This is a genomic window from Rhodococcus sp. 5A-K4, assembly GCF_046097995.1.
GTDB classification, from domain to species: Bacteria; Actinomycetota; Actinomycetes; order Mycobacteriales; family Mycobacteriaceae; genus Rhodococcus_F; species Rhodococcus_F erythropolis.
Map to the genome: position 1 here is coordinate 1 of NZ_JBJURM010000035.1, position 56,379 is coordinate 56,379.

The 56,379-nt window shown below is 63.0% G+C and carries 53 protein-coding genes, 4 pseudogenes and 1 other annotated feature (1 of these 58 only partly in view); of the genes and pseudogenes, 26 read left to right on the forward strand and 31 right to left on the reverse strand.

Annotated elements, in window-relative coordinates; all coding sequences use genetic code 11:
- Positions 1–733: 733 nt before the first annotated feature.
- Positions 734–1,138: a hypothetical protein gene (locus ACKAMS_RS29615; protein WP_128638070.1), complete on the forward strand. Its 405-nt coding sequence runs from the start codon at positions 734–736 to the stop codon at positions 1,136–1,138.
- A 53-nt stretch (positions 1,139–1,191) separates the two neighbouring features.
- Here ACKAMS_RS29615 and ACKAMS_RS29620 read toward each other — a convergent pair whose 3' ends face one another.
- Positions 1,192–2,445, reverse strand: a complete 1,254-nt coding sequence (locus ACKAMS_RS29620; protein ID WP_042926010.1) for a CdaR family transcriptional regulator — start codon at positions 2,443–2,445, stop codon at positions 1,192–1,194.
- A gap of 430 nt (positions 2,446–2,875) precedes the next feature.
- On the opposite strand from ACKAMS_RS29620, the gene ACKAMS_RS29625 reads away from it, so the two are divergent.
- From ACKAMS_RS29625 to ACKAMS_RS29660, 8 genes are all read left to right on the forward strand, one after another.
- Positions 2,876–4,627 (forward strand): FAD-dependent oxidoreductase, encoded by a 1,752-nt coding sequence (locus ACKAMS_RS29625; protein ID WP_042926008.1) that lies wholly within the window; start codon positions 2,876–2,878, stop codon positions 4,625–4,627.
- A 226-nt stretch (positions 4,628–4,853) separates the two neighbouring features.
- The gene (locus tag ACKAMS_RS29630; protein ID WP_042926005.1) at positions 4,854–5,174 is read left to right on the forward strand and encodes a 2Fe-2S iron-sulfur cluster-binding protein; all 321 of its coding nucleotides are present in this window, start codon (positions 4,854–4,856) and stop codon (positions 5,172–5,174) included.
- Positions 5,175–5,198: 24 nt separating this feature from the next.
- Entirely contained in the window at positions 5,199–6,587 is a 1,389-nt protein-coding gene (locus ACKAMS_RS29635; protein ID WP_408989960.1) for a cytochrome P450, read from the forward strand.
- A complete protein-coding gene (locus ACKAMS_RS29640) occupies positions 6,584–7,792 on the forward strand; it encodes an NAD(P)/FAD-dependent oxidoreductase (protein ID WP_042926002.1) in 1,209 nt (402 codons plus the stop codon). The genes ACKAMS_RS29635 and ACKAMS_RS29640 overlap by 4 nt, the downstream gene beginning before the upstream one ends.
- A 69-nt stretch (positions 7,793–7,861) precedes the next feature.
- Positions 7,862–8,602, forward strand: coding sequence for a transglutaminase family protein (locus tag ACKAMS_RS29645; RefSeq protein WP_054186661.1), 741 nt, complete (start codon positions 7,862–7,864; stop codon positions 8,600–8,602).
- Positions 8,603–8,997: 395 nt separating this feature from the next.
- The gene (locus ACKAMS_RS29650; RefSeq protein ID WP_054186658.1) at positions 8,998–9,834 is read left to right on the forward strand and encodes an SDR family oxidoreductase; all 837 of its coding nucleotides are present in this window, start codon (positions 8,998–9,000) and stop codon (positions 9,832–9,834) included.
- 46 nt (positions 9,835–9,880) lie between these two features.
- On the forward strand, positions 9,881–10,945 hold the full coding sequence (locus ACKAMS_RS29655) for a BtrH N-terminal domain-containing protein (protein ID WP_042926000.1): 1,065 nt from the start codon (positions 9,881–9,883) through the stop codon (positions 10,943–10,945).
- 446 nt (positions 10,946–11,391) lie between these two features.
- Positions 11,392–11,946, forward strand: coding sequence for a PaaI family thioesterase (locus ACKAMS_RS29660; protein WP_042925998.1), 555 nt, complete (start codon positions 11,392–11,394; stop codon positions 11,944–11,946).
- A 16-nt stretch (positions 11,947–11,962) separates the two neighbouring features.
- On the opposite strand, the gene ACKAMS_RS29665 is transcribed toward ACKAMS_RS29660, so the two are convergent.
- Entirely contained in the window at positions 11,963–13,438 is a 1,476-nt protein-coding gene (locus ACKAMS_RS29665) for an MFS transporter (RefSeq protein ID WP_372510032.1), read from the reverse strand.
- A 203-nt stretch (positions 13,439–13,641) separates the two neighbouring features.
- Between ACKAMS_RS29665 and ACKAMS_RS29670 the strand changes: the two genes are divergently transcribed.
- Positions 13,642–14,346 carry a TetR/AcrR family transcriptional regulator gene (locus ACKAMS_RS29670; protein WP_042925992.1) on the forward strand — a complete coding sequence of 235 codons (705 nt, stop codon included), beginning with the start codon at positions 13,642–13,644 and terminating at the stop codon, positions 14,344–14,346.
- Positions 14,347–14,680: 334 nt separating this feature from the next.
- Here the strand turns inward: ACKAMS_RS29670 and ACKAMS_RS29675 are convergent, their stop codons facing one another.
- From ACKAMS_RS29675 to ACKAMS_RS29685, 3 genes are read right to left on the reverse strand one after another with little or no spacing between them, the layout of a single operon-like run.
- Positions 14,681–15,316 (reverse strand): class I SAM-dependent methyltransferase, encoded by a 636-nt coding sequence (locus ACKAMS_RS29675; RefSeq protein ID WP_042925990.1) that lies wholly within the window; start codon positions 15,314–15,316, stop codon positions 14,681–14,683.
- Positions 15,317–15,319: 3 nt separating this feature from the next.
- The gene (locus ACKAMS_RS29680) at positions 15,320–15,751 is read right to left on the reverse strand and encodes a DUF5313 family protein (protein WP_042925988.1); all 432 of its coding nucleotides are present in this window, start codon (positions 15,749–15,751) and stop codon (positions 15,320–15,322) included.
- Positions 15,748–15,993, reverse strand: a complete 246-nt coding sequence (locus ACKAMS_RS29685; RefSeq protein WP_042926020.1) for a DUF2892 domain-containing protein — start codon at positions 15,991–15,993, stop codon at positions 15,748–15,750. The genes ACKAMS_RS29680 and ACKAMS_RS29685 overlap by 4 nt, the downstream gene beginning before the upstream one ends.
- 134 nt (positions 15,994–16,127) lie before the next feature.
- Between ACKAMS_RS29685 and ACKAMS_RS29690 the strand changes: the two genes are divergently transcribed.
- Together ACKAMS_RS29690 and ACKAMS_RS29695 are read left to right on the forward strand one after the other, a co-directional pair.
- Positions 16,128–18,308, forward strand: coding sequence for an MMPL family transporter (locus ACKAMS_RS29690; protein ID WP_054186659.1), 2,181 nt, complete (start codon positions 16,128–16,130; stop codon positions 18,306–18,308).
- Between the two features lie 115 nt (positions 18,309–18,423).
- On the forward strand, positions 18,424–18,687 hold the full coding sequence (locus ACKAMS_RS29695; RefSeq protein ID WP_042925979.1) for a metal-sensitive transcriptional regulator: 264 nt from the start codon (positions 18,424–18,426) through the stop codon (positions 18,685–18,687).
- Between the two features lie 93 nt (positions 18,688–18,780).
- Here the strand turns inward: ACKAMS_RS29695 and ACKAMS_RS29700 are convergent, their stop codons facing one another.
- The gene (locus ACKAMS_RS29700; RefSeq protein ID WP_042925977.1) at positions 18,781–19,317 is read right to left on the reverse strand and encodes a hypothetical protein; all 537 of its coding nucleotides are present in this window, start codon (positions 19,315–19,317) and stop codon (positions 18,781–18,783) included.
- A complete protein-coding gene (locus ACKAMS_RS29705; RefSeq protein ID WP_054186660.1) occupies positions 19,314–20,519 on the reverse strand; it encodes an FAD/NAD(P)-binding oxidoreductase in 1,206 nt (401 codons plus the stop codon). The genes ACKAMS_RS29700 and ACKAMS_RS29705 overlap by 4 nt, the downstream gene beginning before the upstream one ends.
- A gap of 578 nt (positions 20,520–21,097) precedes the next feature.
- Between ACKAMS_RS29705 and ACKAMS_RS29710 the strand changes: the two genes are divergently transcribed.
- From ACKAMS_RS29710 to ACKAMS_RS29735, 6 genes and pseudogenes are all read left to right on the forward strand, one after another.
- On the forward strand, positions 21,098–22,492 hold the full coding sequence (locus ACKAMS_RS29710; RefSeq protein ID WP_042925976.1) for an MBL fold metallo-hydrolase: 1,395 nt from the start codon (positions 21,098–21,100) through the stop codon (positions 22,490–22,492).
- Between the two features lie 27 nt (positions 22,493–22,519).
- Positions 22,520–23,752, forward strand: coding sequence for a GntR family transcriptional regulator (locus tag ACKAMS_RS29715; RefSeq protein ID WP_231915860.1), 1,233 nt, complete (start codon positions 22,520–22,522; stop codon positions 23,750–23,752).
- 28 nt (positions 23,753–23,780) lie between these two features.
- Entirely contained in the window at positions 23,781–24,119 is a 339-nt protein-coding gene (locus ACKAMS_RS29720) for a rhodanese-like domain-containing protein (protein WP_042925975.1), read from the forward strand.
- A gap of 1 nt (position 24,120) precedes the next feature.
- Entirely contained in the window at positions 24,121–24,963 is an 843-nt protein-coding gene (locus ACKAMS_RS29725) for a sulfite exporter TauE/SafE family protein (protein WP_042925974.1), read from the forward strand.
- 79 nt (positions 24,964–25,042) lie between these two features.
- Positions 25,043–26,816: pseudogene (ctaD, locus tag ACKAMS_RS29730) on the forward strand (cytochrome c oxidase subunit I).
- A complete protein-coding gene (locus ACKAMS_RS29735) occupies positions 26,813–27,286 on the forward strand; it encodes a hypothetical protein (protein WP_058228376.1) in 474 nt (157 codons plus the stop codon). Before ctaD ends, ACKAMS_RS29735 begins: the two are co-directional and overlap by 4 nt.
- A gap of 633 nt (positions 27,287–27,919) precedes the next feature.
- Here ACKAMS_RS29735 and ACKAMS_RS29740 read toward each other — a convergent pair.
- Complete coding sequence (locus tag ACKAMS_RS29740; RefSeq protein WP_074447159.1) at positions 27,920–28,795, reverse strand: sigma-70 family RNA polymerase sigma factor; 876 nt, start codon at positions 28,793–28,795, stop codon at positions 27,920–27,922.
- Positions 28,796–28,828: 33 nt separating this feature from the next.
- Between ACKAMS_RS29740 and ACKAMS_RS29745 the strand changes: the two genes are divergently transcribed.
- Entirely contained in the window at positions 28,829–29,044 is a 216-nt protein-coding gene (locus ACKAMS_RS29745; protein WP_006898201.1) for a YgaP-like transmembrane domain, read from the forward strand.
- A 22-nt stretch (positions 29,045–29,066) separates the two neighbouring features.
- Here ACKAMS_RS29745 and ACKAMS_RS29750 read toward each other — a convergent pair whose 3' ends face one another.
- From ACKAMS_RS29750 to ACKAMS_RS29760, 3 genes are all read right to left on the reverse strand, one after another.
- The gene (locus ACKAMS_RS29750) at positions 29,067–30,185 is read right to left on the reverse strand and encodes a hypothetical protein (RefSeq protein ID WP_231917489.1); all 1,119 of its coding nucleotides are present in this window, start codon (positions 30,183–30,185) and stop codon (positions 29,067–29,069) included.
- Between the two features lie 53 nt (positions 30,186–30,238).
- Entirely contained in the window at positions 30,239–30,646 is a 408-nt protein-coding gene (locus tag ACKAMS_RS29755) for a DUF302 domain-containing protein (protein ID WP_042925972.1), read from the reverse strand.
- A gap of 75 nt (positions 30,647–30,721) precedes the next feature.
- Entirely contained in the window at positions 30,722–31,234 is a 513-nt protein-coding gene (locus ACKAMS_RS29760) for a hypothetical protein (RefSeq protein WP_042925971.1), read from the reverse strand.
- Positions 31,235–31,340: 106 nt separating this feature from the next.
- On the opposite strand from ACKAMS_RS29760, the gene ACKAMS_RS29765 reads away from it, so the two are divergent.
- Both ACKAMS_RS29765 and ACKAMS_RS29770 read left to right on the forward strand, forming a co-directional pair.
- Positions 31,341–32,069, forward strand: a complete 729-nt coding sequence (locus tag ACKAMS_RS29765; RefSeq protein ID WP_042925970.1) for a thioredoxin domain-containing protein — start codon at positions 31,341–31,343, stop codon at positions 32,067–32,069.
- An 11-nt stretch (positions 32,070–32,080) separates the two neighbouring features.
- Positions 32,081–32,953, forward strand: a complete 873-nt coding sequence (locus tag ACKAMS_RS29770; protein ID WP_042925969.1) for a cytochrome c biogenesis CcdA family protein — start codon at positions 32,081–32,083, stop codon at positions 32,951–32,953.
- Positions 32,954–32,990: 37 nt separating this feature from the next.
- On the opposite strand, the gene ACKAMS_RS29775 is transcribed toward ACKAMS_RS29770, so the two are convergent.
- From ACKAMS_RS29775 to ACKAMS_RS29790, 4 genes are read right to left on the reverse strand one after another with little or no spacing between them, the layout of a single operon-like run.
- A complete protein-coding gene (locus tag ACKAMS_RS29775; protein WP_042925967.1) occupies positions 32,991–33,338 on the reverse strand; it encodes a DsrE family protein in 348 nt (115 codons plus the stop codon).
- Positions 33,335–33,568 carry a hypothetical protein gene (locus tag ACKAMS_RS29780; RefSeq protein ID WP_306670234.1) on the reverse strand — a complete coding sequence of 78 codons (234 nt, stop codon included), beginning with the start codon at positions 33,566–33,568 and terminating at the stop codon, positions 33,335–33,337. Before ACKAMS_RS29780 ends, ACKAMS_RS29775 begins: the two co-directional genes overlap by 4 nt.
- On the reverse strand, positions 33,543–34,025 hold the full coding sequence (locus ACKAMS_RS29785; protein WP_306670235.1) for a bifunctional 2-polyprenyl-6-hydroxyphenol methylase/3-demethylubiquinol 3-O-methyltransferase UbiG: 483 nt from the start codon (positions 34,023–34,025) through the stop codon (positions 33,543–33,545). Before ACKAMS_RS29785 ends, ACKAMS_RS29780 begins: the two co-directional genes overlap by 26 nt.
- Positions 34,026–34,068: 43 nt before the next feature.
- Entirely contained in the window at positions 34,069–34,695 is a 627-nt protein-coding gene (locus ACKAMS_RS29790; protein ID WP_042926436.1) for a peroxiredoxin, read from the reverse strand.
- Positions 34,696–34,753: 58 nt separating this feature from the next.
- Here ACKAMS_RS29790 and ACKAMS_RS29795 point away from each other — a divergent pair, with 58 nt between their 5' ends.
- The gene (locus tag ACKAMS_RS29795; RefSeq protein WP_167349920.1) at positions 34,754–35,431 is read left to right on the forward strand and encodes a GntR family transcriptional regulator; all 678 of its coding nucleotides are present in this window, start codon (positions 34,754–34,756) and stop codon (positions 35,429–35,431) included.
- A 269-nt stretch (positions 35,432–35,700) separates the two neighbouring features.
- On the opposite strand, the pseudogene ACKAMS_RS29800 reads toward ACKAMS_RS29795, so the two are convergent.
- The 4 genes and pseudogenes from ACKAMS_RS29800 to ACKAMS_RS29815 all read right to left on the reverse strand — a co-directional run.
- Positions 35,701–36,015, reverse strand: a pseudogene (locus ACKAMS_RS29800) (integrase core domain-containing protein); the annotation flags it as partial.
- Between the two features lie 4 nt (positions 36,016–36,019).
- Positions 36,020–37,417 carry an IS30 family transposase gene (locus ACKAMS_RS29805; RefSeq protein WP_051649791.1) on the reverse strand — a complete coding sequence of 466 codons (1,398 nt, stop codon included), beginning with the start codon at positions 37,415–37,417 and terminating at the stop codon, positions 36,020–36,022.
- Positions 37,417–38,408: pseudogene (locus ACKAMS_RS29810) on the reverse strand (IS3 family transposase); the annotation flags it as partial. The pseudogene ACKAMS_RS29810 and the gene ACKAMS_RS29805, both read right to left, overlap by 1 nt.
- Positions 37,993–38,121 (reverse strand) — a sequence feature (AL1L pseudoknot). Its footprint overlaps the pseudogene before it by 129 nt.
- 627 nt (positions 38,409–39,035) lie before the next feature.
- The gene (locus ACKAMS_RS29815) at positions 39,036–39,722 is read right to left on the reverse strand and encodes a TetR/AcrR family transcriptional regulator (protein ID WP_042926433.1); all 687 of its coding nucleotides are present in this window, start codon (positions 39,720–39,722) and stop codon (positions 39,036–39,038) included.
- Between the two features lie 128 nt (positions 39,723–39,850).
- Between ACKAMS_RS29815 and ACKAMS_RS29820 the strand changes: the two are divergent.
- Positions 39,851–40,126 (forward strand): annotated as a pseudogene (locus tag ACKAMS_RS29820) (MFS transporter); the annotation flags it as partial.
- A 268-nt stretch (positions 40,127–40,394) separates the two neighbouring features.
- On the opposite strand, the gene ACKAMS_RS29825 reads toward ACKAMS_RS29820, so the two are convergent.
- The 11 genes from ACKAMS_RS29825 to ACKAMS_RS29875 all read right to left on the reverse strand — a co-directional run bounded on the left by ACKAMS_RS29825 (position 40,395) and on the right by ACKAMS_RS29875 (position 52,778).
- Complete coding sequence (locus ACKAMS_RS29825; RefSeq protein WP_003942419.1) at positions 40,395–41,609, reverse strand: cytochrome P450; 1,215 nt, start codon at positions 41,607–41,609, stop codon at positions 40,395–40,397.
- Complete coding sequence (locus tag ACKAMS_RS29830) at positions 41,606–42,139, reverse strand: PaaI family thioesterase (RefSeq protein WP_003942418.1); 534 nt, start codon at positions 42,137–42,139, stop codon at positions 41,606–41,608. The genes ACKAMS_RS29825 and ACKAMS_RS29830 overlap by 4 nt, the downstream gene beginning before the upstream one ends.
- 273 nt (positions 42,140–42,412) lie before the next feature.
- Positions 42,413–44,044 (reverse strand): fatty acid--CoA ligase, encoded by a 1,632-nt coding sequence (locus ACKAMS_RS29835; protein WP_003942422.1) that lies wholly within the window; start codon positions 44,042–44,044, stop codon positions 42,413–42,415.
- 83 nt (positions 44,045–44,127) lie between these two features.
- Positions 44,128–45,195, reverse strand: coding sequence for a BtrH N-terminal domain-containing protein (locus tag ACKAMS_RS29840; protein ID WP_003942427.1), 1,068 nt, complete (start codon positions 45,193–45,195; stop codon positions 44,128–44,130).
- Between the two features lie 38 nt (positions 45,196–45,233).
- Positions 45,234–46,070: an SDR family oxidoreductase gene (locus ACKAMS_RS29845; RefSeq protein ID WP_003942425.1), complete on the reverse strand. Its 837-nt coding sequence runs from the start codon at positions 46,068–46,070 to the stop codon at positions 45,234–45,236.
- Entirely contained in the window at positions 46,067–47,596 is a 1,530-nt protein-coding gene (locus ACKAMS_RS29850; protein WP_003942430.1) for an aldehyde dehydrogenase family protein, read from the reverse strand. The genes ACKAMS_RS29845 and ACKAMS_RS29850 overlap by 4 nt, the downstream gene beginning before the upstream one ends.
- Positions 47,593–48,318: a transglutaminase family protein gene (locus tag ACKAMS_RS29855; RefSeq protein WP_003942420.1), complete on the reverse strand. Its 726-nt coding sequence runs from the start codon at positions 48,316–48,318 to the stop codon at positions 47,593–47,595. Before ACKAMS_RS29855 ends, ACKAMS_RS29850 begins: the two co-directional genes overlap by 4 nt.
- Complete coding sequence (locus tag ACKAMS_RS29860; protein ID WP_019750067.1) at positions 48,315–49,778, reverse strand: cytochrome P450; 1,464 nt, start codon at positions 49,776–49,778, stop codon at positions 48,315–48,317. Before ACKAMS_RS29860 ends, ACKAMS_RS29855 begins: the two co-directional genes overlap by 4 nt.
- A 67-nt stretch (positions 49,779–49,845) precedes the next feature.
- A complete protein-coding gene (locus ACKAMS_RS29865) occupies positions 49,846–51,048 on the reverse strand; it encodes an NAD(P)/FAD-dependent oxidoreductase (protein ID WP_003942429.1) in 1,203 nt (400 codons plus the stop codon).
- Complete coding sequence (locus ACKAMS_RS29870) at positions 51,045–52,433, reverse strand: cytochrome P450 (protein ID WP_003942426.1); 1,389 nt, start codon at positions 52,431–52,433, stop codon at positions 51,045–51,047. Before ACKAMS_RS29870 ends, ACKAMS_RS29865 begins: the two co-directional genes overlap by 4 nt.
- A gap of 24 nt (positions 52,434–52,457) precedes the next feature.
- Entirely contained in the window at positions 52,458–52,778 is a 321-nt protein-coding gene (locus tag ACKAMS_RS29875) for a 2Fe-2S iron-sulfur cluster-binding protein (protein WP_003942421.1), read from the reverse strand.
- Between the two features lie 127 nt (positions 52,779–52,905).
- On the opposite strand from ACKAMS_RS29875, the gene ACKAMS_RS29880 reads away from it, so the two are divergent.
- Positions 52,906–53,907 carry an AraC family transcriptional regulator gene (locus ACKAMS_RS29880; RefSeq protein WP_003942428.1) on the forward strand — a complete coding sequence of 334 codons (1,002 nt, stop codon included), beginning with the start codon at positions 52,906–52,908 and terminating at the stop codon, positions 53,905–53,907.
- Between the two features lie 289 nt (positions 53,908–54,196).
- Here ACKAMS_RS29880 and ACKAMS_RS29885 read toward each other — a convergent pair whose 3' ends face one another.
- Positions 54,197–54,421 (reverse strand): hypothetical protein, encoded by a 225-nt coding sequence (locus ACKAMS_RS29885; RefSeq protein ID WP_230544131.1) that lies wholly within the window; start codon positions 54,419–54,421, stop codon positions 54,197–54,199.
- A 188-nt stretch (positions 54,422–54,609) separates the two neighbouring features.
- Between ACKAMS_RS29885 and ACKAMS_RS29890 the strand changes: the two genes are divergently transcribed.
- Together ACKAMS_RS29890 and ACKAMS_RS29895 are read left to right on the forward strand one after the other, a co-directional pair.
- Positions 54,610–56,133: an MFS transporter gene (locus ACKAMS_RS29890; RefSeq protein ID WP_019750069.1), complete on the forward strand. Its 1,524-nt coding sequence runs from the start codon at positions 54,610–54,612 to the stop codon at positions 56,131–56,133.
- A gap of 13 nt (positions 56,134–56,146) precedes the next feature.
- Positions 56,147–56,379 carry the start of a universal stress protein gene (locus ACKAMS_RS29895; RefSeq protein WP_003946090.1) on the forward strand. Its footprint extends 364 nt past the window's final position, so the window shows 233 of its 597 coding nt (coding positions 1–233); it begins with the start codon at positions 56,147–56,149; its stop codon lies off the right edge, out of view.

Genomic DNA, 56,379 nt, shown 5'->3' on the forward strand with positions numbered 1-56,379 from the left:
AAGCGAAACGGAGGTCGCCTGAAACACCCTCATCCACAGGTCTTGACAATATCTCCGCGCAGTGTGGACGGAACTCATGAATAGAAGTCTAGGCGCGTTCGGACATTGGTGGTGGGGGATGATGTCGCTGTCGCCAGCGCGTCGATGCTGCCAGCGATGCGACCAGTGGCGTTATCGGCGGGCGAACGAACCAGGCGCAGCGGTGAGCCGAACACCTACGAAGAACTCATCTGTTCTTTCGGTAGGTTTCCCGAGCGGCGTGCAGCGAACGCAGAGCATGCAACTCGGCACAACTGCCGGCGTGTGGCGTCAGAAAAGCTCTCCATTGCAGAGGTCGGCTACGCACACCCCTCGTCTGCGTAGCTCGACCTACATCTGGCTGGTTTTCACGTCGCGAATATTTCGGCGTTCGATCAGACTCGCGCACCCATGGTAAGTCAACGGAATCCACGCGGGTGCCAACATTAACAGTAGGAGCGGTGTCAATGTGAAGAATACAAAATCCAGCACGATACCTCGATTTCCACTGCATTCATGGAGGCCTGAAGAAGCCGTCGTCGTGGTGTCGATCGTACTGGATCGGCACCGTTCTGTGATATGTCCAAGTTGGCCAAAGTCGCAAGGAGTCCTTGTTCTTTATGCACAACTCATCCTTCCCTCTTTGACACATGAGGAATGGCTATCGTACAACTAGGTCGTATCGAGTTCGCTCCCGTATTTAAAGGAATCAACCTTGAATCGAGCATTGGACCGTCTCGCAGTTCGTGGTCGGGTGCTGGTCACACCCTGCCAGGGGGAGCCCGAACTGTGGGACTACGAATCCGATCCACCCTACGAGACGGTTGCTCAGCGAGCTGCGCGTCATAAAACTGCAGCGGACTCTTGCATGAAATGTCATATACTGACCGACTGCGAGCAGTATCTTGCTACTGATCCTTCGCCAGCCGGAGTGTGGGCCGGTCGAATCTTGGAGACGTCCGAAGGATCTGTCGAATCAAATGCGGCGAACATTGCGACAAGTGAAGGAATCGAGGGCAAAGAAATGGATATCAATGACCGAATCAAGTCGCTTTCACCGAATGCGGCATTCGATATTCTGATAGCAACAATCGTGAATCAGCATGGCAATGGAGTCTGACGAACGTGGCGCTGGAAACCTGGAAGGTTTGAGCCGGGTCGCAGCCACCCTGCTCAAACCGTCAACCGTGCGTCTACTGAGCCGAGCGGTATGGGTAATTTGAGTACTGTGCTGGGTGTCCACCACGCGGCATCCAGCGCAATCCTGAGGTTCATGAGGATGCCGGCATCGTCCAGCTTGCAACCGCACTCTTTCGCTGCTTGTCGGATGCGGTATTTGACCGTGTTGCGATGGATCGTCATGTCGTGAGCGGTCGCGGTAACGCTACAGTTGTTTGCCAGGTAGACTCGCAAGGTCTCGCGGAGCCAGCGGTTCCGCGCACTGTCCAGAAGCAAGCCTCCGAGTGAGTCTTCCGCTAGAGCCCTTAGGCTTTCCGGATCTTCGAGCAGAAGAGTGATGGCTGCAACTTCCTCGAAAGTTACCACCGGACTGATATCGACCTTGCCGTCCGAAACCACGCGGGCCGCGCGCTCTGCCTGCCTGGCTGTCTTCCGAAAACCATTTTCACCACTCTGCACGGTTCCAATTGCTGCTCGAATTCGGCCGTACTTCTGAAGAACGTCTGTAACGCTTTCAAGGCAAATCCTTCCGGCGTGAATTATCGGAAACCAAACCAGGGATCGGGCATCGCCTTTACTGTTGACTTGCGGTCGACCGATCGTACCGAGTCTGACGTTAACGGTATCTACGAGCTGGTGCCAGGACTTGCTCGGGAATGGTTCCCGGTCATTCGTCCAAAACTCAATGGCAATAGGGTTTCCTGTGAGATTGTAATATGAATCGATTTTGTATGCGTCCAAAGGATCTGTGCATGATGGCGACATTGCGCGTTCGAGTTCCGTGTTTACAGAACTATTTTCTTCACGTATCTTCGATTTCTCCGCTTCGTATTCTGAACATGCGTCCTGACACACGCGGTCTATGAAGACGGCAGACCTGCTGACCAGATGCGCAAGTTGATTCGCGGCCAACGTGTGCGTAGCTCGCGAGAGCGAGAACAGGACATGCTCAAGAAATCTCGATTGGCCCAGGTGATAAGCGCGGGCGAGCGCCGTCAGCGGGACATGCGTGTGTGCGAGAACGCGAGCATGGCACAGGGCGGCATGCGGAGCTCGCAAGTTGTCGTGCTCAGTCCTGTCGGCCAGGAAGTCGATAGCCGCATTGATGTTGGCTTTCACACTGGTGTGTAGAAGTCCGGTTGCGTCTGCATTGCCGTTCATTTCATGGATTGATGCACTTATGAATGAAGAGATATTCTCGGTCAACTCTGCCTTCCTGTCCTCCATCTCGTCCACAAGTGTTTCCATCAAATGAGTCGATATCATTTTAGTGTCATACCTACCCTGGTAGTTCAATTCTGGAGCGGCACGCCATTTCGGTGACGATCGCTGCGGATCTAGCTTGTCGATCTCGGGGCTTGCCCCGCCGCCTGTGCACCTCGGCTTCTCGTCAGAGCCCTCCTTGCTGGCTTCTGACGCACCGGCTCCTTTCGGTTCGGCTCGCCGGTGACGGAAGCGTCAGCGGCTTGTGGTTGATGAGCTGCATCACTAGTATCTGTACACGCAGGCTGCATCTGTCAATTAATTGGACAAAAAGTCATCGTCTGTATAGTAGTGTGCCCGGGTAGGCAGGCGGTCGGCTTTGGTCTCACCGTCGAGGGGGCGCACTCTTGCGCTGGGGTCCAGGCCCCTGGGGCGAGGAGCAGTTATCCGGTTTGAAGAACCAGAAGGAGACGCCATGGCGACGCCACCGAGCAGTTCAATCGATTACGACGTTCTGATCGTCGGTTCGGGCTTCGGCGGAAGTGTCACCGCGCTGAGGCTGGTGGAGAAGGGGTACCGCGTCGGGATCCTGGAAGCCGGGCAACGCTTCGAGGACAAGGACTTCGCGAAGAACAGTTGGGATCTCAAGCGTTTCCTGTGGGCACCGAAACTCGGTCTGTACGGCATCCAGCGCGTACACCTGCTGCGCGATTGCCTCATCCTCGCCGGTGCCGGAGTGGGCGGTGGATCGCTGAACTACGCGAACACCCTCTACAAGCCGCAGACACCGTTCTTCGAGGACAAGCAGTGGGCGCACATCACCGACTGGAGCAGTGAGCTCTCGCCGTTCTACGACCAGGCCACCCGCATGCTGGGCGTGGTGCGCAATCCGCACATGACCCCTGCCGACGAGGTGATGAAGTCGGTCGCCGAGGACATGGGCGTCGCCGACACTTTCATTCAGACACCGGTGGGCGTGTTTTTCGGTGACGAGCCCGGCAAGACCGTCCCGGACCCGTACTTCGGCGGCGCAGGCCCCGAGCGCACCGGTTGCATCGAATGTGGTGAGTGCATGACCGGTTGCCGCCACGGAGCCAAGAACACCCTGCTCAAGAACTACCTCGGTCTCGCCGAGCGCGCAGGAGCCGAGATCGTGCCGATGACGACGGTGTCCGGCCTGCGCCCCCGATCCGACGGCACCTGGGATGTCGACACCGAGCGCACCGGCGCTCGGCTCCGCAAGGGCAAGAAGACCTACAGCGCGGCCAATGTCGTTCTGGCAGCCGGTACCTGGGGCACTCAGAACCTGCTGCACAAGATGAAAGACACCGGCGCGCTGCCCAAGCTGTCGGACACACTCGGCGAACTGACGCGTACCAACTCCGAGTCGATCGTCGGAGCGGCCAAATACGAGGTGGACCCGTCGATGAATCTCACGCGTGGCGTTGCCATCACGTCCTCGTTCCACCCCAGCCCCAACACGCACATCGAGCCGTGCCGCTACGGCAAGGGTTCGAACGCGATGGGCATGCTGCAGACCCTGATGACCGACGGCGGAGGAAAGATTCCGCGTTGGCTCAAATTCGTGTTCGCGATGATCGCGCATCCGATTCAGTTCGTCCGCGTCGTCAACGTCCGGCACTGGAGCGAGCGCACCATCATCGCGCTGGTGATGCAGAACCTGGACAACTCGATCACCACGTTCACCAAGCGTGGGCCGTTCGGCCGCACGATCTCCAGCAGGCAGGGCCACGGGGAGCCGAATCCGACGTGGATCCCCGAAGGCAACGACGCCACCCGGCGGATCGCCAAGAAGATCGGCGGCCTCGCGGCCGGTACCTGGGGAGAGCTGTTCAACATTCCGCTCACCGCCCACTTCCTCGGCGGCTGCGCCATCGCCTCGGATTCGGCGCACGGCGTCATCGATCCGTACCACCGCGTCCACGGCTACCCGACGCTGAGCGTGGTGGACGGGGCGGCCGTGTCGGCAAACCTCGGGGTCAATCCGTCGCTGACCATCAGTGCGCAGGCCGAGCGGTCCGCCGCACTGTGGCCGAACAAGGGCGAGCTGGATCTTCGTCCGGCACAGGGGCTTCCGTATCAGCGGCTCGATCCCATCGCCCCCAACTCGCCCGTTGTTCCGGTGGACGCTCCGGGTGGACTGAGATTGCCTATCGTCGAGATCCGAAATGGCCATCTGGTCGCCGGTGAGACGGCTTCGCGGTGAAAGAAGTACTTGGTGAGCGCGCATTTCGAAACAGGAGCCCAGTCGCTCGATGCCTTCGTGCGGAGCGCAGAGTTGTCGCACTCCACATCTGGAGTGGACTCAGGTCGGATCTCTGGGGCGAACCGTCTGACCCGAATTCACAAGTTTTTGACTCTACGTAACATGGCCGCCATTCACGTTTGCGGCGACACTGTTATCAATCGCGGAAGAAAATTGAGGAGTTGACATGGCAGTTGTAACTTTCGTCGCCCACGATGGTGAGAAGCACGAGGCGGGCTTGGTCGAAGGTCGATCGTTGATGCAGATTGCAACCGACAATGCTGTGCCGGGGATCGATGGAGACTGTGGGGGCGAAACGGCCTGTGGCACCTGCCATGTGATCGTCGACCCGCAGTGGTCAGGAGAGGTGGGTCTGTCCGGTGCCAACGAGGAGGAGATGCTGGCGATGAACCCCGAGCGTGAACCCACGTCTCGGTTGTCGTGCCAGATGGTGGCCTCGGAAGCGTGGGATGGCCTGATCGTTCGAACACCTGAATTCCAATTGTGATGTGTGAAAGGCAGGCACGACAGCATGAAAGTTTCTGAGTCGATCACCGACAAGGTCCAGTCGACCATCCCTATAGGGCTGCAGATCCAGGGCGCTCATCTGTACGACAAGACCCGACGGTGGGTGACTGGCACGAATGGCAAGAAGATTTTCGTCGAAAGTCCCATTCCACCGGTCGAGGATGTCGAGCTCGCCGACATCGACCTCAGTAACCCCTTTCTTTACAGACAAGGGCGGTGGCAGTCGTACTTCGAGCGCGTGCGGAACGAGGCACCGGTTCATTACCAACCCAACAGTCCGTTCGGCCCGTTCTGGTCGGTCACGAGCCATGCCGATATCGTGGCCGTCGACAAGAATCACGCTGTGTTCTCGGCCGAACCGTTCATCGTCATCGGCGTCCCGCCCCGGTTTCTCGATATCGAGATGTTCATCGCGATGGACCCGCCACGCCACGACAAGCAGCGCGCTGCCGTCCAGGGGGTTGTCGCACCGAAAAACCTCCGGGAGATGGAGGGACTGATCCGATCGCGGGTACGGGAGGTGCTGGACGACCTCCCCTTGAACGAGCCGTTCGACTGGGTGCAGAATGTCTCGATCGAGTTGACAGCTCGGATGCTCGCAACTCTTCTGGATTTCCCTTACGAACAACGCCGCACACTCGTCTACTGGTCCGATTTGGCAACCTCGATGGAGCAAGCCAACGGTGGGCCCTCGGACAACGACGAGGTGTTCGAGGGCATGCGTGACATGGCCCGTGGCCTCAGCGCTCTCTGGCATGACAAAGCAGCCAGGAGGTCTGCAGGGGAAGAGTCCGGTTTCGATCTGATCACCATGTTGCAGAGCAACGAGGACACCAAGGATCTGATCGATCGTCCGATGGAATTTCTGGGCAACCTCGTCCTGCTGATCGTCGGTGGGAACGACACGACGCGAAACTCGATGAGCGGTGGCGTTCTTGCGTTGAACCAATTCCCCGACCAGTTCGAGAAATTGAAGGCCAATCCCGATTTGATCCCCAACATGAACTCGGAAATCATCCGATGGCAAACACCCTTGGCGTACATGCGCCGAATCGCCAAAGCCGACACCGTTCTGAACGGACAATTCATCCGCAAGGGTGACAAATTGGTGATGTGGTACGCCTCGGGTAACCGCGACGAACGCGTTTTCGAGAATCCTGATGATTTCATCATCGATCGTGCCAATGCGCGCAATCACATCGCGTTCGGATTCGGTGTACACCGGTGTATGGGCAATCGGCTGGCCGAAATGCAGCTGCGGATTCTGTGGGAGGAGTTGCTTCCCCGCTTCGAGAACATCGAGGTCGTCGGCGACCCCGAGTACGTTCAGTCGAATTTCGTGCGGGGCATCAGCAAGATGATGGTGCGCCTGACGCCTACTTCCAGCGCATGACATCGCAACGGGCGATCATCGTCGGCGCAAGCCATGCTGGGGCACAACTGGCAGCTAGTTTGCGCCAAGAAGGTTGGACAGGCGAGATCGTCCTCATCGGTAACGAGTCTGCCACTCCCTATCAACGCCCCCCGCTGTCGAAGGCATACCTGGCGGGCAAATGCGTACTCGACGATATCGCCATTCGCAGCACGGACTTCTACTCCAAGCAAGGTATTCAGCTCCTGAACGCGCAGGTGGAGGCCATCGTTCGGTCGGAAGGCAACGTCGTTCTCGACACCGGGGAGAAGCTGGCCTACGACAAGCTCGCGCTGTGCACGGGAGCCCGCCCTCGTCGGCTCACCGTTCCCGGGGCCGATCTCCACGGGGTCTACTACCTACGTACCGCAGCGGACGTCGAGAGGATCCGTATGGCCACCGGCCCTGGCCGGCGGGTGGTGATCGTCGGAGGCGGCTACATCGGACTCGAGACAGCGGCATCGCTGCGCGCACTGGGCGTGCAGGTCACAGTTCTCGAGGCAACTGGGCGTGTGCTCGAGCGGGTCACTGCTCCCGAGGTATCGACGTTCTTCGAGCGGATACATCGCGAGCAGGGAGTCGACATCAGAACGAACGCGATGGTCGAAGGCCTGTCCGGTGACCGTGAGGTTCGCGAAGTCAGTTTGGCCAGCGGGGAATCGATCCCCGCAGATCTGGTCATCGTCGGTGTCGGCGTCGAGCCGAACACCGACCTCGCCGCCGATGCGGGTCTTGTCATCGACAACGGCATCGTGATCGACGATCACACTCGGACCAACGACCCCGACATCATGGCGGCGGGGGACTGCGCGAGCCACGACATGGCCCGTTACGGCCGTCGACTACGGTTGGAGTCCGTCTCGAGCGCAGGAGAGCAGGCCAAAGTCGCTGCCTCGACCGCCTGCGGGAAGTCCAGAAAAATCGAAGCGTTGCCGTGGTTCTGGTCAGATCAGTATCACTTCAAGCTGCAGATCGCCGGCCTCAACACCGGATACGACGAAGTGGTTCTCAGCGGTGACCCCACCCGTGACAGTGATTTCAGTTGCTTCTATCTCCAGGCCGGTGAGCTCATTGCCGCCGACTGCATAGGTCGCCCGCGCGAGTTCATGTACAGCAAACGGGTGATCGCCCAGCGACTCTCCGTCCAACGCGAAGACCTGATGCTCGGCGGACTCGCGCGCAACTGACCGATCCTTCGGTCGTTGTGCACACAACAGCAACCGGTTTGCTCAGAAAAGGGAACATCAGCGATGACCATGACAGACCGCCCGCCCGGGGCACATACGACGCAGCCACCACACGCGTATCTGGGAGCAACGGACTTCCTCGACATCGAGCACGAATCCGTGCGGGCGTTCACCGCCGCGGCAATCGGGGATGCGAGCAGCGACCGTGACAAGGCCAGACGCCTCTTCGCCGCCGTCCGCGACCGGATCTGGTACGACCCGTACACCGTGTCGGACGATCCTGCCCACTATCGAGCGAGCTTCGTCCTCGAGACCGGGCGCGCTTATTGCGTCCCGAAGGCGGTGCTGTTGACCGCAGTGTGCCGGGCGGCGGGTATCCCGGCACTGCTCGGTTTCGCCGACGTCCGAAATCACCTGCAGACCGAGACGTTGCGCGCGCTGATGGGCGGCACCGACCTGTTCGTCTACCACGGCTACAGTCGCCTCTACATCGAGGGCCGGTGGTTGAAGGCCACGCCGGCATTCAATGTCGAGTTGTGCGCTCGTTTCGGCGTGCCGCCAGTGGAATTCGACGGCGATCGCGATGCTCTCATGCATGCCTTCACCGCAGACGGAGCTCAGCACATGGAGTATGTCCGCGAGCGAGGAGTCTTCGATGACCTACCCTTGAACGCGATCTTGACGGTGCTTCGGCACGCCTACGGCCCCACGATCTTCACGGGCGCTCACCCACTCGATGATGTTTTCACCGGCCGCACCCGGCCGGGCGAAACTCCCGGGGATCGAAACTCGCCGCGGGAGTCTCGATGAACACAAGCGGTGAGAACATACGCGCCGAACCCCGTATCGCGGCCGACTGCCGATCGGTCGGAGTTCTCTCCGCGAACAATCGCGATCGTGAACACTCGGACCGCCTCGGACACCTTCGAATCGGGTGAGCCGACACCTGCTGGCAGAGCTGTGCCACATGACTGTCTCGTCGCCGCGGCCGTGTTGAGGCCGGGCACCGGAAGTTGCACCGAACAGACGAGACCCGTTCTGCCGCTGGGGTTGCGGCTGCGGGCGATGAACGACCGATCCGAACGCCTCCCCGGGCACGAGACGACGCGCGATACCCATATCCCTCTCCTGTGTGCGCAACCGCTACCGCGAGAGCGGCCCGAACGGCGTCTACCGATGTCTCTTATCTATGCAAGGAGCGCAGCATGATGAACAACGCACCTCACACCCCCGCCAGGACCGTGGCGATCACAGGTGGAGCTCGCGGCATCGGCTATCAGACAGCGAAGGAGTTGATTCGACGAGGCCACCGGGTCGCCATCGGCGACATCGACGAGGCACGTGCGAAGGAGGCCGCCGCCGAACTCGGGGTGAAGGTCGTCACCCGACTCGACGTCACCGAACCTGACTCGTTCACAACGTTTCTGGACCTGGTCGAACGTGAACTCGGACCCCTCGACATCCTGATCAACAACGCGGGCATCATGCCTACCGGCCACGCCCACGAAGAGGACGATGCAGTAACCCGGCGTCAAGTCGAGATCAATGTCCTGGGGGTCATCTTCGGGACCAAACTGGCTCTTCAGCGCATGCTGCCGCGCCGCACCGGACACATCATCAACACTGCGTCATTGGCCGGCGAGCTCGCGGTACCTGGTTTGGCGACCTACTGCGCTACCAAGTTCGCAGTCATCGGATTCACAGAGGCCGCACGACTGGAGTATCGCAAGTCAGGGGTTCGACTGTCCACAGTCCGCCCGACGTTCACCAACACCGAACTCGTCGCCGGAACCGCCGGCGCAAAGGGATTACGCAACGCCGAGCCGGAGGAGATCGCCCGCGCGACAGCAGATCTGATCGAGAATCCACGCCCCTTCGTCCGCGTCACCCGTCTCGCAGGCGCAATGGTCGCGGCGGTGAAATTCGTCCCCCGGCGTCTGGTGACCGGACTGGGTGCGGCCCTGAACACAGATTCGGTGTTCCTCGCGGACGTCGACATGGCTGCTCGCCGAACGTATCTCGACAGAATCCGGAACAGCTGAGGATGCCGACATGCGCGCTCGACCATCCACCCGAAAGGCAGCCACAGTGACCCGCACGACTCTGATCGAGAACTATCCCCACCGGATGGGAGGGCACTGCGGGTCAGGTGCAATGCGAGACCTTCTCCAGTGGCACGGTCTGGGATGGGACGGACCACCCGACGAGGGGTTGGTGTTCGCACTGGGTGGTGATCTCGGTTTGTCCTACCTGCGATCGGACGACCTGGTCCCACCGATGTACCTGGTCGGCCGCGGTGCCGACTTCGAGATCGTCTTGCCGCGCAGGCTCGGCGGACAAGTCGAGGTTCTCACGACCGACGATCCCGCTGAGGGATGGTCATGGGTTCGCGACGACATCGATGCGGGACGACCCAGTCTGGTCTGGGCCGATATCGCTGAACTGCCCTACTTACGGGTGAAACTGCAGATGAGTCGCCACGACATCGTGGTGATCGGCTACGACGAGATCGGGGGGACTGCCTCGGTCGTCGACAACGATCGGGCCGATGTGCAGGAGATCCCGCTCGACGCGCTCGCTCGGGCGCGATCTTCCACCTCGTTCCCGCAACCGACACGTCACTGCACGTACCGAATCACATGGCCGCAGACACTGCCGCCCGTGTCGACTGCCGCGGCCGCGGCCTTTGCCCGATCCGCCGCCAGCATGCGCGCCCCATCGACACCGGGAATAGCCGACCACGTACCAGCGGCCGGTGCCGAAGGATTGGCCGCGGTCGACCAGCTGGCAACCGACGTGAAGAGCTGGGTCGACCTTCCGCCCGATGACCTCGAGACGCTGCTGTTCAGTCTCGGTATCTTCATCGAAAAGGCCGGAACCGGAGGCGGGCTCTTTCGTCGGCTTCTCGCCGACGGCTGTACCGAGATTGCACGTCTGACCGGTGATCCCGCTACCGCAGACCTCGCGGCGGCCGCCGATCACTGCGCCCAGGCCTGGACCGAAACTGCCCGCGCCGGAACACAACGCGGTCTCGATGTGCGAACACGCGCAGCTGCGGTGGCCGTGTCGGCTGCCAAACTGCCTGCACTCGAGCTGATCCTGGTGGAGTCCCTGGAGTCTGCTTCACGCTCGCTGGCCGCCACCACGACATGATGCCCATCGGCGTTCGACGGCGCGCGGTGCACGGCGCATCGCACTGTGCTGCAGCCGCTCGTGCCGGATCGCCCCAGGCGTGCGGAAACACCGAACGACCGAGGAGTTGCCGGACGGAACAGTCGGACGCCTCTCGGTGGACGCTGCATCGATGCCGTGTCGTTGCTCGGCAACAGACCCTGATCCCTGCCCCACGCCGACAACAATTCAGCCCGCCGACGGAAGCCCTCGATGTTTCGCGGTCACCATTTTCGGCTCGACGGCCGCGTCGTGTGCGCTATCGGGCCGGGCGGTGCGTTGAGTGAGAAGACTCCCGCTCGTGGTAATCATGGCGGGGGCGAGTGCGCCGACCGGTCGGACGAACGCCCGACCGGATGCTGCGGTGCAGGCCGAGCGCGCGAAGACGCGACAGACTCGGCACGGTTTCACGACAGAGAGGTCCGACCATGAAAAGAATTCCAGACGAGGTCAGCGGGTCGGCCGGCCCCGCTGTCGAGAACTGGGCGCGCTCGTTCTGGAGCACGACTTCCGAGTCGCCTGATCTACCGCCCCACCACCCCGACTGTCTTGGTTGTGGGCCGCAGAACCCGCACGGCCACGCCCTGTCGGTCCAGCGTGACGAGAACGGCGTGGTGGCTCACCATGTGTTCGATCAACGTCATGTCGGGGCACCCGGGATAGCACACGGAGGCGCGGTGGCGACCGTTCTCGACGATCTGTTCGGCTTCCTGCTCTACACAGTGGGTGAGCTCGCCGTGACGCGGCGTCTCGAGCTCGACTACCTGGCGCCGGTTCTGCTCGGCACTCCATACGTATTGCGTGCTGCCGTTCGGTCTCGTGATGGGCGCAAACTGGATCTCACGGCCACGATGGACGATGCGCAGGGCCGCTCGGTAGCCACCGCTACTGCCCTGTTCGTGGTGGTCGAGGTCGAACACTTCATGCAGTCCCAAGCCCGAGCCCAACTCCGGGCCACGGACACGAATCACACCGAAGAATAGACACCCTGGCCGACCTTCACCGACGTCCATCACCCGCGGTGGCTGTCGTACGGCTGCGTCTACCTGGCGCAAAGACGGCGAGGACGAGTGCCCCAGCGGCGGTCAGCGCCGCCAACGCCAGTGTCGCCTGACCACTTCCGTGTACGAATGCGGCTCTGGCGAACTCGGCCAGCGGCTGACCAGCTGGTCCTGCGCGGTCGGCGACCTGTAACGCGGCGGCCAGAGAATCGGCCACCGGACCACGGGCAGGCTCGGGTAGCTGGGGCAGAGCCGGCTGAATGTGCTGAACGTAACCGGCCGCGAGCACGCTACCGGCTACCGCAATCCCAATCGCGGCACCGATTTCGCGAGCTGCGTCGTTGACCGCGGCAGCCACCCCGTGCTTGGCCTCAGGAGTGTCCGAGACGATGGCGAAAGTCGCAGGGGCGGTACACAACCCCAAACCCGCACTCATGATGAGCAAGGGCCACAGCAGGTCAGGGTAAGTCGCCGCGACGGTCAGTCTGCTCACCATCACCAGTCCCGCCGCGATGGTGAGCAGACCTACAGTGGTCATCACCCGCAGGCCAACAATGTTCGACAGCCAGGGTGCAATCACCGAGATCACGATGAGCGGCACGACCATAGGGGTCAACGCCAACGCGGCGGTGAGCGGTCCATAACCGAGAATCAACTGCAGATACTGCACCAACAGCAAGAACACCCCGAAGGTCACCAGAAATTGGATACAGACCGACAGTGCGCCGGCACCGAAGCCACGGCGGGCGAACAACCGGACATCGAGTAGGGGTGCCGAGGAACGTAGTTCTACGACGACGAACACCACAACTGCGAACAAGCCCACCGCAGTGCTGATGGCGACGAGCGAATCCGACCAGCCACGGGCCGGAACCTCGATCACAGCGAAGACGATCGCCCCGACCGCGACAACTACGGTCACCGCGCCCACCCAATCGACCGGTGGATGCTCCTGCTGGCGGGACTCCGCGATACTGCATGCCAACCCGGCCAGAACCGCTCCGGCGACGGTCAACCCGACGAACACCGAGGTCCACGACCACTGTTCGAGCAGCACACCAGCCCCGAGGATGCCCAGGACCGCCCCGGATCCAGCAACCCCGGCCCACACACCTACAGCGCGACCGCGATGCGCCGGTGGAAATCCCGCGGTCAGTATCGACAGCGTCGAGGGCATGACCAGCGCCGCACCCGCCCCAGCCAACGCGCGAGCAGCGATCAGCCACGCCGGGTCGGCGAGAAACAAGGGCAAGGCCGACGCGAAAGCGAACAACGCCAACCCCGCCACGAGCACCCCGCGGCGACCGTACCGGTCACCGATCGCACCGGCAGGCAGAACGAAGCACGCCAAAACCAGCGTATAACCGTCGACTATCCAGGTCAGTTGAGCTTGCGTCGCCCCTGTCGCGACCGCGATCTGTGGCAACGCTGAATACAATGCCGCCATTGCGGCCACCACTAACGCGACTGCCATGCACGACACAATCAACATCCACCACTGGGCACCGCTCCATCGAGCGACGCTGGCAGAGTCGGATCTACGTTCGTTCAACGGCCAGCCTCCCAGTTCGAGACTGATCGTCTCGGTACGAGACTATTAGTATCATAACTTTGCGGGTGTGACAGAATGGTCATGCGAGGACATGTCTTGTCAGTCAAATGGAGCGGAGCCCGTTCATGGTCGACCCTCTCGTTGCGGCCGAGGGCCCGGCCGACCCCCGGCTGGCGCGCTCACGTAACCGGTTACTCGAAGCGGCGGGCCAGCTGCTGGCCACCGGCGGTGTCGAGGCGGTCACCGTGGAGGCGGTCACCCGCATGTCGAAGGTTGCGCGTGCCACGCTGTACCGCCACTTCGGAAGTACCACTGACCTGCTTGCTGCAACCTTCGAGCGACTACTACCCCCAGTCGACACCGATATCGATACCGGTCCGCTACGCGAACGTCTGATTTCGTTGCTCACCACCCAAGCCGACCTCATCGAACAAGCTCCGGTGCAGATGACCACGCTGGCCTGGCTGGCAATGGGACCCGTCAACAGCGGCGACGCCAGCCGGCGCGATCTCGATCCTGGCGCGGTGGTCTCGCTTCGGGCCCGTGTCATAGAGCAATACCGCAGGTCCCTGGATCAGATCCTGACGGCCCCTGACGCCCGCGCTGTGCTCGGCGAGATCGACACCACCTTCGCCCTCATTCAGCTCCTCGGACCGATAGTGTTCGCTCGCCTCACAGGACTGCGCCACATCCACGCCGACGACTGCATCCAAATCGTCGACAACTTTCTCGCCGCCCATGCCGCAAGTGTCCGATCGAGCACTTCGCGCGACAACAGCCGTCCATGGCCGGCCGCGACGCTAGACCCGCAGCTCACCGACGGCCAATAAAACTTGATGCGAAATTTCACCATCAATGCGCTATCCAGTCAGGGATCGCAGCGCTCACTGGATACGGCCGGACGTGTGCTCGAGAACTCGGAGTTGCACTGCAGTGCACTTCTGACATCGTGCAGCCGTCTTCTGAAACTGACAGTCGTTCCAGTGTCTCGGCGTCGTCGCGAAGTACCGGTGTGCTGATCTCGTTGGCCCTACTTCCTGGGTCGCTCGCCGTGGGCGCGCGACAAGCGTGGGTGGACTGTAAAAAACGACTTCTCGAGTTCGTCGAGACCGATGTACCGGGGCGTGGCCGGCAATTCGTGCCGCGGCCATCGTAATTGCCCGTTCAGGACACCTTTCGGGCGTGAAGACGCTCGACGAGACCGAGAGTGAACCGGTCGATGTCCTCGATGGAGAAGCTCTCGTCACCGGCGATCGCGAGCGAGGGCCGGCGCAGAAAGTGCTCGCCACCGACCGGGACGCTCACCAGTTCCAGAAGGCGTTGGATCCATCGAACCGGCCGGATCGACGAGGCGACGTGATCGGCGAGGAGCAACGTTCCACCTGGACGCAGCACTCGCGACATTTCCGCGAGCGCGATGTCCGTGGCGGGGATGGCGCAGAGCGAGAACGTGCACACCACGGTGTCGAAAGATGCATCGGGAAAATCCAGAGCGTGAGCGTCCCCGAGAGCTAGGCGAGCGTCGGGTCTGACGCCGGCGGCCCGAGTATGCGCCTGCGCGAGCATGTCCGGGCTCAACTCGATTCCGGTCAACGACGTCCCTGCCGGGTAGTGCTCGAGATTGAGTCCAGTTCCCACTGCGACCTCGAGAACCTGGCCTCGGGCGCGACTGCAGATCCAGGACCTGGTGTCGCGGAAGAGGACTCGGTCGAGAAAGGTCATGTGCTTGTCGTAACCGGCCGCTTGCTTGTCCCAGAATCGCTGCCACCGGGCGAGACGGTGCGTTGGATCGACGACCATCGCTCAGTGCTCCCGGCCGGGAGCGATGGGTGCCGCGGCGGTGCGTGAGGCCCCGGACTCGGGGTGCGCCGCGAGATAACGCTTCTTGACCAGTTCCGATTCCTGCGCTTTGCGGGGGTTCGTCAGATCGTGCGGCAGCATGTGCCGCACGAGGCGGCGTTGCCGATTCTCTTCCATGTACGAGGCGGTGAAGAACACCGAGAGCAGGACCGCGAGAAGCACCATGGCACCACGCAACCACAGCTCACCCGGAAAGAACATGAACACGGCGTAGATGGGAAGAAACGGAACCTGGCCGCGAATGAGGTGCCGAACGACGGCGTGATCACCCGTCAGATCGTGGGCCACCCAGTCCGTCATGGTCGAGGGAAGAGGACGACCGAAGGCGTAGCCGACCCACTGCCACGGCGTAGGGCGGGTCCTGTAGCGGTTCACCGGGCCGGGGTCATTGTGCTCTGGCGCATCCCCAGTCGCCGCATTGCCAAGCTGGCCGGGCACCATCCGACTGCAGAATACAGCAGCAGATTGCCACCGACGAATGCTGTCAGGGCATGCCAGCGGCGGTTGTGAAGGGAACCGGCGGCGAGGCTGGCGAGGATCATGGTGCCCGCCAGTGCGGGGACTGCGCGTTCGATACTCGGTCCGCCGGGGCCGGTGAGGGTGTCGGTGCATGACATGAGTTCGGTCCTCGATTCTGTGAGTGTGGTGCGGCACCACATGTATACCCCAGGGGGTAGGTGTCAACATTCAGCATACCCCCTGGGGTACCATGCTAGGGTTCCTCCATCTTCCCGACCAGTAAGGACATGATGTGAGTTCTACGGACGTTCGAACCGACGAGAGTTCTGCAGACAGCTCGCCGCCAGGGATCACCGGCGGGCCGTTGGCGCGCTTCGGTGCGCGCATGGCCGGCAATTTCAAGTGGGTGGTGACGGCGTGGCTCGTGGTCATCATCGGATTGGGAGCATTTGCCCCGTCGGTGTTCGGCTCTCTCGCCGGTGCCGGCTGGCAATCCAACGGATCGGAGTCGGTCCAGGTTCGGGAACTTGCCCAGGAGCATTTCGGTGGGAACTCCTCGGCCGCGATACAGGTGGTCGTGCACTCGGACACCGAGCAGGTGACCGATCCTGCTGTGGCAGCTGTCATTTCCGAGGTCACCGACATTCTGGCCGCCGACTCGCGAATTTCCGAGGTCATCGCCCCGCAACCGGGGATGTCGATCAGCCCGGACGGGCACACCGGAATCCTCATCGGTGGAGCGAACGGGACGACCGACGAGATGGTGAAGGCGGTCGACGATCTCAAAGGCGAGTTGACCGCGGCCTCCACGGATTCGATAGAGGTCTACCCGACGGGAGCCTCCGCGCTGTGGAGTGACTTCAACAAGGCCAACCACGACGCGATGATCAAGGCCGAAATCATCTCCTGGCCGGTCACGTTGGCGATTATGGTGCTCGCATTCGGTTCGCTCGTCGCTGCGGGCCTGCCTCTGCTGTTGACGCTGGCCGGTCTGGTTGCATCCGCGGGTGGTCTGGTTCTGCTGAACGAGATCACGCCGATCTCGGTGTGGGCCATGAACTTTGCGATGATGTTCGCGCTGGCGCTCGGTATCGACTACGCGCTGTTCCTCGTCGTGCGATTCCGGGATGCCCTGCGGAAGACGATCGACGCCGGACGAATCGACTCACGACGCGCGGTGGCCGAAACCATGGATACGGCAGGCAAAGCCGTCCTGCTGTCGGGACTGACAGTGTTGATCAGTTTGTCGGCCGTACTCCTGGTACCTGCACCTGCTGTGCGCACGATGGCGGTGGGCATCATGCTCGCGGTGGTGTTCGTGCTCGCTGCCACACTCACCCTGCTTCCCGCAGTTCTGGGCAAGCTCGGACCGAAGGTCAATGCCGGGTCCCTCCCGTACGCGAAGCGACAGGTGCATCGCTCGCCGAAGTTCGCGTCCTGGGGTCAGTTGTTGCACAAGCATCCGTGGCCGTTCGCCATCGGTTCGCTGTTGATTCTGGTGGCGCTGTCGATTCCGGCGCTGGGTCTGAAGGTCGCCATGCCGTCCATTTCGGTTGTGCCCGAGGATGCTCCGGTCCGGCAGGGCTACGAATTGGTGCAGGCGCAGATGGGTGAGGGTGCACCAGGCATGCTGCAGATCATCGCCCCCACGGCGGAGGCGGAGCAGACCGCGCAGATCGCAGCGAGCGTGGCCGGCGTATCGATGGTGACGCCGCCGATGCCCGCCATGGACGGATCCGACTTCGTCATGCTGCAGGCGATCCCGAACGTGGACCCGTCGGACCCCGCACTCGAGACCACGCTCGACGCCTTGCGCGCCGAGCTGCCCGAGGGTGCGATCGTCGGCGGTGCACCGGCGGAGAACCTGGATCTGCAGTCTGCGTTGAACGAGTATCTGCCGATCGTGGTGTCGGTGATCCTCGTGCTCGGATTCCTGTTGCTGCTGATTGCGCTGCAGGCACCGCTGATCGCCCTGCTCGGCACGGTGGTCAGCCTGCTGTCCACCGGAGCGGCCTTCGGTGTGGCCAAGCTGATCTTCCAAGACGGTCACGGCTCGTCGCTGCTCGGATTCACCCCGCAGGGCTTCCTGAACGGCTGGGGACCGGTGTTCTTCTTCGCGATGATCTTCGCAATTGCGATGGACTACACGGTGTTTCTGCTGTCGAGCGTCAAGGAACACTACGAGAACACCGGTGATCCACACGGTTCTCAGGTCGACGGAATGGCGCACTCGGGACGGGTTATCTTCGCGGCGGCCGCGGTGATGATCGCGGTGTTCTTCTCGTTCGCGCTCGCCGAACCACTGCCACCCAAGGAGATGGGCATCATTCTGGGTGTCGCCGTACTGTTGGACGCCATTCTCATCCGCTTGGTTCTGCTGCCGGTTCTCCTGCGCCTGACCGGCCACGCCGCATGGTGGTCACCCACGTGGCTACGAGCAGTACTGCCCAAGATCGGCTTCTCGCACAGCTGAGTGTCACCGATCTCGAGCAACACAGTGGTGGCCGAGGCCGTTCGGCTTCGGCCACCACGACCACCCTTACCCCTAGGGGTAAACTGGAGTTTCATCGAACGAAGGACTGAACGACATGACCGGTGACACCGAAAGCATCGCATTGGTATTGAACCGTTTGCGGCGTGCGCAGGGTCAGCTCGCAGGAGTGATCTCGATGATCGAGAGCGGCCGGGACTGCAAGGACGTCGTCACGCAACTGGCCGCGGTATCGAAGGCTCTCGACCGGGCAGGCTTCAAGATCGTCGCCACCGGACTCCGTGAGTGCATCACCGGAGCGGAAACAGGGGAGAAGATGACCGAGGCCGAGCTCGAGAAGCTCTTTCTCGCCCTCGCCTGACAACGGTCCGATCACCCCCGCATCGATGCACGGGGGTGATCGGAGCGAGGCAGGGTAGCCGGTTCGAGGTGGGGTGATCGGGCCCGCGACGTGTCAGCCCCTGTGCGCTGGACCGGGCTGCTCGTCCGGGCGGGTGAACACCACACGTGCCCAGAGAACAGTGGAGAGCAACGCGGCCACCGCACCCAGATACAGGCCTGTCGATGGGCCTGCGAACGTCTGCGTCGGTGCCAGTGACTGACGCGCCCAGATCGCAAGCACACCGAAGACTGTGGTGACGCCATTGCCCGCCAATGCCAGAGCGGCCCATCGAAACCGCCGAACCAGACGCGCGATCGAGGCCACCGCAGCGGTGAACGTGACGCTGAATGCGGTGAACAGCGTCGCCAAAACCCCGGCTGATTCCGCGTCGGCGTGTGCGGTGCGTAGAAGAACGTCGTATCCATGGGCGCCGCCGGTGTGTGGAAGCACCACGCCGAGCACGGCCGCCGACACCAGAACGAGCAGATACGGCGTGATCCGGGTGACCACGACCTCCGGTATCACGCGGCGTTCTATGGCCTCGAACACCGACCGGTAGTGGCTCAGGTCGCCCTCGCGGTCGTAACTGTGCGGCGGTCGACCGTTCACGCTCGGCCGGTGAGAATGGCATTCCAATACAACGCCGGCAGTCCGCGTCTCTTGAGGAACCACATGTCGCGGCGTTCGCGGGTGGTGTCGATCAGCGGTATCGAGGGGGCCGGCTGCATCGTGTAGTCGAACTCGGCCAGAAGCATCGTCTTGCGAGAGGTGGTCAAGGGGCAGGAGGCGTACCCGCCGTACTGTGCGGTCAGTGGACGGCCGGCGATGCTCGCCTGCAGGTTCTCGGCGACCACGGGTGCTTGCTTGCGGATGGCGGCACCGGTCTTGGAGTTCGGTGACGATCCGGCGTCACCGAGGGCGAAGACGTTGTCGAATCGACTGTGCCGCAGTGTGTTCTTGTCGATCTGGACGTATCCGGCTGGATTCTCGGGGTCCGCTATGGGGCTGGCCTTGATCCAGTCCGGTGCGGATTGGCGCGGTACGACGTGGAGCAGGTCGTAGGGTAGCTCGTCGGTGGTACCTGCGCTGTTATCAGTGATCGTCACCGATCGGCCGTCCGGGTCGACGGCGGTGACTTCGCTGTTCTTGCGCACCTCGATGCCGTAGCGCGCCACGACTCGTTCGAGCTCCTCGGCGAACACCGGTACCCCGAACATTCCGGGTGTGGGTAGGACGAGGACAACTCGGATGGCGTCGAGCACGCCCTGCTCTCGCCAGTAGTCGGCCGCGAGGTACGCGATCTTCTGCGGGGCACCCGCGCATTTGATGGGGCCGGACGGCATCGTGAACACTGCGGTGCCCGACCGCATCTTCTGAATCATCTGCCACGTCTTGGGTGCGAGATCGTAGCGGTAGTTGCTCGAGACCTGCGGGGTGTCGATCGATTCGGCCATACCGGGCACGGAGTCCCAGTCGAGCTGGATGCCGGGGCACACCACCAGGTGGTCGTAATGGATCGTAGTTCCCGAGGAGGTGCTGACCGTCTGGGCATCCGGGTCGACCCCCTCGGCGCGATCCTTGATCCAGCCGACGCCCTGGGGCATCACCGACGCCTCGCTACGCGCACTTTCCGCGGCCGGGGCGCGGCCTCCACCGACGAGCGTCCACAAAGGTTGGTAGTAGTGGGTCTCTGCCGGCTCGATGATGCCGATGTCGGTCATTCCTGCTCGCCGCAGACGTGCCGCGAGCGAAATACCGGCGTTGCCTCCGCCGATGATCGCGACTTTGTGGTCGATGGTGTGCGCGGACATGTGGTCCTCCTGTTCGAGACACGAGCTCGGTGAGCTGTCTCGATTTCGGTTGGTGCCGGGGTGGTTCAGCTCGACGTCGGTGTGGGCGCGAGCCGTGTGGTCACGACATTGGTGGTCATTGAGGCCAGGTGCACTGCATCCACAGCAGTCGTGCTGGAAGGTCATTCCGGCGTTCGAGCAGGTGGTGCAAGGACACGTGCCGAGGTGTACGGACGCCCTCTCCCTTGATTGATCGTACGGATGTACGTACATTATGGATAAGGCTAGTCGCCGATTCCGACAAACGCCACACTCGGGACGAATCAAATTTCCTCGTCCGCCCCGAGTCGGCGAGTGCCGGACGGCCGAGGAGGACGTGATGGTCGGCAACCGCTGCGGTGTCGCTGTGAGTGGTTGCGCCGCGCTGGATCGGTCGGTTGCGATGCCCCTGGTCGCCCAGTGGAATGCCGCCCATTCCACCTCCACCTTGTGAGATCGGGACCGTGCCTCGCCGCACAGGACCTCCTGAAAATACCCCACGGGGTACCATGAATTTTGACGCCCCTACGAACGCCACCACGATCGACAAGGAGATTTGAATGCTTCTCGAACGCATCTACGACGAAGACCTCGCCCAAGCCGGATACTTCATCGGCTGCCAGGCCAAGGGGGAGGCAGTGGTGGTCGACGCCCGCCGCGACATCGGTGTGTACCTGGACCTGGCCGCTCGGCATGGCATGACCATCACCGCCGTGACCGAGACCCACATCCATGCCGACTACCTGTCCGGCACTCGCGAGCTTGCGAAGGCCACCGGGGCGGTCACCTACGTCTCAGGAGAGGGCGGCGACGACTGGCAGTACGGCTTCGAGGCCGAACGCCTCCACGATGGCGACACGCTGGCTCTGGGTAACATCACCGTGCAAGCCGTTCACACGCCCGGTCATACTCCGGAGCACCTCTCGTTCCTGGTGACCGACGGTGCCTTCGCCGATGCTCCGGGATACATGTTGACGGGCGACTTCGTCTTTGCCGGCGATCTCGGCCGACCGGACCTACTCGACGAAGCTGCAGACGGTGTCGACACCCGTTTCGAGGGTGCCAAACAGATCTTCCGCAGTCTGAAGCGATCATTTGTCACGCAGCCGGACCATATCCAGGTCTTTCCGGGTCACGGTTCGGGCAGTGCCTGCGGAAAAGCTCTCGGTGCGCTCCCGTCGACCAGCGTCGGCTACGAACGTCGCTTCGCTTGGTGGGCCGGGTATGTCGAGCGCGACGACGAGCAGGGCTTCGTCGATGAGATGCTCGACGGCCAACCGGATGCACACGCCTACTTCGGCCGGATGAAGCGTCAGAACAAGCAGGGCCCGGTCGTTCTCGGGCCACTCTCTCCGCTGCACGAGTACGACTCCACCGAATTGGCACGCGCTCTCGATTCCGACGAGGTCGTCCTCCTCGACACCCGCGGCCACGATGAGGTGCACGCCGGCGCTGTCCCCGGAGCGCTCAACATCCCCGGCGTCGGCAAGGCAGCCTCGTTCGGTGCCTGGGTCTACGACCCCGAGCGAGAGGACACTCCACTGGTGGTGCTCGCCGAGGACCGCACTGTCGCCGACGAGCTCCGTGATCACCTGCTGCGGGTCGGCATCGATACGGTGACCGGGTACGTCACAAGTCTACGAGGCCTCCCCATGACGACGCCCGAGACGATCGGTGCGGACGAGCTGGATTCGTTCGACTCGGCAATGGTGCTGGACGTGCGCAACAAAACCGAACACGCCGACGGCCACATACCTGGCTCCGACCAGCTCAGCGGCGGCCGATTGCTGTGGAACCTCGACGGACTGCCCACGGGCGGTCCGATCGTGACCTATTGCCAGAGCGGCGTCCGTAACGCGGTCGCAGCCAGCGCCCTGCGCCGCGCCGGCTACCGAGTCGTCGAACTCGAGGGCAGCTACGCCGCCTGGGCCGAGCGCAAGCTCGAAACAGTCTGATCGAACACGCCCGAATCGGAGGCGGTCGTGCTGTCCGCCGCCGGTTCGGTCCTGTGCTCGCCCAGCCGGCTCGCCGCGCCACCTGCGGTAGAGCAGACCCCGGGCGACACTCCCGATCCGGCACCGACTGGCCTGATCCGGGACCGACTGGGAAGTGACGTGATGCCGCGTCGCTACGCCGACGGATTCGCCAGGTTCGGCGCGATCTCCACCAGGAGCTCGTTCGCGCTCGGCGAGAACTTTCTCGATGCGAGGGTCGTCTCGTTGCGTGTCGACGACGCTGACGGATGGTCCGTCGTGGACGGGGGAGCTGCGGCACCCGAGGTTCTCGGTGAAGATCGCTTCGACGCGTACAGAGCATCACACCCGCCCGTACGGATGTACGTACATTTGTTGTACAGTGGCCTCGAGGGGGCCAGCAGCAGGCGGCTCGAATTCGGATTCCGACACAGATCGACAGGAGGGCCTCTGATGGTTGAACCAGATCGCAGTGCCGCGCTCGACCGCTCCAGTGCGATGCCGCTGTGGGCGCAACTGCATGCCGATCTGGTCCGCCGAATCGGTGACGACGAATTCGCCGGCTCCGAGTTCCCGGGCGAGCATGCGTTGACGACGAGCTACGGCGTCAGCCGTCACACCACCCGCGAGGCCCTGCGGCACCTGCGGAACGAAGGAATCTTGATTGCAGAGCGCGGTCGGCCTTCTCGACTGGCCGGTCCGCCGGTGATCGAGCAACCTCTCGGTGCGCTCTACAGTCTCTTCGCTGCCGTGGAAGCCACGGGTGTTGCTCAGCACAGCGTGGTGCGTGCACTCGAACTGCGGACCGACCCCGCGGTCGCTGTCACTCTGCAGGTCGGTCCCAAGGCTCCGCTGCTCTACCTGGAGCGCATCCGTATGGCAGGGGCCATGCCGTTGGCGCTCGACTATGCCTGGTTGCCGGGGGATCTGGCACGCGACCTCCTGGATGCGGACTTCACTCACACGGCTCTGTACATCGAGCTCGAGCAACGCTGCGGCATCCGCCTCACCGGTGGCCGCGAGGACGTCACTGCCGTCGTCCCGGATCGGGAGGATGCGGCAGCACTCGAACTCGATTCGAAGACCGCCGCGCTGTCGATCCGCCGCTTGGGTTGCATGAATTCCCGGCCGGTGGAGTTGCGGCACACAGTGGTTCGAGGAGATCGGTTCACCGTCTCGGCCACGTTCTCACCGAGCGAGGGCTATCGCTTCGTGCCGGCCACGCCGCTGCACGCCCTGTAAGCACCCACTGATCCAAGGAGCGTTGTTCATGACTGGAGCACCACCGGAAGCCGATCCGGCCGCTGCACACGCACTGATCGCCGAATCGGGAGCCATCCTGATCGATGTCCGCGAGGACGACGAATGGGCAGCCGGCCACGCCCCGGACGCCGTCCATGTACGCCTCGGCGATCTCGATCCTGCTGCCTACCCTCCTGAGCAGAAATTGGTCGTGGTGTGCCGCTCGGGCGCTCGGTCGAGCACAGCTGTCGCGGCCCTCACCGATGCCGGTCGCGCAGCGCACAATCTGTCGGGCGGAATGAAAGCGTGGCACGAAGACGGCCGCCCTGTGGTCCGTGATGACGGCACCCCCGGCGCAGTGATCTGACATGGTCGCCACCCTCGCGATCGCAGTTGCCGCAGGGATTCTCATCGGGCTCTCCCTCGGCGCACTCGGTGGTGGGGGATCGATACTGACTGTTCCTGCCCTGGTGTATCTCCTTGCGGTCGAACCGCAATCGGCAACGAGCGCCTCGTTGATCATCGTCGGAATCACCTCGATCATCGCGGCCATCAGCCATGCGCGAGCACGGCACGTTCGGTGGCGGGCAGCGGCAGTGTTCGGAATTCTGGGCTCGGTCACCGCCTTCGGCGGGTCGATCCTCAACCGATCGGTCGACCCGCAGATCTTGCTGCTCGCGTTCGCGGCACTGATGATCGTCGCCGCCGGTGCGATGCTGCGCCGCACCCGGCGCGGACACGATGCCGACCTACCGACACCGGACCCGGCCGAGACCGCGGGAACACGCCTGAGCGCCGTCGCGGTCGCCACGAAGCCCACGAAAGTGAAGATCACCGCGTCGCAGGTAGTCAAGCTGGTCGCGTCCGCGCTCGTCGTCGGCTTCCTCACCGGATTTCTGGGAGTAGGCGGCGGCTTCCTCATCGTCCCCGCTCTGGTTCTGGCACTGGGCTATTCGATGCCCGTCGCGGTCGGAACGTCACTGGTGATCATCTCCATCACCAGCGCGGGAGCCTTCACCGAACGCCTCGGCACGGGTGCCACCATCCCGTGGGAGATCGTCGTACCGTTCACCCTCGCGGCAATCGCAGGCTCGTTCGCAGGAAAAGTCATCAGCGACAAAGTCACTGCCACCACACTCACCCGTAGCTTCGCAGCCCTGTTGCTCGCCGTGGCCGTCTACGTCACCGTCCAGGCCTCCATGGCCCTGTAACGCACATCGTTGTGCATCACAGCCTATTTCTGCGCACGCAAATGCGGCGCATCGCACACCTGGATCGAGGAGATCGTCGATGACCGCACTGATTCCCCGCCCTGAGGCGGCCAGGCCGTATCCGGCGCGTAGTGAACCCAAGGGCTGGACACTGCTGCAGTTGGTGACCACCACCGATCACAAGACGATCGGCAAGATGTATCTGGTCACCTCGTTCGGTCTGTTCCTCATCGGCGGGTTGATGGCGTTGTTGATGCGATCCGAACTGGCTGTGCCGGGATTGCAGTTCCTGTCCAACGAGCAGTACAACCAGCTCTTCACCATGCACGGCACGATCATGCTGTTGCTCTACGCAGTCCCGGTGGCGTACGGATTCGCCAATTACATTCTGCCGCTACAGATCGGCGCACCCGACGTAGCGTTCCCGCGCCTCAACGCGTTCGCGTACTGGCTGTATGTCTTCGGGTCGCTGATCGTGCTCGCCGGGTTCATCACTCCGGGAGGTGCCGCGGACTTCGGATGGACCGCCTACACCCCACTGACGAGCGCACTGCATTCCCCCGGTGTCGGTGCCGACCTGTGGGTACTGGGTCTGATCCTGTCCGGCTTGGGCACGATCTTGGGTGCGGTCAACTTCATCACCACCGTGGTGTGCCTGCGCGCACCCGGCATGACGATGTTCCGGATGCCGATCTTCACCTGGAACATACTCGTGACCTCGGTGCTGGTACTGCTGGCGTTCCCGACCTTCGCGGCCGCGTTGGCCGGGCTGGCCTTCGATCGACACTTCGGTGGTCACGTGTTCGACCCGGCGACCGGGGGAGCGGTGCTCTGGCAGCACCTGTTCTGGTTCTTCGGCCATCCCGAGGTCTACATCGTCGCGCTCCCGTTCTTCGGCATCGTCTCCGAAATCTTCCCGGTCTTCAGCCGCAAACCCATCTTCGGCTACAAGGGCCTGATCTTCGCCACCCTCGGCATCGCAGCGCTCTCGATCACGGTGTGGGCGCACCACATGTACGCCACCGGAGCTGTTCTGCTGCCGTTCTTTTCGTTCATGTCCTTCCTCATCGCCGTGCCGACCGGGGTGAAGTTGTTCAACTGGATCGGCACCATGTGGCGAGGACAGGTCACCCTGGAAACCCCGATGCTGTTCAGCATCGGGGTTTCTGATCACGTTCCTGTTCGGCGGACTGACCGGTGTGCTGCTGGCCAGCCCCCCGATCGATTTCCACGTCACCGACACCTACTTCGTGGTGGCGCACTTCCACTACGTGCTGTTCGGGACCATCGTCTTCGCCACCTACGCCGGGGTGTACTTCTGGTTTCCCAAGATCACCGGACGCATGCTCGACGAACGCCTCGGCAAGTGGCACTTCTGGACGACGTTCGTCGGCTTCCACATGACGTTCCTGGTTCAGCACTGGCTCGGCAACGAAGGGATGCCGCGCCGCTACGCCGATTACCTGCCCTCCGACGGATTCACCACCCTGAACCTGATCTCCTCGATCGGAGCGTTCATCCTCGGACTGTCCACGCTGCCGTTCGTGTGGAATGTGTTCAAGTCCTACCGATACGGCGAGGTCGCGACCGTCGACGATCCCTGGGGCTACGGCAATTCCCTCGAATGGGCCACCACCTGCCCACCGCCCCGCCACAATTTCACCGAACTACCCCGGATCCGCTCCGAGCGGCCGGCGTTCGAGCTGCACTACCCTCACATGGTCGAACGTATGCGCACCGAAGCCCATGTCGGGCTGACGGGCCACACCGCCGACGTGCGGGCGCCGTCCGAAATCATCGCCGACGGCGTCGAAGAGGGCACCGCCAGCGGGACCTCAGGGGAGAGTCGGTGACGGGCACGCGGAGACTGCGCTCGACGGGTGCCGCTGTCCTGGTACCGGGGCGGGTGTCGTACGCGATAGCGGTCGCCATGGGGTTCTATGTGCTCGCGCTGATCCTGGTGTTCACATTCCTCGTCCCTCGACTCTCTCCCGGGTCAGCGACCGCTGTCACCGCTGCCGTGGTGGCCGGCTTCGCGGTGCTGCTGATGGCGGCGATGATGTTCGCAGCCCGCACGCCGCTGCATCCCGCAGCAGTGTCTCCGGTCCGCGACACGGCGGCGGACCGAGAGGACGACATCGTCGAAGGGTGGGCGGTGGTCCTGGAATCCGACGTCGATTCACGGCGGGTGGAACTGGAAGTGACGGTGCCCGGGGCCGGAACGTACCGGTGCGATGTGCGTGCAGAACGGTCGATCGTCCGCGCACTGGGACCGGTGCCACCATTTCGGTGTGGGTCGACCCGCAGCACCGTCGGTCGTTGACCTTGGTCGGGGTCGGTCCGAGCATCGACGATGCGTCCGGGAACGGGCGTTGCTGATCGAGCAACCTCGCCCGCACCCCGCGCGGCGGCGAAAGCCACTCCACGGTCGCAGACGTCGATCACGACCACCCTCCGTTGCCCGCCGGACGGCTGGCTGTGCTGGTGATCGACGTGAGTGTGCCTGCGCGACATCGATTCTCCCGCGACGAAGCCCCAGCTTGCTGGCGATGGCACGTGTGGTCGTGGTGTTGCACCTGATCGGGTGGGGACTGTTCGTTCACTAGGATGCGGACCTGCGCATGCACGGTCCGACCGGTCGACGCCGCGACGGGCGAGACCACGAAGACCGGGACCGTGACAACCGAGATCGCGAAGAAATACGACTCGGGTCGCAGCCCTGGCAGGACCAGGGCTGCGGACCGCGATCTACTTTTTGGAGAACATGCGGGAGAACAATCCCGGTGACTTCGGATCGGAGTCGTGCCCCTTGCAGCGATTGGACGCCGGAACGCCCCGCATCACCTGATCGACGTGTTGACCACATCCCGCCCACGTCGTTTTTCCGCATTTCTTGCACGTGACAGCCCTGCACATGAGTCTCTCCCTCGGTCGACGAATCACGCCCCAATATACCCTATGGGGTATCCGATTGAGGGTGTCGGGGGTGATCGGTCCTCGCGGCGGGCAGGGGTCCGCCCAAGCGGGCGACGTCGTAGACGAACTGTTCGGGTACCGCGCTGGTCCACGGCCGCAGGCCGAGTGCGGTCTTGATACCGATCAGGGCCTGTGCGATGGGTGGGCACCGGCGACACTGCCGCAGGTGCGCATCGATGCGGGCCGAGGCGTCGACATCGAGACGCCCGTCCAGGTAGTCCGATGCCGCGGCGAGTGTGCGCCTGCATGCCTGGGAGTCGTTTCGCGGGTGTGCGGGACCGTCGTCGAGGGCGCGTAGCAGCTTCACCCGTGCGCGGTGGATGCGCTTGTACACCGCCGCGGTGGTGAGCGCGCCGACCGCACCGATCTGTGTCGCCGTCCAGCCCTCGCCGTCGTGTAATGCCAGGACCATTCGATCCTCGACGGTCAACGTCGCCAGCGCCGCTCGCACCGTGGACCGATCGCTCAGCGCCTGCGCCACCGTCTCGGGATGCTCGAGGTCGCTGATCGGTCCATCGATCTCGCCCGTGCCCGACGGTTCGGTGCGCTGATTCTCCGCGCGTGCGGCCACATCGCGGGCACGATTGATCGCGATTCGATACAGCCACGTCGTGAGCGCCGATTCGGATCGAAACGTTCTCCGGTTGCGCCACGCGCGTTCGAGGACGTCCTGCACCAGATCGTCGGTATCGGCCGGTGATCGTGTCATCGCGGCTGCGAAGCGACGAAGAGTCGTGCCCTGGTCGATCAGATCGCGCGCGAAGCGCTCGTCGTATGCCGCGCTGTCGAGGTCGGGGCTGGGCTGTTCGCGCGAGGAGCCATGGATTGGTCCACTTCGTCGTTCTCGCCCGTCCAACAGTGAAAGTCCCTCTACAGAACTGGAATCATCATGTCGTTCGTCGAATTCATGCGCAGTACTGCCGGACGCGCACTGCGCATCGTGGTGGGAATAGCTCTGATCGTGGTCGCCGTCGTGCTCGGCGGTGTCGGGGGCATCGTGGTGGGAGTGATCGGCGGTGTCTTCGTGCTGACTGGGGTGATCAACGTGTGTCTGCTCGGCCCGTTGTTCTCCGTCGATCTTCGAGGTCGACCCAAGACGTCCTGAACGGGGTGCGCGGGCGGGCAGCTCAGAAATGGGGGATCACCTTGAACGCGGTGTACCCGTCGTTGCTCTGGGCCAATGCGACACCGTTCGAGGTCACTGCTGTCGGCGCCGCACTCGGTGATGTGCCGGTGACGCGGCCGGAGGTCGCATCGATGGCGGTCACCCCCGAGTCCGACGCGCCGTAGACGATGCCGCCGACCAGAGCGAAGCGGTCGGCACCGGGAAATTGATCGGCGGTGAAACCTCGGGTGCCGTACTGCTCGAACAGGACAGCGATTCCGTCGTCGGTGAGGTCTGCGGTGGTGATCATCGTCGCCCCGCTACTGCTGTCGGCGGTCACCACCATCGGACTGCGGCTACCGCTGATCCATCGGATCTCGGCATCGGAGAGGCGATAGACCGCCTGGATCGGTTCGGGACGGGTCGGGATCGTCCATGCCACGACCACTGCATTGCCGGCGGTAGCGACGAATCGTGCGCTCCCGGGGATCGCTGCGGGGGGCGGGGTGAGAGTGTCGGTGGACCAGGCGATGTTGCCGGTATCGGCGGTCACGACATGCGCTGTGTCGCCGTCGACGGTGACCGCGTATCCACCGGATTCGGAGACCGCACCCGCCAGGTCGGTGCGGTGTCCGTCGGTTTCCGAGACGGCGGCGACAGCCACGGGCGCATCCGTTTGCGAGCAGTCGGCGTCGATCAGCAGCCCGGCCCCGGTCAGGCAGCCTGCAGTGGAGACCGGACCCCATACGAGGTCGCCGGTGCGGGTATCGCGGGCGGTCATCGTGGCCGGTGCCCCCGAACCGGAATCATCGATGTCCTCGGTGATCAACAGCTCACGGTTGTGTGTGCTGGTGACCGCGAACTCGTCGCGATCGGCGGGTACGTCCACGCCGAATCGTGGTGTGCCGGCGTCGTCGAGTACCTGCACCCGGTGCGAACCGGATGCGTCCGAGGAGTCGACGACTCCGACGAACCCGTCCTCGACGATGTGAGGCTGCGACAGGAACGGGATCGACCACAGGGCCGTGTCTCCGAAGCCGCCGGCGGCGCGGACGGCGACGACGGGTGCGCCGCCGGATCGGTGCCCGTGACGTCTCGAGCAGGCGAGGAACTGCACCCCGACACCAGCGCGACTGCGCACAGTGCAACGGTCCCGATCACCGCCCCCGCTCTGCCGATGCGGTGCGCACCCATCTATGTGGTGGTGCTGTCTCCGCCGAGTGCCATGATTGCGCTCTGCAGCAGTGCAGTGGCCCGGTCGGCGACCTCGGCCAGGCCCGCTGCATCCGAGAGCCCCACCATCACCTGGGGGTTCATCGCTTCGACGATGGTGCTGCCGCCGTCGGCTCGCACCACCACGTTGCACGGCAGCAGCAACCCCACCTGCCGATCGGTGTCGATCGCAGCCTTCGCCAACTGCGGATTGCAGGCTCCGAGAATGACGTAGCGTTCGATGTCTGCGTCGATCTTGCTCTTCAACGTCGACTGCATGTCGATCTCGGTGAGCACTCCGAACCCCTGTTCGGCGAGTGCCTCACGGGTTGCATCGACAGTTTCCTCGAACGGCATGTCCACTCGGGTACCGATGGCCAATTCGGTCATAGTTCGTTCGGTTCCTTTCGATCGATGGGGGTGGTGGTCACTCACAGTGGTCCGCGTGGGTCCACCGATACTCGATCATGCCGCGCAGGACGCTGCGGTGCAGTCACGCTTGCGCCATCGCACGATCACGGCAGCGGTCAACATCGTCAGTGATACCCCCGCCAGGAACGGCTGGATCGGGGCCCATAGTCCCAGGGCACCCGAGGTGCCGAGCGCAAGCAGCACCAGCTTGTTGCACACCGGACATCCGACGGCGAAGAAGGTCAATGCGACACCGAGGGCGGCGGGTGTGCCGGTCCGCTCGACCCGCGCGGGTTTGTCGATCCCGAACCACAGTGCGGTCAACAGGGCCGTGGCCAGCAGAACCGGAAGCTCCCATGCCCGCACCGGCACTTCACGGCCGAAGACGGGCGTGTCGATGATGTCGGTGGGAATGCCGACCACCAACACGGTGATCACACCGGCGACAGTGCCGCGTGCCGCCCGCATCCCCCAACGCCGGTACCGAGAGAACTGGGCAACCACCTCGTCATCGGAACGGCCTGCGGTTTCGACGTCGAGGCGGTCGGACGTGGCGGGCTCGGTCATCAGCGAGGATCTCCTACGGGTTGTAGTTGTGTGAGTAGGGTGACACTGTGAGGCTATACCCAGATGGGTATCGCTGCCAGTATTGCCGACTGCCGAAAGGTATTGCATGACTTCGACATCTCGCTCCACTCGCCGACGCGACCTTGTGCTCCTGGCCATCGCCGTGGTGGTGGCGGCCGTGCTCGTGGGAGCTCTCGTGCTCGGAACGACAGGTGACGGCGAGCAGTCGGAGGCGGCACCGGACGCCGGGTCGAGCAGCGTGAGCGGCCCGCCGGCGATGGGACCGCTCGGCGATCTGGCGCACCGCGAGCCCGATGATCCGATGGCCCTCGGCGACGTCGAGGCCCCGGTGGTGATGATCGCCTTCTCGGACTTTCGGTGTCCGTTCTGCGCCCAGTTCAGCCGGGAAACCGAGCCGCAGCTGATCGATCGATACGTCGATACCGGCACCCTGCGCATCGAATGGCGAGATCTACCCATTTTCGGGCAACAATCATTCGATGCTGCCCGGGCCGGACGCGCGGCCGCCGCCCAGGGCAAGTTCTGGGAGTTCACCCGCGCCGTCTACGCCGATGCACCCGAGACCGGTCACGCGGACCTGACACTGGAGACGCTGCAAAGCTACGCGCAACAGGCCGGGGTACCGGATCTGGCTCGGTTCACCGCCGACGCCACCGGCACCGCATTCGATGCCGCGATCACCGCCGACTCCACCGAAGCGCAGTCGCTGGGTATCCCGGCCACTCCGGCGTTCTCGATCAACGGTGATCCGGTTCTGGGCGCACAACCGTTCTCGGAATTCGTCGATCTGATCGACACCGCAGCCGGCGCGTAGGGCGGCCCGCGATGTCGCAGATCGGACTTCTCGGAGCATTTCTCGGCGGGCTCCTGGCACTTCTCAGTCCATGCTCGGCCCTGCTGCTCCCTTCCTTCTTCGCGTACGCCTTCGACGGGGCCGGCAAGCTCGCCGGCCGCACCGGGATCTTCTACCTCGGGCTGGCAGCGGTCCTGGTGCCCCTCGGTGCCGGAGTCGGTGCCATCGGCTCGGCGATCACCCGGTATCGCGAGGTCACCACCATGATCGGCGGCGTGGTCATCATCGCACTCGGAGTGATGATCATCGTCGGTCGCGGCTTCGCGCTGGGGTCCGCTCAGAGAGCAGCCGCGCGCATCGACGTCTCCTCCACCGGATCGGTCTTCGCCCTCGGCGCGGTCTACGGGCTCGCAGGGTTCTGCTCGGGACCCCTGCTCGGCGCGGTCCTGACCGTTGCCGTCGCCGGCGGTCAGGCCGCATACGGCGGAGTGCTCATGGCACTCTACGCAGCGGGGATGGTGATACCCCTGTTCGTGCTGGCGCTGGTATGGGACCGATTCTCGCTCGGATCACGAACGTGGTTGCGCGGCAAGGAAATCAGCATAGGACCGCTGAAGACGCATACCACGTCTCTGATATCGGGGGTACTTTTCATCGGTATCGGAGTGCTGTTCCTGCTCACGGAGGGCACAGCGAACCTCGGCGGCGTCATGGGGGTCGACAGTCAGTACTCGCTGCAGGTCTGGATCAGCGATGTGGCCGACGCGGTACCGAACACCGCAGTACTACTGATCGCAGTGCTGATGATCATCGCAGTCCTGACGGTGCGCATCGTCCGTGGTCGAGGCCGTGACACCGCAGCCGAGTCCTCCGAGCTCGGTGAACGCGAGAACCGAACGCCCTGAGACGATGTGCCTACGACACTGGAGCGGGGATGTGATGTCAGGCGTAGAGCTGTGACCACCCATCTCGCTGACGTCGAGCGAGATGGAGCACTACAGCGGGAACCACTTCGACACCCATCAGCAGATCGTCGTCACCGAGCCCTCTGCCCTCCAGACTGTTGCGGCATGCTTTCACCGTGATGGAGGCCGAATCGATCAACGCCCGCATCTCCAGGGAAATATCCGAACAGCGCAGGGCCGCATCGAGACCCGGTCCGAAGCACACGACTTCGATCGTCACCGGCTCGGTCGCAGCATCGAGAAGGTTGTGGATCGCCCGCACCACCACGGTGGGTGTGGTGTTGACGGCGAACACCACACGCAGGGGAGTCGGATGATCGGTCACGTGAAAGTTCCGCTCTTCAGATCACGGTGAGCTGCGGCGCCCCACGGCTGTGCATGGAGAAGAACATCGATGGCCCGACCCTCGCCGACAGGGCGGACCAGATGTTCCAGCTCGTGGACCTGCAATCCGCTCGCGGCGCGGGCGAGGTCGTCGATGGCGGGCAGGATCGACGGATCCGGCGGGCCCCCGACTCCGTGAGTGAAGTTATCGAGCGCATGACCGAGATACAACAGCCGTCCACCCGGTGCGAGCCAACTTCCTGCACCGGCAATGACGGCAACCAACTCGTCGACCGGTAGATGCAGGAAAGCCGATGGCCACCAGATCCACCGGGCCGGGCGGCTCCCAGGCCCGCACGTCGGCAACGGTGTAGTCGATCGACCGGTCCTCCCCGCCGCTGCGTGCGAGTTCGATTGCCACAGAAGAAAAATCGACAGCATTCACCGTCCACCCCGCGTCGCCCAACCATCGAGCGTGGCGCCCGTTCCCGCACCCCAGATCGACCGCCCGGCCAGGGGGCAGCTCCGCAAACCGCGCAGACAGGGCAGCCGCCGGGGCCGACCCCCACGGATGCTCGACGCTGCTGTACCGAGCATCCCAGTCCGACGAATTCACTGATTCACGCCTTTCCACCGCTGACCACCGCAGGGTCGGACAACCCCACGCGTCGACGAAGCTGTGACTCACTGCACTGTACCCCGGGGGGTAACAGCGCGAACGAGTGCCCTGGTCAGGGCTGCGCGGTCAACCGCAGATAAGGCTTCAAGGTTCGATATCCGGGGAACCGTGTTGTTGCCTCGTCGTCGGAAACGCCCAGTCCGATGATCACGTCTTGACCCGGCTGCCAATCGGCGGGCGTAGCCACTGGCTGACCGTAGGTCAGTTGCAAGCTGTCGATCGCGCGCAGAATTTCCGTGAAGTTGCGGCCGGTGGACATCGGGTAAGTGAGGATCAGCTGTACCGACTTGTCCGGGGCGATGACGAACACCGAACGTACGGTGGCCGCCGCGCTGGCGCTCGGGTGAATCATGTCGTAGAGCTCGGAGACTGCGCGATCGGTGTCTGCGATCATCGGGAAATTCACTGCTGTGCCTTGCGTTTGACCGACATCGCCTTCCCATGCCAGATGCGAATCCACCGAGTCCACAGAGAGGCCGAGTAGCTTGACTCCACGTCGGTCGAACTCAGGTTTCAGCCGCGCTGCCGCACCGAGTTCGGTTGTGCATACGGGCGTGAAGTCACCGGGGTGGGAGAACAGCATTCCCCACGAGTCTCCCAGCCATTCGTGGAAGGAGATCGTTCCTGTGGTCGTAGCGGCGGTGAAATCTGGAGCTGTATCGCCCAATCGAATACTCATCGGTGCATCCTCTCAATAATGGTAGATCCTAAATAATCGATCATCTATGATGGTACATGTGAAAGTCCCCTCGGAGTCGACGGATACTCGGTCAAAGACAGGGCAGGGCGTCACGGTGACCGGTCTGCCCGAACAAATCAAAGATCTGCTGTGGGAACGAATAGCCGATGGCACGTACCCGCCAGGAGATCGGTTGATCGAGACGCGGATCGCTCGTGAGCTCGGCGTGAGCCAAGGTCCCGTCCGTGAAGCTCTTCGGCAGTTGGCCGGAATGGGCCTGGTGGTCTTCGAAGCGCACCGCGGGTGCCGAGTCAGACGGGTCGACCAGGACGAGCTCGATGAGGTGTCAGTGGTGCGCGCCGCACTGGAAGAGACAGCAGCACGACTGGCAGCCGGTCGCGGCATGGCGGTGGACCGCATTGCCGATGAAGTCGACGGTATGCGCTCCGCCGCCGTCACCGCGAACCGTCGAGCATGGGTCGCGCACGCTATGGCATTCCATCGGCTCGTCGTCGCGGCCTCCGGCAACAGCACACTGCTGTCGACGTGGGAGCATCTGTCGATCGAAGGTCGAACCGCTCAACTCGTATTGGCACCAGGATTCGACATGGGTGCCAGCACGGAACAGCACCAAGTAATACTCGAAGCGCTCGGTGCGGGCGATGCCGAAAGGGCCGCTCGGCTGTCCCGCGAACACGAAGAGACCTTCATCCGCGGTGACCCCACGTCAGATTGAGCGGAAGGGCGCGACCACAACGACCGCAGCTGCCTCTGCTTCGCGGCCCGTCACCTATCCAAACGGCGTGGCCGGTTCGGTGGATTCGGACGTCAGGCGACGCTATGCGTGATCCACATCTAGCGTTGGTGACGGTGTATGAAACCCGTGCTCAGTTATGCGAAAAACCGAACGAACCCGAACCACGCCCCGGCGGTAAACGCGCCCAGTCACCGGATGATTCCGTAGCACTCGCTCACTCTGTGAATCGCACCGGCGAGTCCGGAGACTTACTGATTTGAGAACTCCGCAATTCGCGTAGTTCTGTGTTCACCGTAGTAGAACGCCTCGAGTTCGGCAGGAGGCACATCCCCACAATGCTCGTAGAGTCGCCGGTGGTTGAACCAGTCCACCCACTCCAACGTCGCGATCTCCACATGCTCGACCGTTCGCCACGGCCCACGAGGTTTGATCAACTCGGTCTTGTACAACCCGTTGATCGTCTCGGCGAGAGCATTGTCGTAACTCGACCCAGTCGCCCCGATCGAGGCATCGATACCCACCTCAATGAGCCTGTCGGTGAACGTAATTGACGTATATTGGGCGTATTCAACCGGTCGTCGCAACAGTGTGTTGTTGTGCAGATCGTAGCAATTCTTCGAATACCTCCGCGGGGGTGCGCCAATCAAGGATTCCTCGGGGGCGGTTGTTGATCACGTTCGCCACTGCGGTGATCTCCGCGGAATTCCATCGGGAAAGGTCGGTCCCCTTCGGAAAATACTGGCGTAGCAAACCGTTGAGATGCTCATTGCTGCCTCGCTGCCATGGGCTCTTGGCATCAGCGAAATATACTGGGACACCGGTCTGTTCGGTGAAGAGTGCGTGAGCTGAGAGTTCCTTGCCTCGATCCCATGTCAAAGACCGCCTGAGGGTTTTCGGTAGAGGGGTGACGGCCTTGGCCAGGGCGTCTTTCATGGTCAAGGCGCCGTAACCGGCCAGTGCTGGGCCGTTTTTCCTCGGGGGAATCATCCCGTATCCTTTTTGGCGAGGGAGATGGACGAGCACCGCGTAGCGGGAGGTGCGCTCGATCAATGTCGCTACCGCAGAACGCTTCAGTCCGATGATTAAGTCGCCCTCCCAGTGGCCGGCGAGTTTACGATCAGCGACCTCTTTCGGACGTTTAGCCAGCACGGTGTCTGCAGTGACATGAGCCCACGTTTGCTGGCGTGCACGCGATCTGGGCATTCGTTTGGTCCTGCCTCGCCGTAGATGCCAGGATTGCATTCGCTCCAACCCGCCACGGCTTTCGATGTAAAGAGCCTGGTAAATCGCCTCGGCTGAGATCCTCATCGATTCGTCATCGGGGAAATCGAGCGGCAGCCGTTTCGAGATCTGCTCGGGGCTCCACCCCGTCACCCACGCCCGATCTCCGCGATGGGGTTTGTTCTTCCCATCCCAAGACGGACCGTCAGGACCTACGACTTTCCCTGTGGTGGTGTGGACCTCACCGCTGAGCCTGTCCTGCACGTACTCACGCAATCGACCGTTGATGACCATTTTGGCGACCCTGGGCCTGCGAGCACGACGCTCGGCATGCCATTGAGCTGTCGATGCTTTGTACTCGAGTCGGTAGGTTCGCGTTGACGCGTTCCTGCGCAGCTCCCGCGAGATCGTCGACGGGCTGCGGCCCAGACGGCGAGCAATTTGTCGGACTCCTTCGCCTTGCGCACGCCAAAGCGCGATGTCCTCACGCTCGGACGAGGAGATGTACCGTCCAGAAACACTAGGGGGCAGTTGCGGATTCACTCCACCAGCATGCTTGAACCAACGATGAGCGACCGGCTCTGACACTCCGGCGGTAATCCCCGCGTCAACGGTTTTCGCTCCACCGGCGATCGCGATCCAGAAGCGAACCCGGTCTTCACGCCAGGCTATTGTCGGTCGCCCTGGTGAAGCGATCTGTCCTCGATATTCCCGGACTCGTTTCTGCCTCTCGATGGCTCTCATCGAACACCTCTATCGGGTAGGTGTTGCGACGACCGGTTGAATACGCCTTGCGACCCGCGGTCGTTGTGGTGAATGAGCCCGGCCAGTTCGGTAATCCCTTCTCGGCGTCGAGTCCAGATCGCGTGCTCGATCGCATCGAGTACCAACGGTGTCGCCATCGTCGTCGCAGTCCTCCAACCCAGAATCCGCCGTGAATACGCATCGATCACGAACGCGACGTACACCCAACCCGACCACGTCGAAACATAGGTAAAGTCGGCTACCCACAACACATTTGGCGCAACCGGGTTGAACTTTCGCTGCACCAGATCGTCCGCCCGACGGCCTTGTGGATCTGCGATAGTGGTCCGTTTCGCCTTGCCTCGACGTGCACCTTCGAGCCCGAGGACACCCATCAACCGTTCGACCGTGCACCGTGCCACGTCGATGCCTTCTCGACGCATTTCCAGCCACACCTTCCGGGCTCCGTAGACCGAATAATTCTCGGCATGTACACGGCTGACCGCGGCTTTGAGCTCTTCGTCGCGCAGAGCCCGCCGAGATGCGGAACGATTGCGCGCGTCGTAGTAGGTGGACGGCGCAATTGAGCAGCCATGCTCGCTGAGCACCCTGCACATCGGCTCGACGCCGTACTCACTCTTGTATCGGTTGATGAAGTCGATGATCACTTGTTGTTGCGGTCGAGCTCCGCTGCGAAGAAAACCGATGCCGAATTCAGGATCTCGTTGGCGCGCTTGAGTTCCCGATTCTCGGCTCGAAGTTTGCGCATCTCCGCTGCCATTTCGCTCGTCACACCGGGACGTTCGCCGGCGTCGGTCTGAGCTCTCCGGACCCAGTTGAGCAGCGTTTGCGCTGTTCCGATGCCGAGTTTGTCAGCGACGGATTCGACTGCGGCCCACTCGGACGGGTACTCGTGTTGGACTTCTGCGACCATCCGCACTGCCCGCTCACGCAGTTCGGGCGGGTACCTCTTGTTCGTTGCTGAGGACATGACTCCATCTTTCCCAAAGGATGAAGTCTCCGGAAACTCCGGTTCGATTCACTGATTCCGTTGTCGGCGAGAGGCTGCTCGCTTCGTTAGCGAGATTTGTGGACATCACTCTTTAAGCTATGTCGACTTAGTCGACCCTCTAGTGCAGTCCACTTCTGGCATAGTGCAGCCGTCTTCTGAAACTGACATCAGTCGCGCCCAGACGCCCGTTCTTAACCGTCCGGTATGACGACGGTCAAAACGAACACCCAAACCGGCAGGAGGGCGCTCATCGTGTTTCGGATAAGAAGTGATCGTTGATCTTCTTGTTGGTGGTGTGCGTATGTGACTCCGGAAGAGAAGTTGTGGAAGCGTCACGGCGCTCGGTGGCCGTAACAATGCTGGCTTTGCCGGATCGTCGATGTCCTCGACGTCGACGACACATCGACGACCGTCCTGCCTTACCTCGAACGCCGCGAAGCGCTCGTCAACCTCGGCCTTCAGCACCCACGCATCAAGGTCCCACCACACCAACAACGCGCAGGACGGCTGCGCTGAGTCGCCGTCCACTACAGCATGCTTGCTACGACACCGGGCTCTGCGGGTCCGCGACACTTTTTGTTCTGACCGACTGGCCCAGGTCTTCGGTTACCGCGTTCTGTGCTCGGCCGGAGTGGTTGATGCCGCGCCTATTCGGTGGGTGGTGAGGAAGTTGTCGACGAGTCGGGTGCAATCGTCGTGGTCGATGGTGCGCAGTCCGGTGAGGTGTGCGAAGACGATCGGGCCGAGGAGTTCGATGAGGGCGAAGGTGGTGTCGAGTTCGCCGAGCATGGCACGGGCGTCGGGGCTGGTGAGGATGTAGTCGAAGGGTTGGCGGTATTGCTCTATGATGCGGGCGCGTAGCGAGGTGATCGCGGCCGGATCGGGGCGGCGGGCGGGGTCGGTGTGGGCGTCGCCAAGGGACCCCATGGCCAGCCATGCCAGGGTGGTCATCTGTACTGGGGCCTGTTCGATGAGGTCGGATTCGGTGGTGAGCAGTGCGATCAGCCGCTCGCGCACGGGTCCGGTGCCGGAAGGGGTGTCGACGTGAGGGAGTAGCCGTTCGAAGGTTGCCGCGAGCAGGTGATTGGTGCTACCGAAGTGTCGGTATAGAGTCGCGCGCGCGACCCTCGACATGCGGGTGACGGCTTCGACAGTGACCGCTTCGACGCCACCGGTGGACAGCAGATGGGTGGCCGCATCGAGTAACCGGTTGCGTGAGCGTGCTAGCCGCGGATCGGCCTGCTCGTCGACTGCGGTGAGTGAGTCGGTCGTGGCGTGGTCCGGGGCGGTCATGGGAGCGCGCTCCTCCGATTCGTCTCGTTCAGCCCTGGGCGTATGTGTCGACTCTATCCCGAGCCCCCACCACTATGATACGAATGGTCTCGTACCGAGACTGTTGGTCTTTGAGTTGGGAGGCGCCGGTGGACACACCTGGGACGGGCGCTGTTGAGATCGACCGGTGGACCAGGGCCGAGTGGTGGATGCTGACGGTGTCGTGCCTGGCGGTGGCGCTGGTGGTCGCGGCCATGGCGGCGTTGTACTCGGCGTTGCCGCAGATCGCGGTCGAGACCGGGGCGACGCAAGCCCAGTTGACCTGGATCGTCGACGGTTACACGCTGGTGCTGGCGTGTCTTGTGCTGCCTGCCGGAGCAATCGGTGACCGTTACGGGCGTCGCGGTGTGCTGGTCACGGGGCTGCGGTATTCTCTCTCCCGGCCCCGCCACCAGCCGCTCACATGTACCACACGCGCACGCTCACGTCTACCACACGCGCAGGCCGTAAACTCGTCTCCCTGAGCATGGATCTGACAAACTGGTTCCGGTCGCGCCGTGCAAGCGAGTCGGCGCCCGACCTGCGAAGCCTAGGAAAGGCTGCGCTGACACTGCGACTCCGATCGATTGAGGTGGTTCGGTCGGGTTCAACTCCCGAGACTTTGAGCCCTTCTGGTGGGGGGTAGGGGAGGGCTCATCTGGTTGCCACCTTTAAACTCGATAGCCCGCGGAAGGATAGCCCGGTACGCCAGCGAGGCTGTTCGACGAGCTGGAGACCGGGAAAACGAGCCACCAGGATCGGGAACAGTAGGGATCCTTCGAGCCGGGCCAGCGGCGCGCCGAGACAGAAGTGAATGCCGGCGCCGAACGACAACGGTGGGACTCCGGTTCGGGTGATGTCGAGCTTATCCGGGTCACAAAATCGGTCCGGATCTCTGTTGGCCGCCCCGAGCAAGGTCAATACGATCTGACCGGGATGTAGATCGACTCCTGCCAGCCGTGTCGGCTCGAGCACCGTGCGCCCGTTGGTCTGGACGGGGGAGTCGTAACGCAACAATTCTTCGACGGCATTGCTCGCCAAGTCGGGCCTGGCACCCAGTTCGCGCATTTGGTCGGGGTGAGCGAGCAGCGCGGCGACGCCGTTGCCGATGAGGTTTGTGGTGGTTTCGAACCCTGCGGCGAACAACAGAATCGCGGTGCCGACGCATTCGTCGTCATCCAGGATGTCGTCGCCGTGCGCGACGGCGAGTCGGCTGAGTAGGTCATCGGCGGGGCGGGCGCGTTTGACCGCCAACAGGTCAGCGAAATACATGGCAAGTTGGTTCTCGGCTTCACAGGCGGCGGTCAGAGCCTCAACATTGGCTCCGGGTTCCAGTGAGGCGAGCAGGGCACGCACCAATGGCGCGGCAACTGCCCGATCGGCCGCGGGAACTCCCAGAAGTTCGCCTATCACATTCACAGGCAGCGGGAGCGCCAGATCGGTGATGATGTCGACGAAGACCTGTACCTCCATGACGTTAAGTAGGTGATGGATCTGTGTGATGATGCGGCTGCGCAACTCGTCAATGTGTCGAGGGGTGAACACGTCGGCCACCAGTCGACGCAGCCGGTGATGGTCAGGGGGGTTACGGAACAGCATGGTGCGCCGGAATCGATGCATGGCCCGACGTTGCAGCTCGTCAGGGATCTCGGACAAGCCGAAGCCCAGCGACTCGTCGGCCTTGCCGAGTCTGCGGTCGCGGAGCGCCGCCGCGCAATCGTCGTAGCGACTCAATACCAGCACCCCCGATCGCGTAACCAAGACGGGGCGCGTCTCTCGCAGCCGTCGGAACGCTTCGTAAGGTCCGGCTGCGCCGTGATCGGTGAGTAAGGCGTCCAGGAGCAGTTCCCTCTCGGTCGGTACATTCATGCTTGCCTCTTAGTATTCGCCTGTGACTGCAGGAAATGTTCGACGTCGACCAGGATGAACAGGGCGGTCGCCGTGGTGACCGATCGACCCTCTATATCCTCGATCCTGGCCGCGAGATTCAATTTCCGGCCATCGCGAGACCGTGTATCGGCGTGCAGGGTGTAAGGCGTGGCAAGCAGAACCGGCGCGAGGTAGTCGAGTTCGAGACGGCGCGTCACGCCGAGTTCTCCGACCGTGTAGAGCAGGAAACCGAAAAGATCGTCGATTACGGTCGCCACCGCGCCGCCGTGTGCTATCCTGGGCGCCCCTACGTGACGTTGGTCGAAGAGGTGGTGAGCAACGACGCCGTCTCGGCAACGCCGTACCGACAGGTAATGCCCGTGCGGGTTCGTCGGCCCGCACCCAAGACAGTTGGGGTGGTGGGGTGGCAACTCAGGCGAGCTAGATTCTTCCAGCGGCCGGAATGAGCGCACCCAGTCCTCCATGTCTGGGTCGACCGACCCCCCGACCGCATCCGAAGCTTTGCCCATGGTCCGACCTTCCTGTCGATGAAACCGCGCTTAATGCCGGTCTCGAGTGTGACCGTTATGCAAATACACCTGAGCGCACTCCGGAGAGTGCGGTGGCAGCCCTTCGCTCAACTCCACGTTGGTCAGGCGAGGTGTCCCGCCCAACGGGAGATCACGACCCCATCTCCTTCACCAGTGCCGTAGTCTGCGATGGACGCCGGTGTCGTGAAAAACTTCCCGCCCCGCGTTCCATCTGCCTCGTCCTATTCAGAACTCCGGTTGGAAAAAAATTTCCTAGATTTCGATGACAGCTAGCTCTCCTTCGGCGTGCAGGGAGCGTAGGCGCTTCTTGTCGAACTTGCCGACTGAGGTCTTGGGCACCTCGGAGATGAAGCACCAACGCTCGGGCAGCCACCACTTGGCGACCTTGCCGTCGAGGAAGTCGCGCAGACTAGCAGGTGTGGGCTCGCGGCCCTCACGTGGAACGATCACCGCGAGGGGGCGTTCTTGCCACTTCTCGTCCGGCACTCCGATCACAGATGCCTCGAGCACGTCTGGATGACCGGCAAGCAGCAGTTCGAGCTCGACCGAGGAGATCCACTCCCCGCCGGACTTGATCACGTCCTTGGCGCGGTCGGTCAGCGTCACGAAATTGCGTGCATCGATCCGCCCGACGTCGCCGGTGCGTAACCACCCTTCCTGAAACTTCTCACTGTCATGCTCCTCGCCGACGTACGAGCCGGTAATCCAGGGCCCGCGTGCTTGCAACTCACCGACCGCTTCGCCGTCGTGCGGGAGCTTATTGCCCTCGTCGTCGACAATCCTCAGCTCCACCCCTGCAACCGGGCGGCCTTGGGTGGCGCGCAGGCGCCAGCGCTCCTGCACATCGAGCGATACCGGTGGGCGTGCGATGGCGGCCAGCGGCGAGGTTTCGGTCATTCCCCATGCCTGGACGACCTGCACGCCGTACCTCTCCTCGAAGGCCTCCATCAGGTGAAGGGGTACTGCGGAACCACCGCAGGCGACCAGACCGAGAGAGGAGATGTCATAGCTGGAGTTTGCCTCCAAGAAGTTTAAGACGTCATTCCAGATCGTCGGAACTGCGCCCGCGACGGTCGGCCTCTGCGCGTCGATGAGCCGCACCAGCGGCTCAGCCTGCAGGAACCTGTCAGGCATGAGTAGGTCGGCGCCCGACATAAGGGCGGCATAGACTAGTCCCCAAGCGTTGGCGTGGAACATCGGCACGATGGCAAGGATCCGATCATCGCAGCTGACTCGCAGTCCGTCGGCGGCGCAGGCCGCCATCGAATGCAAGTACGTCGACCGGTGGCTGTAGGCGACCCCTTTGGGGTTGCCGGTGGTACCCGAGGTATAACACATAGCGGCTGCGGACTGCTCATCGAGATCAGGCCAGTCGAACGTATCGGACTGAGAGGCGAGGAACTCCTCGTACCCCACGACCCTGACCCCGTCACGGTGCAGCGGGGTAAGGTCCACTTCGCCGGTCACGACGACGGTGTGCACGCTGGTGAGCTGCAGCAGTACAGGGGCCAGCAAGGGCAGCAGGCTTCCATCGAGAATTACGACCTGATCCTCGGCGTGGTTGCCGATGTAGACAAGTTGATCAGGGGTGAGACGTAGGTTCAGGGTGTGCAGCACTGCGCCCATCGAGGGCACCGCACAGTAGGCCTCAACATGCTCCTGGTTGTTCCACATAAAGGTCGCAACACGCTCATCGCCTGTGATCCCGCAACCGCGCAATGCGTTGGCCAACTGTGCGGCTCTCCGTCCGACTTCGGCGAAAGTGCCGACCTTAACGCTCCCGTCGGACTGCAAGGTCCGTACGGTTGCCGAGCTATGCACACTCGAACCGTGGCGCAGAATCGCCGCAGTTGTCAAGGGAAAGTTCATCATCGTGCTCTGCATACCATTCCTTCATTCGATAGTGCCTGCGAACGAACAGCGATCCGCAGATCAATTCACCGGGCGTCCTGGTTAACAGCGGGCTGTCAGAGACCTGCAGCCGTAAGTGAGGTTGAAGCCAATTCCAGGGACTCGACCAGGTTCGACTCGAGTTCTGGTAGTCGGCTAGCCGCCGTGACCACCGCCGCTAAGCGAGCGCGCGCATCAATGTCGCGTTGGGTCCCGGCACGTGCAGTTTCGGTCCATGCCTGCGCACAACGGCTGGCGGCGACGGCGAGGTCGGCGGTGGCTAGATCACCGGTCAGGCGTGCGACATCCGCGCAGCCATCGGCGAGCAACCGGCGGAATAGGCCGCCGCCGGTGCCCGCCTTCTCGATGAAAGCGCCCAGACTGAACAGGAAGATCTCAAGATCTCTTGTCGGAAGGTCTGCCCAGGCTCGAAGGTCGGCCGCCAACTGCTCGACTGCAGCTAGCCCCTCGGCCCCGGCCTCCATGGTCGTGAGATCAACGATCCCCGGCTGTGACGGGTGGCGCATGTTGGCCGCGGATTGGCGAAATGCCTCTGCCGCCACTGTTGCCATGTCTGGCAGCGCGCTCGGCCAGGTGATGCGGTATGTACAGTGGCGCGTCGGTTGAGGGAAGGACGTCGAGGAACGCGCCCGAGCCAGCGAATCGAGCGGGACTTCCTGCACCTCGGCGCGATCATTGTCTACGACGAAGGCAATCCCCTTAGCTTCGTCGTAACCGATCACCACGATGTCGTGGCGACTCATCTGCAACTGGACCTGCAGGTACGGTAGCTCGGCTATGTCGCCCCACACCAGGCTGGGTCTGCCTGCGTCGATCTCGTCGAGAACCCAAGACCATCCCTCACTGGGATCGTCGGTGGTGAGAACGTGGACCTGTCCGCCTAGCCGGCGGGGTAGATCGATTTCGAAGTCGGCCCCTCGTCCCACCAAATACAATGGTGGAACCAGGTCATTCGATCGGAGGTACGCTAGCCCCAGCGAGCCGCCGAGTGCGAACACCAGACCTTCATCGGGTGGCCCTTCCCACCCCAGTCCATGCCAGTGCAGAAGATCCCGCATTGCGCCAGAACCACAGTGCCCCCCGATCTGATGGGGGTAGTCCTTGATCAGGATCTTGCGGGGCATGTATCTTCCTTTTCTGGGTGGTGGGTTCGAAGACCAGGTCAGTTGTTCCGAATTCTGTCCAGGTAGGCCTGACGTGCCCCCATGTCCACGTCGTCGAGGAATACAGAGTCTGTGTCCAGGGCCGATCCGAGCCTGGTGGCGAGCCGTTCGGGGACGAACTTCATCGCTGCGACCATGCTCCCTGCGAGGCGAGTGACGCGCACGAAGGGCCGCGGTTTCTCGATCAGTTCGCCTGTCACTCGAGCGATTTCCTCGGGCTCTGCATTGCGCAGTCCCTTGGCTCCTGCTGTCCCAGCAACGAGTTCGGTGTTGGTGAACGTGGGCCGCACTGTGGACAGCCGCACGCCTGACTTGCGGTATTCCAGTCGCGCCGCCTCCGTGAATCCGATGACCGCGAATTTGGTGCCGCAGTAGGTCGCCAGACCGGGGACGGCGAGCTCGCCGGCCAGTGATGCGGTGTTGATGATGTGTCCAGTACGACGAGGGAGCATCCGTTGAAGGGCGAGTTTGGTCCCAAAGATGACTCCCAGGACGTTGATCTCGACCTGCCGCCGGGTCACCGCGTCGTCTTCCTCGTGGGTGTGCCCGGTGGGCATGATGCCCGCGTTGTTGATCAGCACGTCGAGGGGGCCGAGGTCTCCCTCGACTAGGTCGAGAAAGTCTTTGAACGAGTCAGGGTCGGTGACATCGAGGCGGGTGACAACCTTAACCCCCAGTTCGGCGGCGGTCTCCTTAGCACGTGCCTCGTCGATGTCGCCGATGGCCACGCGGTGACCTCGTCGGATCAGCTCCTTCGCGGTCTGGTAGCCGATGCCGCGGGCTCCCCCGGTGATCGCCACTGTTTTCGCGGCGGTATGGGGATTGTGTGTCGTCACTTGCTGTGCTCCTTGTTCAGGCCGAGGCGTTGTCGTAGACCGCGACCGGCTGCTGCACGCAATACTTTTTCGGCGATGGCCGTACGTCGGGAGGTGTACGGGTACCACGTGAGTTCTCGTGTCAGGACAGGGATCCGCGGCTCGGTCACGGACTGGACCCGGCAGTATTTGTGAAGTCCGTAGGCGCCGCCTAGTCGCGCACCGATACCTGAGGCCTTCCATCCACTGTGCGGCAGTGTGGTGGCGAAGAGGTTGCTGAAGACGTCGTTGATGTTGACTGCACCCGCGTCCAGACGTTGTGCGATACGCCGCGCACGAGCATGGTCGCGGGTCCACACTGTGGCAGACAAGCCGAACGCCGAGTCGTTAGCCAGGTGGATGGCCTCGTCCTCGTCCGCGACACGCATCACAGGGATCGTGGGGCCGAAGGTCTCCTCGGTCATGCAGGCCATTGTGTGGTCGACGCCGACCACAACGGTTGGAGCGTAGTAGTTCCCGACCGCGCTTAGGGTTCCGCCGGCCAGTACCTGCGCACCTGCCGCCACTGCCTGGCTGACGTGGCGATCGGCTATCTCGACCTGTCTCGCCGTGACCATCGCACCTACGTCGTCACCTGCCGCGGCACCTTGGGTAAGTGACCGTACTCGTTGAGCCAGCCGGGCCACGAACTCGTCGTAGATCTCAGAGACCACATACACCCGCTCGACTGAGATGCAGACCTGCCCCGCGTTGAACAGACCGCCCCACGCGATCCCCTCCACAGCACGAGCAAGGTCGGCATCCTCCAGCACGATCGCCGGATCTTTACCACCTAACTCCAAGCTCACAGGCTTCAATTGCTCGGCACAGCGGATCGCGATTGTCCTCCCGGTGGCTGTCGAGCCCGTGAACTGAACGAAGTCAGCGGCGTCCACGACCGCAGCACCTGCTTCGCTAGCACCCACAACATGCGCCAAAACTGGTGGGGCGCCGATCTCGTGCCAGCCCTCGACGACTCGTGCACAGGTCAGTGGCGTCTCTTCCGAGGACTTCGCCAGGACTGCGCATCCGGCAGCCAGCGCAGGAGCTGCATCCATGAGGAAGAGGGTGATCGGGAAGTTCCACGGTGTGATGAGCCCGACAACCGGGTACGGGTGGTAGGTCTTGGACAACCGTTTCGGCAGACTTAGCAGACCTGCGGATCGGACTTGCTCGTCAGCGAGAAACTTCTCGGCATGGTTTGCGTAGTAGGTGATGAACTCGCACGATGCTGTCGTCTCAACCAGGGCGTCGGGGCGCACCTTGCCTGTTTCGGCTTGCAGCAGATCGGTGAGTTCGTCGGTGTGAGCCAGGATCCAGTCTCGCCAGCGATGCAACCATCGGGAGCGTTGCCGCGGGCTTGCCTGAGCCCACCCGAGCTGAGCGCGGCGGAGATCGGCCGCGATGCTGTTCACGGTCTCGCGGGTATCGATGGGGACGGTTGCGACCAGCCGGCCGTCGGCGGGGTTGCGTACGTCCAGGGCATCCGCTGTGGTCGCCGTGCTCATCGGGCCTCCGGGAGTGAGTGGAGCCCGCGGGCGATCCCGTCGGGCTGGGTGCATCTGTCGGGTGTGTCGGTGAAAGCGTCAGCGATCACGTGGGTGCGCTCAAAGATTCGCTGTCCATAGGTATGCCGAAGCTCGGTCAAGATCGTGTTCAAAGGCAGGTCGTCGAAGACGCCGCGCTCGCGGACATACTCCATGTGCAGGGCTCCGTCGGCGGCGAAGGCGTGCAGGAGGGCGTCGTGCTCGCCATCGAAATCCACCGGCGGCACCCCGAAACGGGCACACAACTCGGTGTTGAACGCCGGGGTCGCCTTCATCCACCGGCCGTTGACGTAGAGATGGCTGTAGCCGTGATAGACGAACAGGTCCGTGCCGCCCATGAGCGCTCGCAACGCTTCGGTCTGCAAATGATTTCGGACGTCGGCAAACCCCAGTAGCGCCGGAATCCCTGCCGCACGGCACACCGCGGTCAAGAGCACCGCCTTCGGGACGCAATAGGCGCGCCCGGTCTCGAGGACGAAGCTTGCTCGATAATGGGCGGGATCGTCCGACACCGTGTAGGGGTCGTACCGGATCTGGTCGCGGACGGCGGCGAAGAGGCGCTTCGCCTTGTCCCGGTCGGTGCCCGCATCCCCAACCGCGGCGGCGGTGAACGCCCGGACGGACTCGTGCTCGATGTCGAGGAAGTCGGTCGCCCACGAGTGCGCCAGCGGTGCCTTATTCATCTGCGCTCCAGAGTTATCGGCAACCCGTCGACCGGAATGGGGAGCGAGGTGTTGTCCCACCTCGCTTCATACTGATCGGGGACCGTCCAGGTGTAGGTGCGTAGCATGTGGTGCAGAATCGCCTTGACTTCGAGGGTGCCGAAGTGCAGACCGATGCACTTGTGTACCCCTCCTCCGAAGGGGATCCACCCGAGGCGGTGATTCTGGTCCTCACGCCGCGGTTCGCTGAAGCGGTCAGGGTCAAAGGTGTCGGGGTCGGTCCAGCACGACTCGTCGAAGTGGTTCACCGACGGAGCCACGGCCACCAGGGTGTCCGCCGGGATGTGGTGGCCGGCGATATCCACGTCTTCGACCGTCTTGCGCATCACGATGGGCACGGGCGCCACCAGACGGAGTGTCTCCTTGATCACCAGGTCGAGAGTCTCCAGTGAGTCCAGGTCGTCGATGTCCGGGCGGCGTCCACCGAGTCGGTCGGACTCGGCCCGCGCCCGTTCCTGCCAGGCCGGGTGCTTGGCGAGGAAGTAGGCGGCAGCGGTGGTGGTGATGGTCGATGTGTCGTGGGCCGCCATCATCAAGAAGATCATGTGGCTAACGACGTCCTCATCGGTGAACGCCTCACCGTCGGCCGTGCGCGCATGGCACAGCCCCGCAAAGAGGTCGCCTCCTTGGCCACTTCGAGCCGCCGGCAGGTGCCGGGTGAAGTAGTCCTCCAAGAGCGCGCGCCCACGGACTCCCGCTCGCCAACGAGTCCCCGGTAACGGGAAACGGATGATCGAGCTGGCCGCACGCACGGTGGCCACGAAGGCGTCGTTGATGGCATCGGTATCCTCGCTACCCCCCCGACCTGCCATGAAGACCTTCGTGGCGACGTCGAGAGTTAGTGCCTTCAGCAGCGGGTAGATGCGCGTGGTGGATTGTCCCGCTGTCCACCCTGGGATGCTGGCCTCCAGCGTCGGGCCGAGCTGGTCGACGTAGCCGGCGAGTCGGTCGCGGGTGAACGCCTCCTGCATGATCCGCCGATGCATCCTGTGTTCGTCGAAGCTCATCAACATCAGGCCCCGATGAAAAAAGGCATCGATGAGATAGGTCCACCCGTCCTGGGAGAACGACTTCGCCTTGGTGGTCAGCACCTCCTGTATGGCATCCGGTCCGGCAACCGCCACTATTTTCGTGCCGAAGGCGCCCATCCACGACACAGGTCCTAGCCGCTGGTACCTGGCCCGGGAGAAGTTAGATCCGAACCGGATGTAGTCCAGGGTGTGACCGAGCAGAGGCATGCCAGCGGTCCCTAAGACCGGTTTGAGGCCTGACCCCGCCGGGGGCGGGGCGAGCTCTCGGACAGGCCACCGGTCACTGGCCCCGAGCAGGGCCGCGTCGACCCGACTCGGCAGTGGCACCATGAGGACCGACGAGAGTCGCTCACGACCCTTCGCCAGCGGGAGATGGATAATGTTCGTCACTTGTGTTCCTTTCCGAAACGCAGCCCGCACTCACCATTTCGTACCCATCGCCCGAAGACCCGTCATCTCAGGCGGAGCTGGCAAGCGCCAGTTCAGTTCGGTCGATGGGGAGTTGCTGCGTGATTACCCGCTTGCTGAACATGAAGTCACGGGGGCGGTTGATGCAGTCGGCGCCAATAAGCTCTCCCTCACGGAGGTAGAAGCAGGTGAAGTCGCGGTCTCGGGTCGGGTCTCCGCTGAGGATGACTTCGTCGTAACCGGTGTTCAGACCGGCGATCTGGAGCTTGAGATCATATTGATCCGACCAGAACCATGGAAGCGCCGCTATCTTCTTGGACTTCCCACACACCGTCGCGGCAGCGACCTTGGCTTGCTCGTGCGCGCTCGGCACAGACTCCAGGCGTAGAGGGCGGCTGTAGCGAGCCATGCTGTGGCTTGCGCAATCCCCGGCGGCCACGATGTCGGGGTCGCTGGTCCGGGCCTGGTCGTCGATCACGACGCCGTTATCAATGACCAGACCTGCGGCGGCGGCAAGATCGGTGTTCGGCTCAACGCCGATGCCGACAATGACGAGGTCAGCGGGAATTGACTCGCCACCGGACAGAACTACTTCACGGACCCTGTCCTCGCCGGACAGAACCTCGACCAGCACACCCGTCCGGATTTTCACGCCCTCCTGCCGGTGAATACGGTCGAAGAACGCTGATACTTCGGGGGCAGTGACCCGCTCAAGGACGCGCCCAGTCGCCTCGAGCACGGTGACCTCCAGCCCCAGTGCACGCAACGAGGCAGCCGTCTCCAGTCCGATGTAACCGCCGCCGATGATCACTGCCCGACGTCCTGCGTGGGCGGCCACTCGGATCATCTCGACGTCTGCGACTGTGCGTAAGTAGTAGACTCCGGCCAAGTTGGCTCCCGGGGTGGGGAGTCGCCGAGGGCGGGCGCCAGTGCACAGCGCAAGCTGGTCGTAAGCTAGTGCGCCGCCGGTACTCAGTGAGAGATGACCACCCGAGCGGTCGATCGCCTCCACCGTCGCATTCAGGACTTGGATTCCCTGCTTGCTATAGAAATCGGCATTGCGGATCGCAAGCTCGTCGAGTGTGCTCTTCCCGGCCAGGTACGCCTTCGACAAAGGAGGGCGTTGGTAGGGCAACGTCGACTCATCGCCGATGAGAACGATCTCGCCGGTCCACCCTTCCTGTCGAAGACTGGCCGCGAGTTGGGCTCCGGCATGGCTGGCCCCGACGACGAGGGCCCGATGTAAGGTCATACGTCGGATTTCGGGGTGAGACGGACCATCATCTTGCTGATGCCCCTGACAAAGTTGGACTGCACATACTCGGGCTCGCCGACGACCTCGATCTTTTCGAAGCGAGAAAGCAACTCTTCCCAGAGAATCCGCAGCTGTAATTCCGCCAGTCGGTTGCCCATGCAGCGGTGGACACCGAAGCCGAAGGAGATGTGGTTGCGAGCGTTGGCCCGGTCGATGATGAAGTCGTCGGGCCGATCGAACATCCGCTCATCACGGTTGCCTGAGGCGTACCACATCACTACCTTGTCGCCCTTGCGGATGAACTGCCCGTTCAGCACGGTGTCGGCCTTGGCGATCCGGCGCATGTAGGCCAACGGTGTTTGCCACCGAATGATCTCCGAGACCATATTGGGGATCAGGTCAGGGTTCGCCTTCAGCTTCTCGAACTGGTCAGGGAACCGGTTCAACGCGAGAACACCGCCGCTCATCGAGTTCCGCGTCGTGTCGTTGCCTCCGACGATCAGCAACACAAGGTTGCCCAGGAACTCCATCGGTCGGTCGATCAGATCCTTGGTGTCTTCGTTGCTCTGCAACAGGGTGATCAAGTCGAATCCGGGTTCCTCCCCGGCAGCTGTCCGGGCAGCCTTGTCGCGCCAGAGAGTGCTGAGACCTCGCGCCATGTCGCGCATGCCGCGGAACACCTCGTCATTGTCCGAGGGGCCGCCGTTGGCTTGCTCCATCGAGGATGCGAGATCAGACCAGTAAGCGAGCTTGCGGCGCTGCTCGTAGGGAAAGTCCAGGAGGGTCGCAAGCATCCGAGCGGTCAACTCGACCGAGACGTTCTGGACCCAGTCGAACGGCTGATCCACGGGCAGGTTGTCCAGCACCTCCTGGACGCGCGATCGAATCAGACCCTCCATCTCACGCAGGTTCTTCGGTGCGACCACGCCTTGGACAGCGGCCCGCTGCGCGTCGTGTCGTGGCGGATCCATCGCTATGAACATCTCGATATCAAGAAAACGAGGTGGAACCCCGATGACGATCAACGGCTCGGCGGAGAAGACCTCGTGGTTCTTGTCGACGGCCATGATGTCGGCATGCCTTGTGACGGACCAGAACGGCCCGAACGGACTGTTAGGCTGGTAGTGGACCGGAGCCTCGTTGCGTACGCGCTCGAAGTACGACTGCCAGCGCCCCTGGCGATAGAGGAAAGGGTTGCTGAGGTCGATGTCGGCGAGTTCGACGTCCTCCACAGGAGGGATGGGGCTCTCGATGAAAAGCCTCTCTCCGTTCGCTCCGGTCACCCATCGCCGCGTCTTGTCGTACAGTTGTGCGCCCTGGATCTGCCGCTCCATCGGGATAGTCGACTGAACCTTAGCGGCGATTGCCTCAGAAAACTTCATTGCGTCTTATCGTCTCTCTCGTCGTCACATCTGAAACTCAGGCATTAGGACGGTCAGGCCGTCCCACGCCTCGGAGACCGGAATCTGGCAGGACAGTCGAGAGGTCGGTTGACGCTCAGGGTTCATCGCGAGCATCTCCTCCTCGTCGGAGCCGGAGAGGCCCACCTCCTCGGACCACTGCGGATCGACGATCACATGGCAGGTGCCGCACGCGGCCTCGCCTCCGCAGTCGCCGTCGATGCCGGGCACTGCATTGTTGGTCGCGACCTGCATCAGCGACTGTCCTTCTTGGAAAGGGACCTCGTGCTTCTTGCCGTCGTGTGAGACAAAGGTGACAACTGCCATAACCAACTCCTGATACGTTGTCCTCGCCTTGGGAACTTGATCAAAGTGTCGTCGGGGATGACCGCTACGGCTATGTTCTGCGGAGTCAAAAACTTGTGAATTCGGCTCAAAGGGATCTGGTGAACCAATGATCCTCGATGACGAGGGTGTGCCCCCGCTCCTGTTCGTGCAATTGCTCGAGCGCCAAGCATTCGACCCAGACGCCGTCGCGCGGCTTCGCAACATCATGTCTCGCGAAGGAACCGACGAGGCGACGCTGATTCAGCGCGACGTTCAGGCCCCCATACGGTGGTTTCGGGAGGTCTACCCCGAACTCGACGTCGACCAGGCAACACTGCTCGGCTTTGCGTTCGCTGAACAGGCCCAGTTGACGTCCTTCGGCCCGTTGAGTTCTCCGCTGGTCAGCGCAGGCTCGGTAGCCGAGATCGTGGAGTTGCTCACCTATCTGCCGTTGATCTCGACAGCTCTCAGTCCACAGTTCCATCCAAGTGACCACGGCCTCACCATCGGGTTCACCGCACACACAAGCGATCCGGCCCTGGACTGCCTGGTCGTCGCCTACTGCGGGTCGGCGCTACTGCGACTGCTTGACATGCTCGCCGGCGACATGCCTACCGTCACACTCCACTTGAGTTGGCCGGTGCCGCCCCTCCTGTCCAATCATGAGGACTTAATAGCCGGGCGCCTGTTTTTCGGCGCTCCGATGTCCTTCCTTCATGTTCCCGCGGACACGCTTAACGAGGTTTGCCGGTTCTCCGATCCCCTCACATACCGACTCGCCATCGGCGATCTGCAGCGAACTCTCGACCAGCGGGGCAGGACCACGTCGTTTTCGGAGAAGACGAGACGGCTGCTGGAGAAGGAGCCCGCACAGGGGAGTATCCACTGGGTCGCACGCGAGTTGTCGATATCCGTCAGCACACTCAAGCGGCGCCTCTCCGAAGAGGGGACCACTTTCCGCGAGTTGCGCCAGTCATTCCTGCGCGAGCGTGCGATGCTGCGGCTACTCGACCGATCAATGTCGGTGACTGAGGTCGCCACGGAGCTCGGATACAGTGACCTCACCAACTTCTCACACGCCTTCAAGCGATGGACCGGCCGTTCTCCGAACGAGTTCCGGCATCCATGACGCTGAGCCGCCCGGTCTCCGGCGGGTTGAGGGGGCTGGCGGATGCGGTAAATCAGTGTGGGGCCGTTCCCAGTGCATGAGATCAGTGGTACTCCAGGGGCCGACCAAGATTTCGGTCCGACAGGATCTTCCTGAGTCTCGGGGTCACCGCAACGGCGTGATCAGTGGTGGAATCCGCGTCGACGTGGGCACTTTGCAGCCAAAGCGAGGGGTTATGCCTGCTGTGTGGGCATGGGCATGTGCTCGGGCATGATCATCTTTCTCGGAAGTGACAGCTCCGCATGGGAACCTAGATTTTCCGGATTGAAGGCAGGTGCTGCGGCAGTTGTGGCCGCGGGCCGGAGCGCCAGCCGACCACCTTTGTTCGAGAACGCCTGCTTGGGCACGTCAAGACACCCCCGAAGTTGGGCGCGGCCGCGTCGAGTAACCGGTTGCGTGAGCGTGCTAGCCGCGGATCGGCCTGCTCGTCGACTGCGGTGAGTGAGTCGGTCGTGGCGTGGTCCGGGGCGGTCATGGGAGCGCGCTCCTCCGATTCGTCTCGTTCAGCCCTGGGCGTATGTGTCGACTCTATCCCGAGCCCCCACCACTATGATACGAATGGTCTCGTACCGAGACTGTTGGTCTTTGAGTTGGGAGGCGCCGGTGGACACACCTGGGACGGGCGCTGTTGAGATCGACCGGTGGACCAGGGCCGAGTGGTGGATGCTGACGGTGTCGTGCCTGGCGGTGGCGCTGGTGGTCGCGGCCATGGCGGCGTTGTACTCGGCGTTGCCGCAGATCGCGGTCGAGACCGGGGCGACGCAAGCCCAGTTGACCTGGATCGTCGACGGTTACACGCTGGTGCTGGCGTGTCTTGTGCTGCCTGCCGGAGCAATCGGTGACCGTTACGGGCGTCGCGGTGTGCTGGTCACGGGGCTGGCGGTGTTCTCGGTCGCGTCGGCGCTGCCGCTGCTGCTGGCCGACCCGGTGTGGCTGATCGCAGCGCGCGCGCTGGCCGGGGTGGGCGCGGCGCTGGTGATGCCTTCGACGCTGTCGATCCTGACCGCGGGGTTCGCCGCTGCCCATCGTGGCCGGGCGGTGGGGGTGTGGGCCGGAGTTGCGGGGTCAGGGGCAGTGCTGGGCATCCTCGGCGCCGGGGTACTGCTCGAGCGGTGGTCATGGCCTTCGGTGTTCGTCGGGTTGACCGTGGCGGGGGTGGTGCTGGCGGGGTTGGCGTGCACTATCGCCGAGTCCCGAGAGAGCGAGCATCCCCCGGTGGACTGGGTGGGTGCGGCGGTGGTGGCCGTCGCGATCGCGGCGATCGTGTTCGCCGCGATCGAGGTTCCCGCGCGGGGCTGGGCCGACCAGCTCGTCGCCGCTATCGCCGGGGTCGGTCTCCTGGCAGCGGTGGTGTTTGTGATCGTAGAGCTGCGGTCTTCTGCGCCACTGCTGGACGTGCGGTTGTTCGCCCGCCGCGGTTTCGGGGCCGGCTCGCTGTCGGTGACCATCCAGTTCCTGGTTACCTTCGGAGTGTTCCTGCTGTTGGTGCAGTACCTGCAGCTGATCCTCGGCTATGGGCCGCTGGCCTCGGCACTGGCGTTGGCGCCGATGGTGGTGCCGCTGGTCGTGATCTCGGTAATCGCACCGTGGTTGTCGAGCCTCGTCGGGTTGAAAGTGATGACCGTCTCAGGACTGCTTGCCATCGCTGCCGGACTGGTGCTGGTAAGCCGGTTGACCGTGGCCGCGGACTATCCCGGCCTGCTGTGGCCGCTGCTGATCATGAGCGCGGGTCTGGGATTGTGCACCGCCCCGGCGACCTACGCCATCGTCGCCGACACCCCTGCGGCCAAACAGGGGGTCGCCGCCGCGGTCAACGACGCTGCCCGCGAGATCGGCGCCGCGATCGGGATCGCCGTGGCTGGCAGCGTGCTCGCCGCAGGCTATACCCACCACATCCAGCCCGCTCTGCCCCAGCTTCCCGAGCCCGCCCGCGGCCCGGTCGCCGATTCCCTGGCCGCTGCTCTGCAGGTCGCTGACCAGGCCGGACCGGCGGCCCAACCGCTGGCCGAGTTCGCCAAGGCAGCGTTCGTGCACGGCAGCAGCCAGGCCGCGCTCACGCTGGCCGCCCTCACCGCCGCCGGGGCGATCGTGCTGGCAGTCCTCTCTCCCGGCCCCACCACCCGCCGCTCCCGCGCGTCACGCACTCACACGAACACCCCTCCCCGCTCGAACACCCCCTTCTCGTGAAAGAGGCCCCATCATGACGGCCTATCGCACGATCCTCGTCGACACCGACGGATCCGACTACTCCTACCGCGTGGTCGACCACGCCGCCGAGCTGGCTCACGTCACCCACGCCCGACTCCTGATCATCTGCGCCCGTCACGACATCGACGAACGCGCACTCGGTACTGACGTCGACCGGCTGCGAGGTACCACACCCACCGACGCCATCCTGCGCACCGCGCACCAACATGCGATCGCCCACGGCGC

What these genes read in the sequence shown, in the direction of transcription:
- ACKAMS_RS29640 (WP_042926002.1), top strand. Translation starts at nt 6,584, where the DNA reads ATGACATCGCAACGGGCGATCATCGTCGGCGCAAGCCATGCTGGGGCA.
- ACKAMS_RS29890 (WP_019750069.1), top strand. Translation starts at nt 54,610, where the DNA reads ATGCTGACGGTGTCGTGCCTGGCGGTGGCGCTGGTGGTCGCGGCCATG.
- ACKAMS_RS29695 (WP_042925979.1), top strand. Translation starts at nt 18,424, where the DNA reads ATGACCGGTGACACCGAAAGCATCGCATTGGTATTGAACCGTTTGCGG.
- ACKAMS_RS29840 (WP_003942427.1), bottom strand. Translation starts at nt 45,195, where the DNA reads ATGCCCCGCAAGATCCTGATCAAGGACTACCCCCATCAGATCGGGGGG.
- ACKAMS_RS29835 (WP_003942422.1), bottom strand. Translation starts at nt 44,044, where the DNA reads ATGCAGAGCACGATGATGAACTTTCCCTTGACAACTGCGGCGATTCTG.
- ACKAMS_RS29760 (WP_042925971.1), bottom strand. Translation starts at nt 31,234, where the DNA reads ATGACCGAGCCCGCCACGTCCGACCGCCTCGACGTCGAAACCGCAGGC.
- ACKAMS_RS29625 (WP_042926008.1), top strand. Translation starts at nt 2,876, where the DNA reads ATGGCGACGCCACCGAGCAGTTCAATCGATTACGACGTTCTGATCGTC.
- ACKAMS_RS29825 (WP_003942419.1), bottom strand. Translation starts at nt 41,609, where the DNA reads ATGAATGTACCGACCGAGAGGGAACTGCTCCTGGACGCCTTACTCACC.
- ACKAMS_RS29630 (WP_042926005.1), top strand. Translation starts at nt 4,854, where the DNA reads ATGGCAGTTGTAACTTTCGTCGCCCACGATGGTGAGAAGCACGAGGCG.
- ACKAMS_RS29720 (WP_042925975.1), top strand. Translation starts at nt 23,781, where the DNA reads ATGACTGGAGCACCACCGGAAGCCGATCCGGCCGCTGCACACGCACTG.
- ACKAMS_RS29650 (WP_054186658.1), top strand. Translation starts at nt 8,998, where the DNA reads ATGATGAACAACGCACCTCACACCCCCGCCAGGACCGTGGCGATCACA.
- ACKAMS_RS29635 (WP_408989960.1), top strand. Translation starts at nt 5,199, where the DNA reads ATGAAAGTTTCTGAGTCGATCACCGACAAGGTCCAGTCGACCATCCCT.
- ACKAMS_RS29685 (WP_042926020.1), bottom strand. Translation starts at nt 15,993, where the DNA reads ATGTCATGCACCGACACCCTCACCGGCCCCGGCGGACCGAGTATCGAA.
- ACKAMS_RS29710 (WP_042925976.1), top strand. Translation starts at nt 21,098, where the DNA reads ATGCTTCTCGAACGCATCTACGACGAAGACCTCGCCCAAGCCGGATAC.
- ACKAMS_RS29765 (WP_042925970.1), top strand. Translation starts at nt 31,341, where the DNA reads ATGACTTCGACATCTCGCTCCACTCGCCGACGCGACCTTGTGCTCCTG.
- ACKAMS_RS29870 (WP_003942426.1), bottom strand. Translation starts at nt 52,433, where the DNA reads ATGAAGTTTTCTGAGGCAATCGCCGCTAAGGTTCAGTCGACTATCCCG.
- ACKAMS_RS29670 (WP_042925992.1), top strand. Translation starts at nt 13,642, where the DNA reads ATGGTCGACCCTCTCGTTGCGGCCGAGGGCCCGGCCGACCCCCGGCTG.
- ACKAMS_RS29815 (WP_042926433.1), bottom strand. Translation starts at nt 39,722, where the DNA reads ATGACCGCCCCGGACCACGCCACGACCGACTCACTCACCGCAGTCGAC.
- ACKAMS_RS29880 (WP_003942428.1), top strand. Translation starts at nt 52,906, where the DNA reads ATGATCCTCGATGACGAGGGTGTGCCCCCGCTCCTGTTCGTGCAATTG.
- ACKAMS_RS29805 (WP_051649791.1), bottom strand. Translation starts at nt 37,417, where the DNA reads ATGAGAGCCATCGAGAGGCAGAAACGAGTCCGGGAATATCGAGGACAG.
- ACKAMS_RS29660 (WP_042925998.1), top strand. Translation starts at nt 11,392, where the DNA reads ATGAAAAGAATTCCAGACGAGGTCAGCGGGTCGGCCGGCCCCGCTGTC.
- ACKAMS_RS29770 (WP_042925969.1), top strand. Translation starts at nt 32,081, where the DNA reads ATGTCGCAGATCGGACTTCTCGGAGCATTTCTCGGCGGGCTCCTGGCA.
- ACKAMS_RS29620 (WP_042926010.1), bottom strand. Translation starts at nt 2,445, where the DNA reads ATGGAAACACTTGTGGACGAGATGGAGGACAGGAAGGCAGAGTTGACC.
- ACKAMS_RS29675 (WP_042925990.1), bottom strand. Translation starts at nt 15,316, where the DNA reads ATGGTCGTCGATCCAACGCACCGTCTCGCCCGGTGGCAGCGATTCTGG.
- ACKAMS_RS29790 (WP_042926436.1), bottom strand. Translation starts at nt 34,695, where the DNA reads ATGAGTATTCGATTGGGCGATACAGCTCCAGATTTCACCGCCGCTACG.
- ACKAMS_RS29855 (WP_003942420.1), bottom strand. Translation starts at nt 48,318, where the DNA reads ATGAATAAGGCACCGCTGGCGCACTCGTGGGCGACCGACTTCCTCGAC.
- ACKAMS_RS29875 (WP_003942421.1), bottom strand. Translation starts at nt 52,778, where the DNA reads ATGGCAGTTGTCACCTTTGTCTCACACGACGGCAAGAAGCACGAGGTC.
- ACKAMS_RS29830 (WP_003942418.1), bottom strand. Translation starts at nt 42,139, where the DNA reads ATGGGCAAAGCTTCGGATGCGGTCGGGGGGTCGGTCGACCCAGACATG.
- ACKAMS_RS29725 (WP_042925974.1), top strand. Translation starts at nt 24,121, where the DNA reads ATGGTCGCCACCCTCGCGATCGCAGTTGCCGCAGGGATTCTCATCGGG.
- ACKAMS_RS29755 (WP_042925972.1), bottom strand. Translation starts at nt 30,646, where the DNA reads ATGACCGAATTGGCCATCGGTACCCGAGTGGACATGCCGTTCGAGGAA.
- ACKAMS_RS29865 (WP_003942429.1), bottom strand. Translation starts at nt 51,048, where the DNA reads ATGACCTTACATCGGGCCCTCGTCGTCGGGGCCAGCCATGCCGGAGCC.
- ACKAMS_RS29745 (WP_006898201.1), top strand. Translation starts at nt 28,829, where the DNA reads ATGTCGTTCGTCGAATTCATGCGCAGTACTGCCGGACGCGCACTGCGC.
- ACKAMS_RS29885 (WP_230544131.1), bottom strand. Translation starts at nt 54,421, where the DNA reads ATGACCGCCCCGGACCACGCCACGACCGACTCACTCACCGCAGTCGAC.
- ACKAMS_RS29705 (WP_054186660.1), bottom strand. Translation starts at nt 20,519, where the DNA reads ATGTCCGCGCACACCATCGACCACAAAGTCGCGATCATCGGCGGAGGC.
- ACKAMS_RS29665 (WP_372510032.1), bottom strand. Translation starts at nt 13,438, where the DNA reads ATGGCAGTCGCGTTAGTGGTGGCCGCAATGGCGGCATTGTATTCAGCG.
- ACKAMS_RS29850 (WP_003942430.1), bottom strand. Translation starts at nt 47,596, where the DNA reads ATGAGCACGGCGACCACAGCGGATGCCCTGGACGTACGCAACCCCGCC.
- ACKAMS_RS29645 (WP_054186661.1), top strand. Translation starts at nt 7,862, where the DNA reads ATGACAGACCGCCCGCCCGGGGCACATACGACGCAGCCACCACACGCG.